This is a genomic window from Acinetobacter sp. BMW17 (assembly GCF_001592855.1).
Taxonomy (GTDB): Bacteria; Pseudomonadota; Gammaproteobacteria; order Pseudomonadales; family Moraxellaceae; genus Acinetobacter; species Acinetobacter johnsonii.
On record NZ_LSOD01000026.1, the window covers coordinates 1 to 46,287 of the forward strand.

A 46,287-nucleotide genomic window follows, 5' to 3' on the forward strand; every position below is an offset into this window, starting at 1 on the left:
CAGGTAGGACATTTGATTTGTAGCGTTATTTTCATACCTCTATTTTATCAAAAGCCATATTGTTTTTTTCAGCATACTTTTTGAAACACCGCCGTTTTGGGGTATTCAAGCTGAGAAGAGCCTGTATGGAAAGCTGCTTTGGAGATATTTTAGGATGTAGGTTTTACGTATGGGTGAATGTAATTTTTATAGATAGAAAAAAGCCCAAGTCATAATGCTTGGGCTTTTTAAAATTTGGCTCTCCAACCTGGGCTCGAACCAGGGACCTGCGGATTAACAGTCCGTCGCTCTACCGACTGAGCTATTGGAGAATCTGAAATGCAGTATAGAGAAAATTACACATCGGTCAAGTTACAATGCTAAAAAAAGTCGAATTTTAGATTAAATGTTTTTTTTATAAACAATTTGATATGTCATAGCTTTATAACGGAATGGTATAGGGTGTGGATCAAAGCAATGAGTGATAAAAAAAGCCCAAGTCACGATGCTTGGGCTTTTTAGAATCTTGGCTCTTCCACCTGGGCTCGAACCAGGGACCTGCGGATTAACAGTCCGTCGCTCTACCGACTGAGCTATGGAAGAATAGTGGCTCTCCAACCTGGGCTCGAACCAGGGACCTGCGGATTAACAGTCCGTCGCTCTACCGACTGAGCTATTGGAGAATCTGATGCGCATTTTAGGGAGGAAAGGAAAATGGGTCAAGCAAAAAATATTGAGAAATGAATTGTTTGCTTTATAAATATGCGTTTAGACAGCAAAAACAAAAAAACCGCTCAAAAAGAGCGGTTTTTTAAACAAGACGAATCTTATTTTTCAACGCCAGCAGCTTGGCCTGCATATTTCGCGTTTGCATAATCCCAGTTTACAAGGCTTTCAAGGAAAGTTTTGATGTAAACAGGACGCGCATTACGGAAGTCGATGTAGTAAGCATGTTCCCAAACGTCAATGGTTAACACTGCAACTTTACCGTGTGCAAGTGGAGTGTCTGCATTTGAAGTTTTAAGGATAGAAAGGTTGCCATTTACTTCGTCAGCAACTAACCAAGCCCAACCTGAACCGAATTGAGTTGTTGCAGCAGCAGCAAACTCTTCAGCGAATTTTTCGTAAGAACCGAACGCTTCATCAATTTTAGCAGCTAAAGCACCTGTTGCTTTACCACCACCGTTTTTAGCCATACAGTTCCAGTAGAATGTGTGGTTCCAAACTTGTGCTGCGTTATTGAAGATACCTGCTTTAGATGCATCACCAGCAGAAGCTGTGATGATTTCTTCTAAAGTTTTACCTTCAAGGTCAGTACCCTTGATTAGGTTGTTTAGGTTAACAACATAAGTATTGTGGTGTTTGTCGTGGTGGAATTCTAAAGTTTCTTTGCTGATGTGCGGAGCAAGATCTTCGTAGCCATATGGAAGTGCAGGTAAAGTAATGGTTGTCATGTTTCATTCCTTGCAGATTTGCTGGGTTTTACTTTAAGTGCATTTATTGTAAATGATTCTATGGACAATAGGGCAGTCTTTTAATACACAAAATATGCAAAAAATTTCGCAAGGAGACATATACGATACACAAGATATCGTTAGAGTCTTTTGTGCAGAATATATTCATTTTAAAAGACTCTAAGCTCTAGATGGATTGAGGTGGTGATTAATTTTTAGTCTGCAACGCAGCATGGTAACGGCGATTTACTTCATCCCAATCGACCACATTATAAAAGGCATTGATATATTCAGGACGGCGGTTTTGGTATTTTAGATAATACGCATGTTCCCATACATCTAAACCGAGAATAGGGGTATGACCGTGCATCAGTGGTGAATCCTGATTTGCACTGCTTTCAACAATCAGCTGGTGTTCAGGTGTTACGCTCAGCCATGCCCAACCACTGCCAAAACGGCTAATCGCTGCTTTGGTAAATGCATCTTTAAAAGCATCAAAACCACCGAGTTGCTCATCAATAGCCTTTGCCACAGCCCCAGTCGGTTGCCCACCACCTTGTGGACTCATAACTGTCCAAAACAGTGAGTGGTTGGCATGACCACCTGCATTATTGATCACCATATTTTTAAGATCAGTAGGGACTTCATTGACTTTGGCAACCAAATCTTCCACAGACAGTTTCTCCCATTCTGTGCCTGCAATCGCGCCATTAATGTTATTGATGTAGGTTTGATGGTGTTTACTGTGGTGAATTTCCATTGTTTTCGCATCAATATTGGGTTCGAGTGCATCATAGGCATAAGGAAGAGTGGGTAAAGAATAAGCTATGTGTTTGATTCCTTTAATCATCAAAATTGTTTTATTGGGATTTTTCAAAGCAGTTTTATTATCCACTTAAACATTAATGAGAATCAATATGTTTATTATTTGCATTTTAGGGTGGAAGGTAGCAAGTTTTATTGTTCATATTGGGTTGGAAGTTCAGTATGTATAACAAGAATGAGATGCAAAGCGTTTTTTTGAAATGATGCTATGTTTTGATTTAAAAAGATGAAAGGCTAGGAATAATATTTTAGAAATTAATAATTTGCTGAAATGGAAGTGATGTCAGATGCCATGCGATGTAAGCGCATTGAAAGGACTGGGATGAAAGGAGTTTCATCCCAGTGATTGCTTAGATCGGGTTATTTAACTCGAAATAAACATATTCAAGATCAAATTGTTCTGAAATGGCTTGACCTAATCGCTGCACGCCATAGCGTTCAGTCGCATGATGTCCGCAAGCAAAATAATGTACGCCTAATTCTTTGGCTTCATAGAAGGTACGTTCACTGACTTCGCCTGAAATATAGGCATCACAGCCTTGTTCAGCGGCTTTTACAATAAAATCTTGTGCACCACCGGTACAAAAACCGACTTTTTCAATCATGGTCTTGTCCGCAGGAAGATGGGTGACATCAAACTTTAATTTCTCAGATACAAACTTTTTAAAGTCTTCCATAGGCATAGGCTGGTTTAAATAACCAATATTACCAATAGGATGACGCTCAGATGGATCAAGTGCCTCAATACGTTCCAGTTTGAGCAAATCTGCAATCGCTGCATTATTTCCAAGACTCGGATGGCTGTCGAGGGGGAGGTGATATGCCAACAAAGAAATGTCATCTTGAATCAGACTCTTGATCCGTTTACCGCGCATACCTGTGATGGGGTAGGCTTCGCCTTTCCAAAAATATCCATGATGCACCAGTAAAAGATCCGCATTTTCTCGGATCGCGGCATCTATGGCATCTTGCGATGCAGTCACCGCAGCTAAAATTTTACGCACTTCGGTCTTTCCTTCAATTTGAAGGCCATTCGGTGCATAGTCCTTAAACTCAGGTGATTTGAGGGTTTGATCACACCACTGAATAATGTCTTGTAATTTTGCCATATCGACTTAAAAACTCTTTTAAATTGATTACATCGGAACCTATTGTTTATTGTAACTAAAGCATGACAAAACTCTTGCTTATTTTTGTGCTTCGGCTTGAATTTCGCTTTACAATAGGCATAAATTACTTAGTCATCAATGAATTAAAACATTTTAGAGGGTGAAATCGTGCGCAGGACCTTTTCCTGGTTACCTTGGGTATTACTCATTTTAGTCATTGCTGGATTTTTTGCTTGGCAGCAGTATCAAAAGCCAAAAGCGCCTGTGGCGTCGGATGGGATTAAGATGCCTGCTGAAAAGGTGGAGCCTTTAATTAACACCACGCGTACCGGTGGGGTGGTTTCTTATAGTGCCGCAGTGAAAGTGGCTGCGCCAGCAGTAGTGAATATTTTTACCACGCAAAAAGTCAAACAACTTGACCATCCATTACTCAATGATCCTGCGTTCCGTGAATTTTTTGGCAATCAAATTCCAGATCAGTTTAGCCAAAATAAAAATGAAAACAGTTTGGGTTCAGGTGTGATAGTTCGCCCTGATGGTTATATTTTGACAAACAACCATGTGATTGCTCAAGCTGATCAAATTGTTGTGGCATTACAAGATGGCCGTCGTGCAGTGGCAAAAGTGATTGGTACCGACCCCGATACCGATTTGGCTGTGATTAAAATTGAGCTGGCGAACCTGCCTGTTTTACCTTTTAAGCTAAGTGGCAACGAAGTGGGTGATGTGGTCTTGGCCATTGGTAACCCATTTGGTGTAGGTCAAACGGTTACGCAAGGTATTGTCTCTGCTACAGGACGCTCTGACCTAGGTATTAATACTTATGAAGACTTCATTCAAACCGATGCTGCGATTAACCCAGGTAATTCTGGCGGTGCTTTGATTGATGTGGCGGGGAATTTGATTGGGGTTAATACAGCAATTTTCTCTCAGTCAGGTGGGTCTTTAGGCATTGGTTTCGCCATTCCTGCAAGAATTTGCCAACAAGTGCTGAACTCCATTCTTAAAGACGGTCGCGTGGTACGTGGTTGGCTAGGTATCAGCTTATTGCCTGTTGAACAAGTCAATATCTTAGAGCCTAAAGGGCCAGGTGTGGTTGTCGCGGATGTGTTAAAAACGGGACCTGCTGCAAAAGCTGGTTTAAAGAAAGGCGACAAGATTGTGAAAGTGAATGATGAAGTGATTACTTCAACCTCACATTTGATTAATTTTGTGGCTTTACAACCGCCAAATAGCACCATTCAGATTTCACTTGAGCGCGATGGCAAACCTTTAGATGTTGCTGTGGTTGTTGGGGAAAGAAAAGAGCAAAATCAGGACTCTCAATTTATTCCATTACCTGAATAAGACTAAAAAACGTAAATAAAAAATGCCTCTTTATAGAGGCATTTTTTATGAGTAGATGATTTACAGTGTGAATATTAAATGTAGAGCATGATCAATAGAAAACCCTGTGTATTTTAAAGCTTGAGAGTGGTAAATGGTGTTCCAATTTAAGTTGCACATCAAAGCTCACTTATTATTAGATATTGCCCAATGGCATCAAGCATTCATAACACGATGAACTTATTCGTGTGGAGGTATAGGTCGAAGCTAAAAGAAGGCGTGTGATTGAGGATGCATTGTGCAGTCTTTCCCTGTGATTCTTATTTAACATAGATGATAAGTTTTACTTAGGAAATATTGAGCTTAACTTTTAGAAAAACCATTGCTGTTATCGTTTTGAATGCTGTTTTTGTTTAAGCGAGGCGCTGATGACTAGGTTGAATCGACAGGAGAATTTATAAGACACAAAAAAAACAGCAACCGAGGTCGCTGTTTTTTATAACTGGAAATTACGCTTCTTGCTGGATACCCGCAACGAGCCAGTCTTGGGTAGAACCCGCAGGTTTTACAAAGTGCCAAACTTCAGCAAAAGGTTGCGGTAAGCTGTTGAGATCTTCACTTACTGTACCAGTAAAACGTACGCTAACCACGTATTGACCATTTTCTGTCGCAGAGTCCGCAACCATCGCATTAAGGTTTGAAAACTCAGCTACATCTTGATCTTGATTCGCCATAATGTCTTGATACATAGATTGGTAAAGATCAGGTGTTAAGTAACGCTGAATTTCAGAAATGTTACTTGCTGTGTTCATCGACTGAATATGATTGAAACGTTGACGAGCAATACGTAAGAAAGCCGCAGGTTCTGTACCGTCTGGCAGCTGACTACCACTATTGGTATATGCAGCGCCAAAAGGTGCGTTGTTTTGTGGTGTAGCAGCTGAACCACCTACAGACTGACCAAAAATGTTGCTGTTGTCATTTGATGTACGTGGTGCAGCTTGTTGGCCAAACGGTGCTTGAGTTGAACCATTGTTTGGCGCGTATGGATTAGGTGCTACTTTTTTTTTTGCGCCCATTTTACGAAAAATGAAGAAGGCAACAGCAGCGGCAAGAAGAATCCAAATCCAACTTGGAATACCACCTTTTTCTTCCTGTGCTTGCGCTTGAGAAGCAGAGTTATCATCTGCCAATGCATTTGCAGCTACAGCACCAATTGCAGCACCCGCTACACCAGCCGCAACCATACCGCCGACGCCTGGACCAGATTTAGCTGGAGCTGTAGCAGGCGCGGTAGGTTGTTGAGCTGGAGTTGCTTGACGAGGTTGTTGATAAGACTGAGTTGGTGCAGCTTGACGGCTCATGCCGTGGCTTTTACCACCACCTGCACGTTTAGCTTCTGCGGCTAAGGGTGCAACTAAAAGAGCCGCTGTTAAAAAACCAGCAATCAAACCACGCTGTCGAACTTCCATCAAATTTTCCTACTCTATAAAAAATAAATTTTAACTCTACCTTTATGCAGCCTTTCATCCTAAATTTCAATAAAAAACGTGTTTATTTTATGAGAAATCCAAATGAATGGAATTTAGCTTAGTTGAGTTCGTCACTTAAGCTCATGGCTTCAGTGAGTGCCTCATGTAAGCGCGCCACGGCAATTATCTTCACCCCAGCAATGTCTTTTTGCGGTGCGTTACCTCGCGGTAGAATAATGTACTTAAAACCATGTTTAATGGCTTCTTTTAAGCGTTCCTGCCCATTTGGGACTGGACGAATTTCCCCAGAGAGTCCTACTTCACCAAAAACAGCCAATTGTTGTGGCAGCGCTTTACCCCGCAGACTCGATGCACAGGCCAATAGGACGGCCAAGTCAGAGCCTGTTTCCGTGATTTTTAAACCACCGACAACGTTGACATAGACATCTTGTCCAGATGTTTGCACGCCACCATGGCGATGCATTACCGCCAAGAGCATATTTAAACGGTTTTGTTCTAAACCTAAGGCGACTCGGCGCGGTTGACCATGTGCATCATCAACCAAAGCTTGAACCTCAACCAACAGAGGACGTGTGCCTTCACGGCTGATCATCACGATTGAGCCTGCAATTGCTTCATCATAACGACTTAGGAAAATGGCTGAAGGATTCGCCACTTCTCTTAAGCCTTTATCGGTCATGCCAAAAACCCCGAGTTCATTGACTGCACCAAAACGGTTTTTAACGGCTCGAATCATCCGATAACGTGAGTCGGACTGACCTTCAAAGTACAGAACACAGTCCACCATATGTTCAAGCACACGCGGGCCAGCCAGTGCACCTTCTTTGGTGACATGTCCGACAATGAACAAGGCTGTACCACTATTTTTAGCAAAACGTGTCAGTAAAGCTGCGGACTCACGAATTTGAGAAACACCGCCCGGCGCTGACTGGAGTGTTTCGGTATATAGGGTTTGAATGGAATCTAAAATTGCCACGGCTGGACGCTCATGGGCAAGCATTTCACATATCCGCTCGACACAGGTTTCTGCCATGACTTTGAGTTTATCTGTGGGTAGATCAAGACGATTTGCACGCAAAGCCACTTGAGAGAGTGATTCTTCACCTGTGACATACAATGCCGCACTGTTGGCCGCGGCCATATGCGTTGCCGTTTGCAATAAAATGGTCGATTTCCCGATACCCGGATCACCACCAATCAGTACCACAGAGCCCGTGACGAGACCACCGCCAAGCACACGATCAAACTCACCAATTCCTGTAGCCAATCGAGTCTCATGTGAAACTGAAATTTGATTTAAGGTGCTAATAGCAGCAGCTTGACCTGCATAGCCGCCACCCATTTTGGGCTGCGCACGATGTGTGACTGCTGGTGCAATATTGACTTCAACTAGACTATTCCATTCTCCACATTCAGAACATTGACCCGCCCATTTTGAATGGTCAGCGCCACATTGTTCACAGCGGTAAACACTTTTTGCTTTTGCCATGCTTTATTTGATGCACTATTTGGAGTATTCGATGGTTCAACAGCATACAGAGGATTGGATTTGAAATGAATGCTCTGAATCAAAAAGCCACCCGAAGGTGGCTTAAGTATTGCAGATTTTAAAAAATGTGCTTTGAAAATAACCTTAGTACAACTCACCTGATTTACGTTTTTCGACAAAATCACGTGACTCTTTCACAATCACCGTCGACAGCAATAACAAGGCAATTAAGTTTGGAACCGCCATTAAACCATTAAAGGTATCGGCAAATAGCCAGACTAAATCAAGCGATGCTACGCAACCAATAAAGACTGACGAGATGTAAATGAGGCGGTACAGCAGAACATACTTTTCACCGAGTAAATAAGTACAGCATTTTTCGCCGTAATAGCACCAACCTAAAATGGTGGAGTACGCGAAGAACACAATACCAAAAGTTACGATCCAGCCCCCTACACCCGGCAGTAATTGGTCAAAAATATGGGTGGTTAATACCGCGCCTGTTTCGCCACCAAAACTATTGCCCGCCATGATAAAGCCCATGACCAAGACTATCCCTGTGATACTACAGACGATAATGGTATCGATAAACGTACCTGTCATTGAGACTAAGCCTTGACGCGCAGGGTGGTCGGTTTTTGCAGCAGCTGCAGCAATGGGTGCCGAACCCATACCAGCTTCATTTGAGAAGACGCCACGAGCGACACCGTAACGAATGACTGCACCAATTGCACCACCTGCTACCGCTTCACCAGTAAAGGCATCACGGAAAATCAGTTCAAGTGCAGGCATGACGAGTTCAAGATGGTTGAAGATAATAATGAGACCACCGAGGACATAGCCAATCGCCATAATCGGAACGATGAAAGAAGCGGCTTTAGAAATAGATTTAATCCCGCCTAAAATAACCAAAGCGGAGAATACCGTAATGACGATACCTGTGATCCATGTCGCAACTCCCGTACTGTTTTCAACAGCGAGCGCAACTGTGTTGGATTGTACTGAACTGCCAATCCCAAAAGACGCCAAGGTGCCAAATAGTGCAAAAATCAGTGCCAACCACTTCCATTTTAGGCCGCGTTCAATGTAGTACATTGGACCGCCAGACATTTCACCTTTTTCATTTTTGATTCGGTATTTAACTGCCAGTACGCCTTCCCCATATTTGGTTGCCATACCGAACAGGGCTGTCATCCACATCCAAAACACCGCACCTGGGCCACCAAGGACACAAGCGGTTGCAACACCGGCGATATTACCCGTACCAATGGTGGCAGAGAGTGCTGTCATGAGGGATGCAAAGTGCGAGATATCTCCTGCATGAGAATGTGCTTGGTCATGTTTGCCAAATACTTGTTTAAAGGCCAGAGGCAACATGCGAATTTGCCAGAAGAACAAGCGTAATGTGAGGAATATCCCTGTTCCGACAATGAGGACCAACATATAGGGTCCCCAGACCCAACCACTGATGGTTTCCATAAAAGTTTGTAAACTTTGTGTATTCATTTTTCTTTTAGTCCTCTATGTTTTAAAACTTGAAATTTCTAGAAAAATTTTGAGTTTTATTAAGCAATTGATATGCCACAGTCATGCTTCCTGCACGATTTTTTATTGATTTTTAGTCTTGTTGTATTTGTTACACGGAAATTTATTTTTGACAAGTGTTTTGCTGATTTTTTCAACAGGAACTTTTACGTGTCTTTTGTTGTATTAAATATAAGAAAAATTAATTAACTTTTCAAAAGATGTTGAAAATATAGATTAATACAATTTTATTTTTATTTTTTTGTTCTTTTCGGGTAATTTTGGCGACTGGAAATAAAAGACGACATCAAGAATGAGTTTAGAAAATACAGAATCGACCTCTGAACAAGGCGATTTAAAACGGAGTTTATCCAACCGCCATTTACAACTCATTGCGATTGGCGGTGCGATTGGTACAGGTTTATTTATGGGGTCGGGGAAGACGATTAGTCTCGCTGGGCCATCTATTTTAATCATTTACATGATTATTGGTTTTATGGTGTTTTTGGTCATGCGCGCGCTTGGCGAATTACTGCTGTCTAACTTGAAGTACAAATCGTTTATCGATTTCTCTACCGATTTGATTGGGCCGTGGGCAGGCTATTTCGTTGGTTGGACCTATTGGTTATGTTGGATCACGATTGGTATCGCGGACTTATCAGCCATTATTTATTACCTTCAGTTTTTTAATGGAGGGATGCCGTTCACACCTGGGGAAGGGGTGATGATCAGTGTTGCGGCCATTGTGTTCATCATGGGCTTGAACTTGGTCACGGTGAAACTGTTTGGTGAGCTAGAGTTCTGGTTTGCACTGATTAAAATTATTGCCATTGTGGTGTTGATTGCCGTTGGTTTATGGATGATCTTTACAGGGTTCACTTCAACCACGGGTGAAATTGCATCATTTAGTCATCTTTGGTCACATGGCGGAATGTTCCCAACAGGCGTGACAGGCTTCCTTGCTGGTTTCCAAATTGCGATCTTTGCCTTTGTAGGTGTAGAGCTGGTCGGTACCACGGCTGCTGAAACCAAAGACCCAGAAAAGAATTTGCCTAAAGCGGTGAACTCGATTCCAATTCGTATCATTGTTTTCTATGTGCTGTCTTTAGTGATTGTAATGTCTGTGACACCATGGAACGTGATTGATCCGGCGGTTTCGCCTTTTGTGAACTTGTTTAGTCAAGCGGGCATTGCAGCAGCAGCAATCATCATGAACTTGGTAGTATTGTCTTCTGTGATGTCATCAATGAACAGTGGTGTGTTTTCAACGTCGCGTATGTTGTTTGGTTTGTCTCGTGAAGATCAAGGGCCAAAAGCATTTGGGCATTTAAACAAGCGTGCTGTTCCTGCAAATGCATTGTACTTTTCAGCAATTTGTTTACTGTTAGGTGCTGCACTACAGTACTTTGTACCAAATACTGTTGAAGCCTTTACTTTGGCAACCACACTGTCGACGATTTTGTTTATCTGCGTCTGGATTATGATTATCTGGAGCTACATTGTGTATTACAAAACACGTCCAGAGTTACATGCAAAATCGACCTTTAAATTACCGGGTGGTCTGTTTACCTGTTGGTTTGTGATTGTTTTCTTTATTGGTGTGATCTATGTGTTATCACTAGAAGCCGATACCATGAAAGCTTTAATGGTGAGTCCGATTTGGTTCATCATTTTGATTATTGGTTATTTTGGTTTCTACAAACCGAAACATAAATAATCGATACCATTTAAAAAAACGCCAGTCTTTAACTGGCGTTTTTTTTTAACTCACTATAATCTTTAGCGCTTAGTGGTTTGGTCATGTATGTTGATCAGGTTATACTTCTTCAAAATATCAAATAGGTGATCAGATGCGTTCTGTCATTTGCTGCATCAGTGTCTTGGTGATGAGTACTGCATTCGTCGGTTGTGGTCAGTCTGGTACATTACATATGCCAAATGATCCAAACTACGACAAGCGAGCGAAATATTTGCTTTATAAAGACGCAGCATCTAAGCCGTCTGCACAAAAGGAAGATACAGCGCCCGTTAAGCAAGAGTTTGCTGCACCTTCAGTTGAAACCAATCAGCCTTAATACCTTAAACGCTTCATAGAAAGGATACATTCATGAGTTTTACCCGCAATCATGGGGTCTTGCACGCTGAGCAATGCTCGCTGCAACAGCTTGCGCAGCAATTTGGTACACCACTGTATGTTTATTCAAAAGCGACTTTTGAAAAACACTTTACAGAGATGGATCGTGCTTTTGACTTTATCGATCATCAAATTTGTTTTGCGGTCAAGTCAAACTCAAACATTGCGGTATTGAATGTCCTTGCGAAGCTCGGTGCGGGTTTTGATATTGTGACCGGCGGAGAACTGGCTCGTGTACTAAAAGCGGGTGGCGATGCTTCTAAAATTGTCTTTTCGGGTTTAGGTAAAACTGAGATCGATGTTCAAAATGCATTAGAAGTGGGTATTGCATGCTTCAATGTAGAGTCTCATGCAGAGCTGGATCGTATTCAAAAAGTTGCAGCGAAGCTCGGTAAAAAAGCACCCATTTCATTACGCGTTAATCCAGATGTAGATGCGAAAACGCATCCTTATATTTCAACAGGCTTGAAAGAAAATAAATTTGGGATTCCGTCTGATACGGTGTTTGAAACTTATCAATATGCTGCAACGCTGCCGAATTTAGACATTATTGGGATTGACTGTCATATTGGTTCGCAGCTGACTGAAACACAGCCTTTTGTGGATGCGCTAGATCGCGTGATTGTGATGATCGATCAGCTTAAAACCATGGGTATTCAGCTGAAACACATCGATATTGGTGGTGGTTTAGGCGTGACCTATAAAGATGAAGTGCCGCCTACCGTTTTTGAATATGCCAATGCAATGAAGCCCGCTTTAGAAAAATTGGGTTTGAAAGTGTATATGGAACCGGGACGTAGTATTTCGGCAAATGCAGGGGTACTCCTGACCAAAGTTGATTTACTCAAACCGACTATTCACCGTAACTTTGCGATTATTGACGCAGCCATGAACGACTTGATTCGTCCTGCACTGTATGAAGCATGGATGGATATTCAGCCCGTTACACCGCGCTCAGATGTCGAGGCAAAAGAGTGGGATGTGGTTGGTGCGATTTGTGAAACAGGTGATTTCTTAGGGAAAGAGCGTGTGCTTGCACTCAAAGAAAATGACATACTGGCTGTATTAGGTGCTGGCGCTTATGGTTTTGTCATGAGTTCAAATTACAACAGTCGCGGTCGTGCCGCTGAAGTGATGGTAGATGGTGAAAATGCACATTTGATTCGTGAGCGTGAAACCATTGAGTCGCTTTGGGACAAAGAACGTTTATTGCCTGAAGGATAATTCAAGATGTTATTAGAATTTACCAAAATGCATGGTCTAGGCAATGACTTTATGGTGGTTGATTTAATCAGCCAAAGAGCATTCCTTGATACTGTTACGATTCAGCGCTTGGCGGATCGTCATTTCGGCATCGGTTTTGATCAGTTGTTGATTGTTGAGCCACCTGATTTACCCAATGTCGACTTCAAATACCGTATTTTCAATGCTGATGGTTCTGAAGTTGAACAATGTGGTAATGGCGTGCGCTGCTTTGCACGCTTTGTACATGAGCGTCAGCTCACTACAAAGGCAAAGATTAAAGTGCAAACCAAAGCAGGAATTGTAGAACCTGAACTCGGTCAAAATGGCTGGGTACGCGTGAATATGGGCTATCCAAAATTCTTGCCACAGGAAATTCCATTTATTGCGGATGCTCCTGAAGCATTGTATGACATTGCTTTGGCGAACAATGAGCAATTGACCATTGATGTGGTGAATATGGGTAACCCTCATGCAGTTACTATCGTTCCTGATGTAATTACAGCTGATGTTGCACGTCTAGGACCTCAGGTTGAATCACATGAGCGTTTTCCGCAGCGTGTAAATGCAGGGTTTATGCAAATCATTGATGAAAAGCATGCGCGCTTACGTGTGTTTGAACGGGGTGTAGGCGAAACCTTGGCCTGTGGAACAGGAGCTTGTGCGGCTGCGATTTCAGGTATGCGCCGTGGTTTACTCGATTCATCTGTTGAAATTGAATTGGCAGGTGGTAAGTTACATATCGAATGGCGTGAAGGTGATGTGGTTTGGATGACGGGACCAACCTCAAATGTCTACGAAGGACGTATCGATCTGAGTTACTATCAAAACTAAGTTTAGCGTCAAACAAGAAGCACTGATTTATCAGTGCTTTTTTTATGAAAAATGAAATAGGCATATAAAGAGCTGAGACAGTGCTACTATGCAAAAGCCAATCAATCTTTCATCTAATAGAACTATAGAGGCTGACTTGTGACTTTTGAGCCCATGCAACTGCTCGCGATGTGGTTAAAACAACGAGAAATACAAAATCAGTCTGCCCATACTTTGCAGGCTTATGAACGAGATGTGTCTGATTTTCTGCTATTTTGTGAACAGAAAAAGCTTGAGTTGGGTGATGTTGAAGCCACTGATTTACGCGAATTTATTGCACAAAAAGTTGAACATCAACAGTTGAGCTCCAGTAGTTTACAGCGGATGTTATCTTCTATTCGTCAGTTTATGAAATGGGCTGAGCAGGGGCAACATTTGGCTTTTAATCCTGCCGATGACTTTCAGCTTAAACGTAAACCTCGTCCTTTGCCAGGTCTAGTGGATATTGAAACCATCAATCAAATTTTGGATCAGGCCTTGCCTGAGAAAGAAGTCGAACAGCAAATGTGGTATCGAGACAAAGCTTTGCTAGAGCTGCTTTATGCCAGTGGATTACGCTTAGCGGAAGTGCAAGGCTTAAGAATTAAAGATATCGACTTTAACCGACAATTACTGCGTATTACAGGTAAGGGCAATAAAACTCGGGTTGTGCCTTTTGGTTCTAAAGCCAAAGATGCAGTAATGAAATGGCTGAGCATTTATCCGCTGTGGAATGGTGATTTTGTGCCCGACGCACAAGTTTTTATTACTCAAAAGGGCAATCCTTTGGGGATGCGCCAGATTGAAAATCGGGTTAAGTTTCAAGCACAGCGTGCAGGTGTAAATATTGATCTGCATCCGCATTTACTCCGTCATTGTTTTGCTAGTCACATGCTATCAAACAGTGGTGACTTACGTGCAGTGCAGGAAATGTTAGGTCACAGTAACTTAAGTACCACCCAAATTTATACCCATGTCGATTTTGACAGGCTGGCTCAAGTGTATGATCAGACACATCCACGAGCACAGCAAAAGGTGAAAACTTAGTTCATTCATACTTTAAAAATAGTGTCACATAATGCATGCATTATAGCGCTGTGTTTTAGGTTAAATGCCAAAGGTCAGAACAAACAGCGTAAACACATTAGCGGATATCTATGAAAGCGCTAGGGCGCTCTGTGAGATTCGGCATTATTCTTGCTTTACTTACTCTTGCTTGAATCAACTTGATCAATAAGTAGCAATGATCGCTCACTTTTGTTGGAAAAAGTGTGATTATGAACTTTTGTAGAATAATAAATCGGCAAAAAATAGAGTATAAACTTAAAAGAGGATGGGCTTAATGTTCCAGTTTAATGAAACGGTAGATTTAAGCTTATATTGAAGATGACAAATGTGAAAATAGGTCAGTATATGATTTCAGATATACAAGCAAAGTATGATCAACTCAGCTCCGCGCAAAAAGAAATTTTTGCGGGCTATGGTTTGCGTCAGGTCAAACACTTTGTTGAAATTAGTTTAGCCAATATTGAACCTGTACTGCCTGAAAATGCATTTGTTCAAGGCGTCAATGCAGCAGGTAAAGTTCAGGCTTTTAATGCAGAGACTGGGCAATACTATTTATGGATTTCCGATTTACAGTGGCAAGCGACTGCACAGCCCTCAAATAGCATTGATTTAAAAGACGACTTTCTTGAAGTCTGGAAAATTTTTAATCTTGGACAATATGAATTGATTGATTTAAGTCATATTCATCGTGATTTTTTAGAAAGTCAGTTGGCTTAATGGCATAGAGCGTATGTCGAAGCAGAGGGCTATTTTGGTCGAGTTTAGGATGATTAAAATAGCCACGATGTTGCATGCCGAGACGTTTCATTACCGCTTCAGAAGCCCTATTTTGAACTGCGGTAAAACCAACAACTTCATCCAGTTTTAAAACCGAAAAAGCAAAATATAGACAAGCCTGTGCAGCTTCTGTGGCATAACCCTGATGCCAAAACTTCGAGTCCAATCGCCAACCAATTTCGACACAGGGTGAAAAATCAAAGCACTCAGGTTGAGCATCTAAGCCTGTAAACCCAATGAATTCCTGACTATGCTTCAGTTCGACTGCCCAAAAGCCCCAACCATTTTGATTGATGAATTGCTGAAACGTTTGCGCAAGGGCATCGCTTTCTGTTTGCGTGAGTGGACTAGGAAAATAACGCATCACTTGAGCATCGGCATTTAACTGCGCAAATGCAGGAAAGTCATCTGCGCGCCAAGCTCTTAGACGTAAACGCGCCGTTTCTATCGCAAAATTGAAATGCGCTGACATTAGATTTCATCGAGCGGGAGTTGGAAACTTTGTTTAATGATTTGACTTGGCAAGTCTGTTTTGACACTGGTAATGCCATTCTTTTTGGTCAAATGCGTGGATTGGAATTCACGATAGCTTTCTAAATCAGGTACTACAACTTTCAGCATTGCATCGCATTCCCCTAAAATAATGTAGCATTCCATAACTTGAGGGAGCTCTTTCATGGCTTCAATAAAGGTGTCGATGGTTTCGGCATCTTGACCGACCAGCCAAATACGCGAGAACAGAATCAGTTGAAGGCCAATTTTTTGTGGATCGACCACTGTGGTATAATTTTGAATAACACCTGCTTCTTCTAATAGTTTGACGCGTCTTAGGCATGAAGACGGTGATAGACCGATTTCTCGTGCTAAGTCATTATTTTGAATACGGCCATTGTCTTGTAAGTGGCGAATGATATTTTTATCAATACGGTCAAGTTTTATGCGCACAGACTTTGGTGATTGTTTCATATCTTAGAATATAATTTGAAAAATACGTTTTATTATAGAATAAATTGAAAGCCAATTTTGTATTATTTCGCACATACTAATTTTCACTTTCTAATGGATGAAAGGGGAAAGAAAATGTCTGTATATGTACTCTTTGCATTGACCGTGCTGCCACTAATTTTTACACCTGGGCCAGATATGTTATTTATTCTGTCTCAAGTTATGGGCAAAGATGCAAAAGCAGGCATGATGGCGACTATCGGCGTATGTACAGGCTATTTACTACATTCAATTTTAGTGGCTTTGGGTATTGCTGCCATTATTGTGTCTTTCCCGCTTTTGTTTGAAACCATCCGCTGGCTGGGGATTGCATATTTGTTGTATTTGGCCTTTGCTTTATTAAAGTCGGTTTTTAGCACTAAAAAATTGCAACTAGACCGAAAAACGGAAAATAACCCGATCAAAAAAGGCTTTTTTACCGCACTATTAAATCCTAAAGGTATGCTTATCTATTTTGCAATCTTGCCGCAATTTATCGATAAATCTGCCAACACTGTCAGTCAAGGTTTGATTTTATCTTTACTCTTTATCGCGATGATTTTTGTGGTCTACTGTAGTTTGAGTCTGGTTTTTGCAAAACTGACACAGAAGGCCCCAATAGATGAACGTAAGCAAAAATGGATTGATGGCACTTCAGGTGGGCTGTTGGCATTGGCCGCGACATGGCTGATTGCCAATTAAACTCAGAGAAGCATGTCAGAATGGCATGCTTTTTTTTGAGGAAGTTTTTTAGATTGGTTAATAAAACAGCAATATTGTGTCATCGTATGTCTAGAATAATGAGTATTTGAATCTAAGGATGTGTGATCTATCTTAAATGACAGATTTGTGAAGCCTGATAAAGATGTGAACAGACAGTCAATAATCTATTTGATGGTGAATATTAGAGAAAAGAAATCAAATCTTTGAATAATGTAAATCAGATAAAAATATAATAAAAATCATAACTTAATCTGAGTGCGATTTTGTGCAAATATAGTGCGTACAAAAAAGTATGAACGCGTCGTTCAGCTAAATTTACGCATTTTTACAGCTCTTTGGTGAATTGTGACTTGACCGAAATGCCGTACACATTGCAAGATAGGGCACCTAAAAAAATTTAAGTGAAGAGTTAAACTAACTTTTCTCAACATTTACATTTGCTAAAACAGCCGAGGATTACATGAAGGCTCTTGTTGCTGTAAAACGTGTGGTTGATGCCAACGTTAAAGTTCGCGTTAAGCCGGACAACAGTGGTGTTGACTTAACCAACGTTAAAATGTCAATTAACCCATTCTGTGAAATCGCAGTGGAAGAAGCGGTTCGCTTAAAAGAAAAAGGAACTGTTTCAGAAATCATCGTTGTTTCTATTGGTCCTAAAGAAGCGCAAGAGCAAATCCGTTCTGCAATGGCGCTTGGTGCTGACCGCGGTATTTTAGTTGAAGCTGATGACAGCCAACTGGGTGCTTTAGAAATTGCGAAAGTGTTGAAAGGCGTTGTTGACGCTGAACAACCTCAGTTGATTCTTCTTGGTAAGCAAGCAATTGACGATGACTCTAACCAAGTCGGCCAAATGCTTGGTGCGCTTCTAGGTGCAGGTCAAGGTACTTTTGCTTCTGAAGTTAAAGTTGATGGCGACAAAGTACAAGTAACTCGTGAAATCGACGGTGGTTTACAAACTGTTGAACTTGCACTTCCAGCGATCATCACCACTGACTTACGTTTGAACGAGCCACGTTATGCTGCTCTTCCAAACATCATGAAAGCGCGTAAAAAACCGCTGGATACCAAGTCTCCTGCTGATTTTGGTGTTTCTACAACAACTAAACTTAAAACAGTTAAAGTTGAAGCGCCTGCTGAACGTAAAGCTGGCGTACAAGTGAAGTCTGTAGACGAACTTGTAGAAAAACTAAAAAATGAAGCGAAAGTGATCTAATACAGAAGGATAAAATCATGAGTATTTTAGTTATCGCTGAGCACGACAACAAAGCACTAAATGGTGCAACTTTAAACGTTGTTGCTGCAGCTCAAAAAATCGGTGGTGATATCACTGTATTAGTTGCTGGTTCTGGCGCTCAAGCTGTTGCTGATGCTGCTGCAAAAGTTGCGGGTGTAAGCAAAGTATTACTTGCTGACAACGCAGTTTACGCAAACCAATTGGCTGAAAACGTTGCAGCTTTGGTTGCAGATATTGCTAAAGGTGGTTTCAAACACGTATTGGCTGCATCAACTACAACGGGTAAGAATATTCTTCCACGTGTGGCTGCTCTTCTTGATGTCAGCATGATTACAGACATCATTGCTGTTGAATCTACAAATACGTTCAAGCGTCCAATCTATGCAGGTAACGCGATTGCAACAGTTCAGTCTGATGAAGCAATCATTGTTGGTACTGTACGTGGTACAGCATTTGACCCTGTCGCTGCTGAAGGTGGTTCTGCTGCGGTTGAAGCTGTAAGCGAAGCAAAAGATGCTGGTATTTCTAAGTTTGTTGCTGAAGAGATCGTGAAATCTGAACGCCCAGAATTAACTGCTGCGCGTATCGTAGTTTCAGGTGGTCGTGGTGTGGGTTCAGGTGAGAACTACCATACTGTGCTTGATCCGTTGGCTGACAAATTGGGCGCTGCTCAAGGTGCATCACGTGCTGCGGTTGACGCTGGTTTCGTTCCAAACGACATGCAAGTAGGTCAAACAGGTAAAATTGTTGCGCCTGATCTGTATATCGCTGTAGGTATCTCTGGTGCGATCCAGCACTTGGCAGGTATGAAAGACTCTAAAGTGATCGTTGCAATCAACAAAGACGAAGAAGCACCAATCAATGCAGTAGCAGATTACTGGTTAGTAGGTGATTTGAATACCGTTGTTCCAGAGTTAGTATCTAAAATCTAGTTCCTGACAACGTTTCAAAAAAACGCTTTTGTGCAAGCAGTTTAAGCAATGCTTAACTGCGATGTGCAGGAGCGTTTTTTATGTGCTAAAGCTGTTCTTTAATATTATAAAAAATCAAAATCACTCGATATTTATTTTGTTATTTTAAATCCTTGTATTCTGCAAATAATAATGAAAATTTAAGCATTTCTTAAGATGAGTGTGCATCTGAATATTCAGATTTATGATACTATTTGCCATCCATTTTTAAGCTTAACTTACATAAAACGTTTTTTGTTAAGTATGAAGTTGTAATCTTTCTGATTGATACTCGCGTATCTTGGTCTGTTCTGATCCTTGCTGTTCTGTGTCTAATTTTTCCATTTTTAGCTGATCTGCAGTTTCCACTTTTAGGTGGTGCTGTTGTACGTGGCGTGGAAAATATTCAAGCGTTACTTTTATTGATATTTGCTGTATTTAGCTATTTTTACATGCAACCGATGCATCTTCCTGAGGGTAAAAAGTATTTTTGGATCTGGGGTGTGCTGTGGTGGTTGCTTTTGTTTGGACGTAGCACCAGTTGGGGGAGAGACTATTTTCCTGAAGTCCCAAAAGTATATTTTCGTGGCATCTCGGTAGTTTTGATTGGTTCAGTCGTATTTATGTTGTTGGTTAAACCATTGCGCCATGAGATTGTGACAAAAATGAAGAACATTGCGATACCTGCTTGGGCAATGCTGCTCACGGTGTTGGGTTTGATTATTTCTGACGGCATTGAACACAGTCGCATTTATGGTGGAATTTTCTTACATCAGATTGCTTATAAAGACCTTATGGAGGAGCTATATGAGTTTCCTTTAATATTGGGCTTGTTTATGGTGGCATTTCATATTATGCGGCGCGATAAGCAAGAGATCGATCAGTAAGTCCAAAGATAGGCAAGACATGGCTTAAAGCTCTCAAAAATGAGGGCTTTTTTGCATTTTACGCAACGTTAATAGGGAGTGTGATGGAGCTGTAAATGTACATCCTATACATGTGTAAAAAATAACCCCTAAATTAAAGAAAATTAACGAGATTAACTGTGGTGACGTGACACAAAAATCAGAGTGTTTATGCTATAATTTACGGCTATATTTCAGTTTTTAGTTCAGTATTTTGAACTAATAATTTTGCAAGTTTTACGACATATAAATGCAAGCGGTTTTACGTTTGTAGAATAAGGAGTATGCATGAGCGTATCGGAAATCAGACCGATTGCGATTGAGGATGAACTCAAGAACTCGTATCTTGACTATGCAATGAGCGTGATTGTTTCTCGTGCTTTGCCAGATGTTCGAGATGGTCTAAAACCTGTTCATCGTCGTGTGCTTTATGCAATGCACGAATTGGGTAATGACTACAACAAAGCTTATAAAAAGTCTGCCCGCGTGGTTGGTGATGTGATCGGTAAATATCACCCACACGGTGATTCTGCTGTTTATGAAACCATTGTTCGTATGGCTCAAGACTTTAGCTTGCGTTATCAATTGGTTGATGGTCAGGGGAACTTTGGTTCGGTCGATGGCGATAGCGCAGCTGCAATGCGTTATACCGAAGTTCGTATGCGTAAGTTGACTCATGAAATTCTTGCCGATCTTGAAAAAGATACGGTGGATTGGGAAGATAACTACGACGGTTCTGAACGTATTCCGCAAGTGATGCCAACGCGTATTCCTAACTTACTGATTAACGGTACTACAGGTATTGCTGTGGGTATGGCGACCAATATGGCGCCGCACAACATGACTGAAGTGGTGAACGCTTGTTTGGCTTATGCTGAAAACCCAAATATTTCAATTGAAGGATTGATGGAATATATTTCGGGTCCAGACTTTCCTACAGGTGGCATTATTTACGGTAAAGCGGGCATTGTTGATGCTTACCGTACGGGTAAAGGTCGATTGCATATTCGTGGTAAATACCACTTTGAAGAAGACCAAAAAACAGGTCGTACCACGATCGTTTTCACAGAAATTCCATATCAAGTCAACAAAGCGAAAACCATTGAACGTATCGCTGAGTTGGTGAAAGAGAAAAAACTGGAAGGTATTTCTGAGCTACGTGATGAATCTGACAAAGACGGGATGCGTATTGCCATTGACTTAAAGCGTGGTGAAAACGCTGAAGTTGTGGTAAATAACTTATTCCAAAACACTCAGTTGGAAAACTCTTTCAGCATTAACATGGTGTGCTTAGACAACGGCCAGCCAAAGTTAATGAACTTGAAAGACATTGTTGCGGCATTTATTCGTCACCGCCAAGAAGTAGTGACGCGTCGTACCATGTTTGAATTGCGCAAAGCACGTGAGCGCGGCCATATTTTAGAAGGTTTGACGGTAGCATTAGCAAATATTGATGCGATCATTGAAACCATTAAAACTTCTGCAAACCCGGCTGAGGCGCGTGAGCGTTTACAAGCAGGTGAGTGGGCAGCAGGCAATGTAATTGCACTGCTTGAAAAAGCAGGTTCTGTTTCTGTACGTCCAGACGAAATTGAAGGTGAAGATCCAAGCCGTCCGTTTGGTTTAGATGGTCAGATATATCGTTTATCGCCTGCGCAAGTGGGTGCGATTCTTGAACTTCGTTTGCACCGTTTAACGGGTCTTGAACAAGACAAGTTACAAGCTGAATATACTGAAATTTTAGGTCAAATTGCTGAACTCACAGCTATTTTAAATGACTTTAATTTATTGATGGGCGTGATTAAAGAAGAATTAGCTTTAATTTTGCAACAATACGGCGATGCTCGTCGTACCGCAATTGTTGAGTCTCGTATTGACTTCTCTCGTGAAGATTTAATTCCTGAAGAGCAAGTGGTACTGACTGTTTCAAAAACAGGTTATGCGAAAACACAACCGCTTTCAGACTATGCTGCGCAGCGTCGTGGTGGACGTGGTAAATCTGCAACCTCGATGAAAGAAGATGACTACATCCAGCATCTGATTGTGACCTCTAACCATGCCACAGTGTTGTGCTTTACCAATGTTGGTAAAGTCTATCGCCTGAGAGTGTTTGAAGTGCCTCAAGCATCGCGTGGTTCAAAAGGTCGCCCAATGGTGAACTTATTGCCACTGGATGCCGATGAGACAATCACAGCAATTCTTCCTGTGATTGATGCGCCGAAGAAATTTAAAGAACGCTTAGCTGAGTTCAAAAACTTTGTGCGTAGCAATGTCGCGACATTACGTGAAAATAGTATTATCGACGCGCATTATGAAGCGTTAAAAGCTTCATTCGATGAGTTGGCTGAAGATGCTGATGAGCTCTCTGATGCATTACGTAAGCAATTGAAAGAGTTGGGTGTTGAGCTTTCAACAATTGATTTAGACAATGAAACGGTTGTTGAATTTGCTGATCTTGCAGAGAAAATGCGTAAGAATTTCTTTGTATTTATGGCAACAGCATCTGGTACAGTCAAGCGTGTTGAATTAGAGCAATTTAGTAATGTTCGTTCAAACGGTTTACGTGCAATTGAGCTAAAAGAAGAAGATACCTTGATTGGTGTTGCAATCACCGATGGCGAACAGCAAATCATGTTGTTCTCAAATGAAGGTAAGGCAATTCGCTTCTCTGAAACTGATGCACGTGTGATGGGACGTACTGCAAAAGGGGTGCGTGGTATGCGTGTCACTTTAGCTGCAGCTCAGGCCGAAGATGATGTTGAAACTGACACAGATTCAGATGATGAAGAATCTTCTGATTTAAATGTGGCGAGCCGTATTGTTTCATTAGTTGTTGTACCTGAAACTGGCGAAGTACTGTGTGCTTCTGCAAATGGTTATGGGAAACGTACGCCTGTTGATGACTTCCCAACCAAGAAACGTGGTGGTAAAGGTGTTATTGCCATCAAAACATCTGAACGCAACGGTGAGTTGGTCGGTGCGGTTGCAATTGATGAATCTAAAGAGTTGATGTTGATTTCTGATGGCGGTACTTTAGTTCGTACTCGTGCCTCTGAAGTTGCTAGAACGGGTCGTAATGCACAAGGTGTACGTCTGATTCGTTTAGGCAATGAAGAAATCTTGGTCGGTGTCGTTGCTGTTGAAGCCGTTGAAGTCGAAGATGATATTTTAGATGCTTCTATTGAAACAACTGAAGAAACTGTGGTTGACGAAGTAAATGTAGATGCATCTGAAAATACAACAGATACCAATACATCGAACGAAGACTAACTGAATGAAAAAGAAAAGGGCGCTTCGGCGTCCTTTTTCATATTGGCGATGACCTAGTGGTGGATAAGATTTTATGAAAACAAAATTACTGGTTTTGAGTTGTGCGTTGGCTTTAACAGCGTGTGATAAATTGGGACAACAGGCATTGGATTCGATTCCAAATCCGAGTCCTGCTCAAGAGAAAGCAGCTCAGCAAGCTTATCAAGCCTTTACTCAGGGTGATTTTCCGCAGCTCTATACTTATTTTGAGCCAGAGTTACAGCGTGAATTTAAAACTCATGAAAAAGACATGCGAAAATTTGCAAAATCGATTCCTAAACAAGCCATAACGACTCAAAAAATTGTATCGAAACACATTGAAAAATCGACAGAAAAACCAAGTTTGTATGCAGTTACCTATGAGTATGCTTATAGCAATAAAAACCTAGTTCAATACGATGTTGGTTTCGACAAAGCAGGCGGAAGCACAAAAATTCGCAGCTTTGATGTCAAACTTTATGGGGCTTCAACGGATTAAATGGGTAGGATTGCTATCAATACGTTCTAAAATTTAGCGATGCTTGAGACGCCAATAAGCAAATGCTGCGCAAGCTATACCAAATACAAAGAGATACAGTAGTTTCGGCAGAATAAGTGCAGTTGGTACACCCATTTGGTTCAGTTGAATAAACATTTGAATCCCTTGGGTCGATGGCAAAACATTGCCCAAGTATTGCATCCAAGCGGGCATTGCGGCGTGTGGCCATGCTGTTCCTGAAAGTAGAAATAGCGGAATAGAGGTAAATACAATGACATGTCCTGCACGCTCAGGCATATCGAAAAATGTTGAAATCAACATGCCTAAAGCCACGATACAGCCTATAAAAATCGGCACGGCCAGTAACATGCCGCTAAAATTCCCCCCATGTGGGTAGTCATTTAACCAATAAATAAAGCCAAATAAATATAAACAACCGAGCATACCAATGGTCAGAATGGCGCAAAAAATCGCAAAAAATTCTGTCGTCGTTGGTCGCCATTTCTGTTCGCGGTATCCGGCCAATAACATCCCTAAACCGAGCACGATGGTTTGATGAATAATCAGCGGAGCAATGGCGGGGAAAATATAGCTGCCATAACCCGACATGGTGTTAAAAAGCGGCGTTTGATGAATGGAAATGGCTGGAGAAAAGTGCGAAATATTGCCAAATTTTTCCACATGCTCGCGTACAGCATTTTCAATTGAGGTAGCGAGACCTAGTCCAATTTGCTTGGTTTTTAAAAAGTTTGCCGCGCTGAGATAGAGCCCAATCCCCCCGACTTCGCCATGCCGAAGACTATTGGAAAGATTTTCGGGTAAGAGCAAAATACCATCGGCTTGCTGTTGTTTAATCATATTTTCAGCATCGAGGAAATTGCCTGTCACAGCTTTCACTTCAACATTTGGACTGAGCGAAACTTGCTGAATGATGTTATTGGTCACGATACTTTGTTCTTCATCCACAATCACAATGGGCAAAGCTTCTGCTTGCTGTGCTTTGTAGGCAGTCGGATAGAAAACACTATAGAAAATCACCGAGAGGATGAGCGTGGTTAAAATCGACTGATTGGCGATAATGTCTTTAAATGTCTTGAGGTAATAGTGCAAAAATGACTTCATGACACTGCTCCTTTGATTCTTTTTTTGAGGAGCAGGATAGAGGTCAAAGCGTAAAAGACCATATAGAGGATAAGTATGAGTAAAGGTAACAGCGATGAACTGATTGGGCTACCAATGACCCATTGTTCGGTTTGTAGTTTGGCATAAGGTGTGTAAGGGATAATATTGGCCCAAAATTTGGTAAACAGTGGTGCGTTATTTAAGGGGAGCGTCACTCCTGCAAAACTGAGTGATGAGCCGCCATACACAGCAATTAAACCAAAGGTTTTGGATAAGTTATTGGTGGCTAAAACAATGGTGCTACTGATCAAGGCATAGGCGCTATAAAATAAAAGCTGTGCCAACATGATCAACCAAAGTTGACCTGCAACAAACCAACCGCGAATCTCAATCAGCCAAAACATCCACGCCCATGTCCATAAGCTAAAAATAAGTACATAGGTCAGGTTTTTCGTGAGGATGGCTTTAAAAGCAGATTGGTTGTTTAGCCAATTTTGCGCTGTATGAAACTTAAATTCTTGGCCGACTGAAAATGCGACACAGCAGCAGAGTAGTAAATGCAAAATTGCAGGAATCATAAAGGGTTCTAAATAGAACTCATAACTCAAATTTGGGTTGTATAAGGTCGAAATTTTAACGTGTGGTGTAGGTACATCTAAATAAGGGATCGTATTTTCTAAATAGCTTTCACCAGCATAGTCTGCCATTGCTTCAACTGTGCTGAGTAACATGGCTGATGAAATGGTGTTCCCCACACTAAAGTAACTTTGGTTATAGGCGATGCTGATTTCAGCATCTTTAGCTTGAACAAAACGTTGTTCGGCACCATTGGGAATACTGACGTAACCCCAAACTTTGGTTTGGTTCAGTAACTTTTCGACTTCAGTATTTTGATCACTGACGATGGTGACATCTAAAGTATGGTTGAGTCTTAAGTAGCGCTGTATGTTTTGGCTTAGCTCACTTTGGTCCTGATCAATAATCGCAATAGGCAAATGTTCAGGTTTACCTTGGGCAAACATACTGGAAAACAGTACGATAATAAACAGTGGGGCAAGCGTGACTAAACATAAATCCCACTTATGCTTGAGTAAATAGTTCAGTTCCCGCAGTAGTCCACTTAGCATTATTTGCTCTCTTTGACTTTAAACAACACACTCATGCCAACTTTTAGGTCTGGAATGGCTTGCGCAGGCGTCAAATGAACTTTAAAGCTACGAATGTCATAGCCTCCTGTTTGGCGTGTGGTCTTAATGGTGGCAAATTCGCCTTCGGCATCAATATTCTTAATATTAAAGTTGGTATGTAGGTTTAAGGCTGGAATAAAGCCTTCAATTTGTTTTGCCTGATAGATGTTGGCGTATTGGTCTTCACGAATATTCAGTGATACCCAAAGCTCGCGATCTTGAATAATACTCACAATCGGTACCCCCATCGCTACCAATTCAGAGGGTTTGCCATAAGTTTTAGAGACAGTACCGTCAATAGGTGAGAGTAGTTTGGTTTCAGCTTCAAGTGCATTGACTTCAGCAACAGCTGCTTTTGCAATTTGCACTTGCGCATCTGCTGAACTTTTTTGCTGTGGCGTGCTGCCACGTTCAGCCCGAGCATATTGTTGATATGCCGCTTCTGTCATTTGAGCGGCTGATTGTGCTGCGGCTTGCATTTCATCGCGACGTTGGCGTGAGATGACACCTTGTTGGTACAAGTTTGCACCACGTTGATAGGTGGTTTGTGCCAAAGCTTGCTGTGCTTTCAGTGCTTGCCAGTTGGCGTATAAACTCGCAATATTTTCTTCCTGAGAGCCACGTTCAGCGGTGGATTGGAGTGCTAAAGCAGCCTGTAAGCTGGCCAGTGCTTGCTGTTTTTTGGCATCGACTTCAGGGCTATACAGTCGAACGAGTTCTTGGTTTTTACTGATCTTCTGTCCGTCATGTACATAAATTTCATCAATTCGACTGGGCACTTTGGTGCTAACATGGATCGTTTCTGCCTCAACCCGACCTTGGATTTCAACCGTTTTCGGTTGATAGGCCTTCCACAGTCCAAAAGCAATCACGATGAATAGAATAATAAGAGCAAGCCCCCCAATCAGCTTGATCGCTTTGGACTTTCGCTCGGTGTTTGTATTGGCTGATGCTGGCACAGTCTGTGCCTGCTCTTGAGTATCATTTGTGGTTAATTCCTCTGTTGATGGCACCACTTGATCTTCTTGTTTTTCAGGTTTTTGCGGATCAGATTGGTTTTGATCTTGATTCATTAAATGGCTCTCATCAAAGAATTAACGAATAAATCGCGTATTGGGTTGCAGAAGATAGGTTTGGAACTGATGGATCGAACCATGACTTTGTAGCAGCGTCGCCAGTGACATGACATATTTATAGGCATTCAGTGCGGTTTCTGCTTTTAAAGCACTGAGCATATTTTGTGCATCGATCACTTGGGTCGCTGTTCCCATATCTTCTTTAAAGGACAGTTCTTGTATACGTAAATTTTCTTGCGCTGCTTTTATATTTTGCTGTAATAACTGATCAAATTGCTGCGCTGTGGTGGCTTCGCTATACGATTTATAAATCACATTTTCAATTTCTTGTTTAGTCCGTGCTGTCATCAGTTCAGAAGCGTAGCGTTGTAACTCTGCTGCTTGGACATTTTTGTTTTTATCAATGCCTGAGAACAGATTGTACTGTGCGGCTAAGCCAACGATCCAGTTATTTTTATCGTCCAGACTGTATTCACCAAAGGCAAAAATATGTGGTTTCTTGGCGGCGTTTTGTGCGGTGACATTGGCTTGTGCCAGTTGAGTGTCCATTTGCAGTTTTTGTACTAAAGCCGATTGATCTGCATATGACTTGAGTAGGCTATTTAAATCTTGGTTTTGGGTACTGTTAATAAAGAGTGGTGTGGTGAGCTCAGTAATTTGGCTGCTTTGTAAAAGGTTATTCAGCTGAAATAAACTGGCTTTTAAATTGGCCTGACTGGCTTGCTCACTGCGTTGTGCATTGTTTTTTGCCACTTCAAATTGCATGCGCTGGCCTTTACTAATAAAGCCCTGTTGTTCAAGTTTAAGTGCATTGTCATAGTGTTTTTGCATCGCATGCCAATTATATTGGCTAGCCGCGAGTAACTGTTTTTGCAGTTGAACATTGAAATAGGCTTGAATCAGCTCAAAGCGTTGTAGGTCTTGCTGTTGTTTCGTATTGAGTTCGCTACGTTTTGCTTTGATATTGGCGACTTGTTTTGCACTTGAGGTTAACCCACCTGTATAAAGCGGCATCATTGCAGAAATGGTCGGGCGTATGACTTGATCTTCTAAGGTAATTTGCGAGCTATTCGGAATAAGCCCGACACCTTTGTGAATGGTTTGATCAATACCTTGCTCTAAATCACTTAAATCGCCCACATTTGGATAGGTGTTTTGCCACTCATCAATTTTCGTGGCTACACCGTCAGTCAGTGTGTGTTCTAAATTATTTTTGAGTGCACCCAGAGGCACATCGAGCTCATTATGAAAAGCATAAGCACGTACGTTCAGATCAATACGGGGGAGCCCCAAACCTTTGACCGCTTCAGCCTCTAGTTTTGAGGCTTGTTGTAAGGCTTGGGTGGCCTGTGTGCTATACGAGTCTTGTAACACACTTTGCTCAGCTTGTTGATAGCTGATAGATGCAGCAAAAATTGTTGAGCTGATTCCGAGACTGAGACCAAACATGCTTAATGACAAGATTGATGGCAGTGATGTACGCAATAAGAATTTGTTGGCTGGTATATTAAGCATGTTGAATAGTCTTTGTGGCATGAGCACGACTCTTTTCTATGTTTTTGCACATTATACGCATAATCTAACTGTTCTGAATGCTGACTCAGTTACTGAATTGTTTAATTTGCAAATGTATATCAATAGATTAGCGACATTTTTAAGCAAAGGAAATGTTTTCGTTTGAGCTTTGGTGAATCGGAAAGTGCTGCTGTAATTGATTGAGCATTGCTGAGTTCAAACTGGATCGTTGATCTTGATTGAGTTTTTGACTGTAAAGGTGAGATTACATTGAAATATTTTCGGTTGAATTTACTGCAAGCACTGGCTATCTGTGGTTAAATGCCAGCATTTTATTGTGTTTCACTTTGAAAGGAAAAATCATGCGCGCGTACAACTTCTGTGCTGGTCCTGCTGCATTACCTACTGCCGTTTTAGAAAAAGCACAAGCAGAAATGCTTGACTGGCAAGGCAAAGGTCTTTCCATCATGGAAATGAGTCACCGTAGTAAAGACTATGTTGCTGTGGCTGAAAAAGCAGAAGCAGATTTACGTAAACTCATGAACATTCCAGAGAACTACAAAGTCTTGTTCCTTCAAGGTGGTGCTTCACTTCAGTTCTCTGCGATTCCTTTAAATTTGTTGGGTAAAAACAGCAAAGCGGACTATATCCATACTGGAATTTGGTCTGAGAAAGCACTGAAAGAAGCGCAGCGCTATGGTGATATCAATGTCATTGAAGCGGGTACGCAAATTGATGGAAAACTTGCTATTGCAGACTCAAGCACTTGGAACTTATCTCAAGATGCGGCTTATGTGCATTATGTAGACAATGAAACGATTGGTGGTCTTCAGTTTGCGGCTATTCCAGAAACCAATGCGCCATTGGTTGCAGACCTGTCTTCAAGTATTTTGTCTGCACCTGTTGATGTGACTAAATTTGGTATCATCTATGCAGGCGCACAAAAGAACATTGGTCCAGCGGGTTTAACCTTGGTTGTTGTTCGTGAAGATCTGTTAGATCAAGCCAAACCTGAAATTCCAAGCATTTTGAAATACGCTTCACAAGCGAAGAATGATTCCATGGTTAATACACCGTCGACTTATGCTTGGTACTTATCAGGTCTGGTGTTTGAATGGTTGCTTGAACAAGGTGGTGTTGAGGCGATCCATAAAGTGAACCTTGAAAAGGCAAAACTGCTTTATGGTTATATCGATGCAAGTGATTTTTATGCAAACCCAATTGCTGTGCAAAACCGTTCAATTATGAATGTGCCGTTTACTTTGGCGAATCCAGACTTAGAAAAACTTTTCCTTAAAGAAGCTGAAGAAAACCATTTGTTGAATCTTGCGGGTCACCGCTCAGTTGGTGGGATGCGCGCAAGTATTTATAACGCAGTTCCACTAGAAGGCGTTCAAGCGCTAGTGAATTTTATGGATGATTTTGCGAAACGCAATGCTTAAGTCATAGAAATAAAAAAGCCCATCAAACGATGGGCTTTTTTATTGGTTTTTTAACAGATTATCTAAAACAATCGTGACATTTTGGTGTCATACCAATCAATTATTCATTTTATTTATCGCTTAGTAAGGACGTCCACCTGCAAGACTAATACGTTTGAGTAAGCAACGTTGATCGACAGGAAAGGGACGACGTGAATGTAGTGTCACCTGATTATCCCAAAATACAATATCTCCAGTTTCCCAGTGATGTTCATAACGAAACTCAGGTTTGAGGATGTGCGCACGGAGGGCAGCAATCAGTTCACTGCCTTCGCTATCATCGACATTGAGTAATTCAACTTCCGAACGGGTATTGAGCCAAAGCGCTTTACGCCCAGATTCTTGATGTGTGCGGACTAAGGGATGAGGATAGGCATGACCTAAAATGGGTTGATCTTTAAAGCGATAATAAGGGCTGTCTCCATAACCCGTATTGCCTGTATTACTTTGCGCACGGACGAATGGGTTATAAGTAATCAGCTGTAGCTGGTCGATCTGCTTTTTGACGTCATCGGGAAGTGCATCATAAGCTTTGATGGTATTGAACCAAGAGGTTTGTCCGCCGTCTTGAGGAAGCTCAAGGGCATAGAGCAGAGAGCCAAAAGAGGGAAGCGGTGTCCACTGGTGATCGGCATGTGGGGTGAGTTCGCCATGGCCGGTGTAGTTGCCTTGACCGACCGCATTGGAAACAGGAACCACATCGGGTGGAACACCAGTGTCAGTCTGGCTAGCCAGCACAGGATTGTCTGCACTTGGGCGGAAAATAGAACCAAAATAGCTGGCAAAGGCTAAATATTGCAGATCATCCAAAGTTTGGTTTTTAAAAATTAAAATCAGATGTTCAGCCAAAGCTTGTTTTAAGCGATAGATGGTCTCTCCTGCTTGGGCTTTACGGGCATCTAAACCAAAAACCACAGCACCTAAGGCTTCTTCCGCCAGTGGGATAATTTGTATTTCTTCTGGATTTTGAAATTGTTCAGGTTGATGCCAACGCGGGGCATCATGAATCGCTTGTGAAAGTTGAGTTAATGCGGTCATTTTGATTATTTTCTCTAGATATGCGGTCTAGAGAAAATGTAATCAAAATATGTGTAATCTTAAAATTAAAAGAAGTTCTAAACTTATGAAAAAATTTAAAAAATACTAAGCTGATGATTATATTGCTTTTCTTTTATAATGAAATATTGAGCTCAAAATATGCAGATTTAATGAGCGCAAAATGCCTGATTAAAATACTCAAACAGGTCAGGCGTATTCAGCCAAAGGCTAATAGCCAGAGCAAACAACGCAATAATGCTAATGCCGATACCGCATTTGAGCCATAAAAATGAATTAGTCATGGACAACCGCCTTTTCATCGACAAAGAAATGTACCAGTACGCCAAAAACACTCAGAATAATAGAAAACAGCCAAATCAAGTCATAATTACCTGTCACGTCATGGTTCACACCACCCAGCCATCCACCGAAAAATGAACCAACTTGATGGGTAAAGAACACGATCCCGCTCAGCATGCTGAGGTACTTAATACCAAACATATTGGCCACAATACCGTTGGTCAAAGGTACTGTAGATAACCATAATAAGCCCATCACCACACCAAAGCTATAGATGGTGAATGTGCTGAGCGGGAGCATTAAAAAGGCAATAATTGCAATGCCTCTGAGCCCATATAAGCCCATCAGTAACTTTGGTTTAGAATATTTCCCACCTAGCCAACCAGCAGTGTAGGTGCCAACGATATTAAATAAACCGACCAGCGCTAAGAAAACAGTTCCTGTGGTTGCATTAAAACCATGGTCAATCAAATAGCCAGGTAAATGGATACCTATAAAGACTACTTGGAAGCCACAGACCAAAAAACCAAGTGATAGGAACCAAAATGGTTTATGGTTTTTCGCAATGACTAAAATATCTTTAAAACTGAGCTGAACTTGATTGGTTGACGCATTAGGTACAACAAAGGCCGGGGCTTTGAGCATCCAGGCCAGTGGAACAATCATCGCAATTAAAAGTGCACTAACGACCAACGCCGCAGACCAGCCAAAGTTTTGTAACAGCAGTAAGGTTGACGGCAGCATAATGAACTGCCCAAAAGAACCCGCTGCACTGGCAATACCCATAGCAAGGCTACGTTTTTCAGGCGGTGCAGCACGACCCACCGCGGATAACAATACAGAAAAAGAGGTCGCAGATAATGCTAGGCCCAAAATAAGACCGACACTTAAGTTGAGTAACCAACCCGTAGAGCTGATTGCCATGAGCAGCAAACCGATGGTATACAACACACCACCGACGGCAACCACAATTTTAGAGCCATATTTATCTGCTAATGCGCCTGTAAAGGGCTGCGCAGCGCCCCAAATCAGGTTTTGCATCGCAATCGCTAGACTAAAAACATTATGTCCCCAGCCAAACTCATCACTCATAGGCACAAGGTAGAGTCCGAAGCCATGTCGGACACCCAGTGATAATGCCAGAATTATTGCACTTCCAATGAGCATGTAAATCAGCGGTTTGGAAAAACGAGTTTCTGACATATTTCAACCAAAAAGTGAGCTTAGAGTTCGCTATATTAAGTGAATTATTTGCTGAAAGCGATGATAAAAAATTGACTATTTGATCAATAAAAACAATGAATATTCATGAAAAAAGACGACTTGGCGTCGTCTTTTTGGTAGTTGTTTGAAGCTTAGAACCGGTAGCCGACACCTGCATATGCCAGAATAGGGTTAATTTCAATATCGGCTGTGGATTTGATCAGTTCACCGTGCGTAGCATCTTTGACGGTGATCGTGGTTTCATTTTTAAGATGAGCATAGGACACCGAGCCGACAGCAAACCATTTATCATTAAAGTCATAGGTGAAACCGACGGTTGCAATAGGCGCGAAGGCATCAGTTGCTTCTAGCTTAACTTTGGGATTGGCTGAACTTTTTTTCCCTTCAAGTGATGCGCCAGCATTTCCTTCTTTAATATTGGCAATCATATGACCTGCTGCAATCAAGTCTTTTTCAGTTTGTGGGTTAATTTCCAGCTCATTAAAGTAGGCATACATCATTCCAACACCGATATAGGGGCGGAATTTATTTACCCCTGTTTTACCAAAGTGATATTGGAACTCGAAAGCAGGTGTCCACGCACGTGCAGATGCCGCAGGGCCATGTGCTTCCAAATCGGTAATGAAAATATCATTTTCAAGTTCTAAATTTCCTAAAGCTCCGCCCATAGGTGTTGCAGTTGCTGAAAAAGGCGCATAAATTTTTCCTTTACCTTGTAAATCGACTTTCGGTGGAATCCCTGCTTTCATTTCAAAAGAAATATTGTCGGTAAAAAAGTAATTGGTCATGATGCCCAATGTGGTGACATCATCGGCTTCTAAACCCGTACCTGGGTTGTCCCATTGACTGAGTCCACGGATTTCAGCAGTTCCACTTAGTGCTGAGGGGACATCAGCATTAATTAAAGCTAGCCCATCAAGTGTGGCCTTTAATAGAGGATTGACGCTACTTCCTGGCTTGATATTGTCGAGCACCGTTTGTGCTTTGATATCTCCAACTTTTGCAGTTTCACCTTCTTTAACTGATGTGTTAACTCGGAAGGGTTGAGCTTTACCTTGTGGCATGACGTGTAAAGCACCGACCGATACAGAAAAGCGTTTAAATCCATCACCATCTTGTAGACTAAAATAAGGTGAATCTGCATGTGTAAGCATAGGTAAAGCAGTAATAGACGTTGCTACACAAAGCAATGTTTTTTTCATTCTGGGACTCCATGTCCAAATTAGCTATTCGTTTTTATAGAGCGTATTATTAAGGTTGCTGCTACGATAAAGCTGTTGTTTTTGAGGGACATGTGTTTTTGACATTTGTGAATGTCAAAACCCGTTTTGTGTGATCGTGTTACTAGCTTGCAATCTTTGTTACAGATGAATGAATGTAATAGAGCGCTACAGTTGAGTGTTTTTTGATTCTATCTATCTGTAAAATAAAGAATAAATTTAAAATCCAATATTTGCTCAGCCATAAAAAAGACCACCTCAAGGTGGTCTTTTTGACAGATGGCATCATATTTCATGCCAATGACAGCATTTAAGACTGAAAACGTGATAAATCTTCTTCAGGACGTGCAGTTAAAACTTCAACACCGTTTTTAGTGACCAATAACGTATGTTCATACTGTGCAGACAAGCTATGGTCTTTGGTCACTACCGTCCATTTATCCCCCAATAATTTAGTTTTCCAGTCACCACCATTGACCATTGGCTCAATGGTAAAGGTCATGCCTTCTTCTAAAATCATGCCTGAGTTTGGCTGACCATAGTGTAAGACTTGAGGTTCGTCATGGAACACAGTTCCAATACCGTGACCACAGTATTCACGTACGACACCAAAACGTTCCGATTCGACATATTGTTGAATGGCATGACCAATGTCGCCAATGGTTGAACCCGGCTTCACTGTTGCTATTCCACGGTACATTGCTTCTTGTGCCACTTTACATAAACGATTCGCGAGAATAGAAGTTTCGCCACCCACGATGTACATCATGTTGGTATCGCCGTGGAAACCATCTTTAATGACCGTCACATCAATATTTAAAATATCGCCTTTTTTCAACACTTTTGCATCTGAAGGAATGCCGTGACAGACCACATGATTTACTGAAGTACAAATCACGTGTTGGAAAGCAGGGCGACCTGGTGCTGCACCGTAACCTAAACAGGCTGGAATCGCGTCTTGTTTATTGACAATATAATCGTGACAAATCGTATCTAACTCAAGTGTAGTCACACCTGGTTTAATATGTGGCTTGATCATATCCAAGACTTCAGCCGCCAGTCGTCCAGCCACACGCATCTTTTCGATGTCTTCAGCGCTTTTGATGAGTCGACGGGGTGCTTCGTAAGTACTGTTCATGATCTCTAAAAACTTTTGGAAATTTGTGTGTGACTATGGTATAAATAGCCGCCCATTTTATCAAATGCTTTTTCGTGAATAAATTTCACGGGCTTTGTGCGATGGGGCAATAAAATCCGCACATATATCGACACATTTCTCTGGGTGCCCGTTAGGGTGGAGGATGCGGATATATGGAGGCCTAACCCAAACTTTAAGGTAAAGAAAATGGCAGATTACAACGTAAGCATGCGCGACCTTCTTCAAGCAGGCGCACACTTCGGTCACCAAACACGTTTCTGGAACCCAAAGATGCGTCAATACATCTTTGGTGCGCGTAACAAAATTCACATCATCAACCTTGAGCACACTGTTCCTGCGTTAAATGATGCTTTGAACTTTGTTAACAACCTTGCTAGCAAAAAGAATAAAGTATTGTTTGTTGGTACGAAACGTGCTGCTTCTAACATCATCCGTGAACAAGCACAACGTGCTGGTCAACCATATGTTGATCACCGTTGGTTAGGTGGTATGTTGACGAACTGGAAAACACTTCGCCAATCTATCAACCGTCTTAAAGACCTTCAAACTCAATCTCAAGATGGTACTTTCGCTAAGCTTACTAAACGTGAAGCTTTAGAGCGTACTCGTGAGATGGAAAAACTTGAACGCGCTTTAGGCGGCGTTAAGAACATGGGTGGTTTACCTGACGCATTATTCGTAATCGACGTTGATCACGAAGCAATTGCAATTAAAGAAGCTAAAAACCTTGGTATTCCTGTAATCGGTATCGTTGATACAAACTCTAACCCAGATAACGTAGACTACGTTATTCCGGGTAATGACGATGCGATCCGTGCAGTTACTTTGTATGCTTCTGCTATGGCTGATGCGATTCTTGCTGGTAAAGAATATGCTCAATCACAAGCAAATGCACAAGCTAAAGTTGAAGAAGCTAAAGAAGCTCCTGAGGCTTAATGCGTTTGACGTAAGCTTGTCATTTTTGCGACATGTGATGGTGGCAAAGTAAGCGTCATGTATGCAGACGGCCCAAGAGACAGCTCTGGGCCGTTTCTGTTCTAAAAAGAATTCATTTTCTACCGTATTTAGGAGATTGACATGACTGCAGTTACAGCAAGCATGGTTAAAGAATTGCGCGATCGTACTGGTCTTGCAATGATGGAATGTAAAAAAGCATTAACAGAAGCGAATGGTGACATCGAATTAGCGATTGATAACCTTCGTAAATCTGGTCAAGCTAAAGCGGCTAAAAAAGCGGGTAACATTGCAGCTGATGGCGCAATCACTATCGCTCAAGACGGTAACAAAGCGCTTCTTTTAGAAGTAAACTGCCAAACTGACTTCGTTGCTAAAGACGAAAACTTTGCTGGTTTCTCTGCTCAAGTTGCTGCTGCTGCGTTAGCTGCTGGCGAAACTGATGCTGCTAAAATTGCTGAATTGAAACTTGAAGATGGTGCAACTGTAGAAGAAGCGCGTATTGCACTTGTTCAAAAAATCGGTGAAAACATCCAAGTTCGTCGTGCTCAAATCATTGAAGGCGAAAACCTTGCAGTTTACAAACACGGTTTAAAAATCGGTGTTGTTGTATCTTACACAGGTGATGCTGCGACTGGTAAAGGTATTGCAATGCACGTTGCTGCATTCAACCCAGTTGCTATCTCTGCTGAAGGTGTATCTGCTGAACTTATCGCTAAAGAGAAAGAAATTGCTGAAGCTAAAGCAATCGAATCTGGTAAGCCTGCAAACATCGTTGAGAAAATGGTCACTGGTTCAGTTGAGAAATACTTGAACGAAGTTGCTCTTGATCGTCAAATGTACGTAATCGACAACGACAAGAAAGTTGCTGACGTTCTTAAAGCAACTGGTACTACAGTTGTTCAATTTGCTCGCTTTGAAGTGGGTGAAGGTATTGAGAAAAAAGCTGAACTTTCTTTCGCTGAAGAAGTTGCTGCTGCTCAAGCTGCTGCAAAATAATTGAAAAATTATTTTGAGTAAAAAAAGCCCCTTTGGGGCTTTTTTTATACAATTAATAAAAATAAAACGGGGAAGTAGATAAGTGGCCAATAAAACCAACCTGAGTATTGGTGCGGTGATCGTACTTTTGATTGCTGCGTATTTCGGAATCGATCTTCAAGAAAATCAATTACAAACATCGACACCATCAGTCGCGGTAGAGCCCTCTACACAGACTAGCCAACCGCAAAATCAAGTACTTGATGGCACAGCAAAAATTGCCCAAGCGTTTCAAAACCGGAAAAGTAATATTCAAGTTCAATCACAAGGGCGTGTTGTGGCTGTGCTTAAAGATGATAATGACGGTTCTCGTCATCAAAAATTTATTGTAGAACTCCCTAATGCAATGACAGTTTTGGTTGCACATAATATTGATTTAGCACCACGTATTGAACGCTTACAAAAAGGCGATACCGTTGGTTTCAATGGTGAATACGAATATAGTGAAAAAGGCGGGGTGATCCACTGGACACATCACGATCCACAACAGCGCCATGAAGGTGGTTGGTTAAAACACCAAGGAAAAACCTATCAGTAGTAGAGCAATTTTGTTCTATACGTTTTGCTGAATCGCAGTATGCTGAGTGTTCAGGAGAGGCCAACTCATGCACGAAATCAGACCCAGTGAATTTGTAAATTACCATCATGTTCAAGAACTTGATGGACTTGAAATGTTAAAAGCCTCCTATCAACATACGCAGTTTTCAAAACATACCCATGAAGGCTACTGTATTGGCTTAATTGATGAAGGTGCACAGTCTTTTTTACGTACAGGAAATCAGCATATTGCGCCGCAAGGCGACATTATTTTAGTGAATGCTGATGAGGTACATACGGGTTCTTCTGCTGTTGAAACTGGGTGGTGTTATCGAGCAATTTATCCGACTCCTGAAATGATCCAAGAGGTGAGTCAAGATTTTTTTCATGAAGCCGGTACTATGCCGTGGTTTCCGCAAGCTGTGGTTCATGATGAAGGGCTAGCTGAACAATTGAATTTACTGTTCGATTTGTTGTTACAGCCAAAAAATACACTGTTTAAACAGAGCTTATATATTTCAACTTTGGCTTATTTATTAAGCCGTTATAACCAATCTAAGAAAATATTAAAAGACTTACCCGAAGCACAGCGTAAAGTAGTCTTGGTACAAGAACTACTTGCTGTAGAGCCTGAAAGAGAGCATCAACTGGCCGAGCTCGCCGCTGTCGTCGGGATGAGCCCATGGCATTTATTACGTCAATTTAAAAAGTTTACTGGACTTCCACCTCATGCATGGTTGGTACAGTTTCGATTACGTAAATCTTTATATTTACTTAAACAAGGCTGCGAGATTGCGACAGTCGCACAACTCTGTGGTTTCTCTGATCAAAGCCATTACACTCGTCATTTTAAAAAGTCTTTGGGCTGTACGCCTGCGCAATATCTGGCACATAAAATTTAAAATAACAGCAATTTCATACAAGAAAGCCATTTAAGCCATGCCGCATATTGACTCTAGCGAATTGAAAAATGGAGTCTGTTGTGCAGTCACAATTGATCCAACAAAAAAGTTTAAGCTTTTTCCGTGGTGTACAAGATATGTTGCCGCTTTCAGTCGCCGTTATTCCATGGGGAATATTGGCAGGCTCAGCAGCGATTAATGCGGGCCTGAGTGTCATGCAAGCTGTAGGCATGTCAGCGTTAGTGTTTGCAGGTGCGGCACAATTGGTCAGTTTGAGTATGCTCATGACGGGTGCATCTTTACTGAGTATTCTGATCACCGTATTTTTTCTAACCAGTCAGCACTTTATTTATGCACTGAGTTTAAGAGAGGAGGTGAAGCCATGGTCACTCAAAAGAAGACTGAGCATCGGCTTTTTGCTAACCGATGAACTCTACGCCACCGCGATGCTGAAGGAAAAGCCGTCTTATGCCTATATGTTGGGTGTAGGATTCAGCTTTTATGTCAGTTGGGTGTTGTTTAGTCTAATGGGTATTTTGCTTGCAAATAAAGTACCTGATCTTTCAACTCTCCACTTAGAATTTTCAATTGTGGTGGTGTTCTTGGTTATGGCGGTGATGCTGATTCAAAATAAGGCCGCAATTTATGGCGTGGTGAGTTCCTCGATCATGGTGCTGATTTTGAGTTGGTTAGAAATAGGATCAGCTATTTTGCTGGCTGGGTTTAGTGAGATGTGGGTTGCTGCGCTCTTTGATCAAGCGGAGGACTAAAACATGACCTGGTTATTTGTTTTGAGCTTGACCTGTGTGACCTTTTTTAATCGGTATTTATTTTTAGAGCCTAAAACTCAAATTCGCCTGCCTAACTTTGCGACACGCATGCTGAAATATGCGGCGCCTTGTCTGATGGTTTCGATTTGTTTGCCACTGGTTTTTTTCGAAGGCGGGCACTGGAAAGGGATACTTCAAAATAGTTATTTTTATGGGGCAATTTTTACGTTGTTAATCACTCTTTTGACGAGAAAATTATTGCTCAGTATTTTGCTGAGTTTAGGATTTTTTTACGGTCAGAATCTGTTATTCGATTTCTAGCATTTCATCAGCAAATAGGCCCATAAAATACCGAAAAAAGCATGAAAAAATGCGAGAGCCCGATCTTTTTCATTGCTTTTAAATTTGTGTTGCCCTAAATGCTCACCATTTGCGATTTTTTCTATGTCTATCAAATTGGCGTAGCTTTGATTGGGGAACTAAAAAAGTTGAAAATAGAGCAAATGAGGCGGGGTTTGAGAACTTTGAAGAAATAAGAAGGTTTTCTTTTGAGTTTTGGTTTATAAAACTGCCCTAATTATACAAAAACAAGCAGGGCAATAGTGAATCTAATATCGCAAAAATAGCGCTTAATTTACTAGGTAATTCATAAAATCATTTTAATTTGAAGAATGCTTAAAACTACAGTTCAGGGTGGGTAGAAAAATTGGCTTTGATCAGATAAGAATGAGCCGAGAAAATATTTAATTTTGCTAGTCTTCCACCGCTGTAAAAATATGAGCGCACTCACCTCAAGAAATCAGATCGATGTGATTTTTTCATCTTATTCAAATTGAGCATCTGGGATAGGCAAGTGATGGAGATCGCTCTATTGGGTGTTATGTAAATATGGGGCATTAAAAAAGCCACATTACTGTGGCTTTATTGTCAAATGCGTGTTGTAGGGACGAGTCTTAAGAGTTTGGTCCATCAATACGTTCAATGCTGACTTTCGCAGTACCTGCATTGGTAATACCCAGTTGCTTAGCAGCACCATAAGAAAGATCAAGCACGCGGTTACCGTGGAATGGGCCGCGGTCATTTACTTTAACCACAACACTTTTACCATTGGTTTTATTCGTTACACGAATAAAGCAGTTTAGCGGCAAGCTACGATGAGCTGCAGTTAATGCATTCATATCGAATGTTTCACCGCTTGCTGTTTTACGACCGTGGAACTGACGACCATACCAAGACGCCATGCCCGTTTGACTAAACTTACGTACTGTATTTGATGCAACAGTATTTAACTTTTCAATCACTGAAGGCTCTTCTTCAGGGATCTCAATTTTTGCAGCGATTGTTTCGCGACGAATTTTATCGCCTGAACGTTCAGTGATTGAAAGGCTATTTAAATTTGAGAAGTGTGAGTTGAAGCCTTGAGCATCTTTATTCAAGACACGCGCAGCTAGGCGAGAGTTATCATTATCATTGGTAAATGATGACTGAACCATCTCTGCTTGCGATTGGCTCAGCGCGATGGTCGAGGCAATGGCCAGTATATATTTAAGTGAAGACTGCATTTATAAACTCCAAAAGACAATACTTTTTTCTTTAAACTAAGTGGTTGAAAGATAAAAAAACTTGCCTGTTAATTCACTTTTGCAACAACATTTGACGAAATGGATAATATTCATGCAGTCATAAGCATGTCTAGTGTTTAATTAAAATAATGATAAAAACTACATAAACTGAACATTTTTTGATTAAAAAATAATCAATATTGTAACAATGTATGAAAAATGCCGAAATTTACATCATTTTTAAATATTTTTTTATTGACATCTCAAGCTTGAGTAAAAAGCTAGCCCTATCGGCTAGCAATTTCAGCCCCTAATTGCCACACTGCAGTCGCATACATACGGCTCTTGTTATAGGTCGTAATCACTTGAAAGTTAGGGTAAGTGATGTAATAACTTTGCCCATAATTTTCCTGTAGTTGGATCACATTCACCATATCTAAATCATCGATTTTGACAATCGGATTGGTCGGTTGAATGCCCTGATTTTTTAAAACACCATAAGGCGTCGGTAAAGTTAAATCTTTAGCAATGACCGCTTCAGGATTTGAGCCACTATAGCGTGCTGCGAATCCAATTGGCTGATTACGTTGCCAGCCATGATTTGCTAAATAGTTGGCAATTGAACCAATCGCATCGACAGCTGAATTGCGTAAATCGACATGGCCATTGCCGTCATAATCCACACCAAACTTTGGAATATTGCTAGGCATAAATTGTGGATAGCCCACAGCGCCTGCATACGAACCTACAACCGAGTTGGTTGGCACGCCATCTTTATAGCTCCATGCGATTAAAGCACTGAGTTCATCTTGGAAATATTGCTTACGACGTTCGTAACCAAAACCTAAAGTGGCTAAAGCATCACGAGTGACAAAATTACCTTTATTGCTCCCAAAACCTGTTTCCACCCCTAAAATGCCGAGAATGACTGATTGCGGTACACCAAATTGTTGTTCGGCGCGGTTTAAAGTATCTGCATATTGGGCTTTGAAACGGACACCACGTTGAATGGTGCTTTCCGCCATAAAGTTGGTTTTATATTCGTACCACGGTTTACTTTCGCCAGGGCGGTTCATAATGTTGATGATGTTGGGTACATTTTTAGAACCATTCATCGCCCAATCAACTTGTTCAGCAGACAGCCCATAATTTTGCATGGTTTTTTGTTTAAAGCTGTAATAGTCAGGATGAGAAGCGAAATCGTTGGCTTGGCAAAAACTGGTGATCGACAAAGCGCCAATCAATAAAGGTAAACGTTTAACTTTGTTATAAAAGTTTAAATTTAACATAGAAGTCTAATTTCCAGAGTCGTTATTGGCAGTGAAGCAAAGCGAATAGGGGAATGCCCATAGTTCGCGTTTCTGTTATGTCGAAATTCTTGTGAACGGAGTCTATCGTGAATAGGCTTTAAGATAACATTGTCTGTACTGAAGCGGGCAAATAGGTATACAAAAAAAGACAAACTCAGCCTATATAAAGGACAGATTATTCAAAATGGCGCAGATTTTCAGGCAGAGTATTTACGTGACTATATAAGTCAAGTTTTACTGACTGATATAAAAAGTCTTCTATATATAGAAGCAATTAAAATTGTAGTGTTTAGGGTCTAGTGACAATGACAAAAAGATCTGGTCTCAGCTTATATATGGACTTTATATATGGCTTTATATAAAGACTAAGAAATTACAGCTTAGAAACCAAAATGACCCTACACAAGTAGAGTCATTTTGATCTGAAAAGTCTCGAAGACTTTTAGTACTTAAGCATGAAATAAGGTGTCGTGATATTCAGCCAAAGCTAAAAGTTCATCTTTGGTTAAATTGGGGATGATTTTATTGGCAGCAATATGCACTGCTTTAATGACAGCTGCAGAACTGATATCGGCTGCTTTACGCTTAATCATGCCCAAATCGAGGGTTTTATTAAAGTCATTCATGAAGTGGCGTACAGTCGCTTCAGCAAACTGTTTATACAGTTCGGTTAACGCGGCTTTATCTACTTCATTGCCTGCTTTAATTTCAGCATAGTTATATTTGAGGCTGGTCACTAAGCTTGCTTCTAATGCTTCACCCACACGGTACTGATCTTCAGCATCTTTAAACAAGCTTTTTTCAGAAAACTGAATCGATGCTTGAACCACATCATTCGATGATTTGCCTAAAAGCTGCTTCAACAAAACCGCAACTGTTGACTTAATATAGCCAGCCAGTTTCTCGGCTGTGTCACGTTTATCACTCGGTGGAAAACGGCGAACTAACTCAGTCAAAATGGCATCAATAATTTCATCATTGATGAGGAGTGCTGTTTTATCTCGAAGTGGATATAAAGGTTCACTTGAGTCTTTCTTCTGCTGAGCAGTTTGAATAGTCTGTAAAAGTTCAGTCGATGGAATAAAACCAAAAAATGGCATCGTGTATTAACCTCAATGTTCTTTATTTTATTGTCGCGCCAATCGAATTGGGCGGGGCATCCATGACACATCTGACACACGACAAGGGTTAATGTCTAAACCACCACGGCGTGTATAAGCTGCGTACACCATCAGCTTTTCAGGTTTCAAATTTTGCCAAATATCGGCAAATATTTGTTCCACACATTGTTCGTGAAAACCGTTGTGCTGACGATAAGAGATAATATAAGCCAGTATACTGTTATAACAAGGCTTTTTACCTTTATATCGGATAAATACCGTGCCCCAATCAGGCTGTCCAGTGACTGGACAGTTACTTCTGAGTAAATGCGAGTAAATCTGTACTTCAACATCTTCCGCAGCGTCATCTAATGCCAATAGATTTGCATTGGGATGATTTTCCAATTGGGTTGGAGTCAGTTCATCTATACAGGTACCTTCAGGTTGACTAATTTCCACATCATCGACATGAAAAAGATCAATTTGGACATCTGCGCCAGCCGCCGCCGATAAATCCTGTTCAACCGTTGCTTTAAATGCCGCTTTAGACTCAAACTGAGTAAAGTTCATGCTATTAAAGTAGAGTTTTAATGACTTTGACTCAATGAGGTTGGGCGAGGTGGCAGGCAGGCTGATGAGACCAATGGCAACTTGCGGAACACCATGGTGATTTAACCAAGAAATTTCAAAAACATGCCACCAGTCTTTACCTTGTTGAATACCTTCAACATGCGCATAGTGCTCACGTGCTGTAGCACGAGCAATAGGAAAAAGAATATCGGGTTGATAAGTTGTAGGGTAATTGGTGTCTTTACCCAAAAGAGAATGTTCTACACTCATTATTCACGCATTCCTGAACCACGAGAAAGTAAATAGTAAGCAATGCCATAAAGCACTGCACAGCATATGGTCATAACAGATAGGGAGACGACGACGTTAACATCGCTATGACCTAAGATACCGAAACGAAAAGCATTGACCATATATACAATCGGATTGATCAACGATAAATTTTGCCAAAAAGGGCTGAGTGCTGAAATGGCATAAAATACGCCACCTAAATAAGTTAAAGGCGTCAGCACAAAGGTTGGGATAATGGAGATGTCATCAAAAGATTTGGCATACACCGCATTGATAAAACCACCCAGTGAAAATAAGAACGAGGTGACCAAGACGGTGTAAATGGTAACAAACCAATTGGTAATATAAAGGTCAGTAAAAAATAAACTCATGGCCGTCACAATGATACCGACCAAGACCCCGCGACAGACACCGCCTAAAACAAAGCCCCATAAAATGGCATGCAAAGGTACAGGACTCATGATCAGCTCTTCAATACTTTTTTGAAATTTGGCACTAAAAAAGCTCGAAGAAACGTTAGCATAACTGTTGGTAATCACCGCCATCATAATCAGCCCAGGCACGATGAACTGCATATAGCTAAATCCGCCCATCTCGCCAATACGAGAACCGACCAAATTACCAAAAATTACGAAATACAAACTCATGGTAATGGCAGGCGGAAGCAAGGTTTGTGGCCAGATGCGCATAAAGCGACGAATTTCTTTATGCACCAGAGTATATAAAGCTACGCTAAGTTGATTTAAGTTCATGGCGTAGTTCCTTCGAGATTTTTTTCGACCATCTTCACAAACAGTTCTTCTAAACGGTTGGATTTGTTCCGCATACTACGAACTTGGATCCCTTGCGATTCGAGCAATTGAAATAAGTCATTGAGGGTATGCGCTCTATCCATAGTCACCTCTAAAGTCACGGCGTCGACTAAATGGAAACGAACCCCAATAATGTCGATATGAATTGGTTCAATCGGTGCGGCCAAATCAAAAATAAAGGTTTCCTCATTGAGTTGATTGAGGAAATTTTTCATGCTGGTGTCTTCTTTAATCACACCACGGTCAATAATGGCAATTCGACGACAGAGCATTTCTGCTTCTTCTAAATAGTGTGTGGTTAAAATGATCGATGTGCCTTTATTGTTCATTTCTGTGAGGAAGTCCCACATCGAACGACGTAGCTCAATATCAACCCCTGCTGTGGGTTCATCTAAAATAAGGAGTTTCGGTTCATGCATCATGGCACGGGCAATCATTAGGCGACGTTTCATACCGCCTGAAAGCATACGGGCTTGAACACCGCGTTTTTCCCATAAGCCGAGTTTTTCTAAATATTCTTCGGCACGAACTTCTGCAATTTTTTTAGGGATTCCATAATAGCCCGCTTGTGTGACTAAGATATCGAAGGTTTTTTCAAACTGACCGAAGTTAAACTCTTGGGGTACAACTCCTAAGCACTGTTTGGCTTGAGAGGGGTGTGTATCGAGATTATGTCCAAAAATTTCGACAGTGCCTGAGGTTTTCTTGGTCAATGAGCTGATAATACCAATCGTTGTAGATTTGCCTGCACCATTTGGTCCAAGAAGGGCATAGAACTCGCCTTCAGGAACAGTTAAATCGATGCCTTTTAAAGCCTGAAACCCATTTTTATAGGTTTTGGACAAATCCCTTAACGTCAATGCATCAGTCATGAAATTCTCGAATGATTAATAGTGGCACTATTGTGAGCGATTATGCCTAATAAACCAAGTAATCTACTCGCAATTCTGTGTTGCAGATATGGAACATTGTATAAAGCATAAGCAGGAAAATCACTCTAAGCTAGATAGATGCTTTACCTTGTGATTTTTTTTGATATGATGTGCTCGCGCGCTCATAGCTCAACTGGATAGAGTACAGGTCTCCGAAGCCTGTGGCGTGGGTTCGAGTCCCGCTGAGCGCACCATTTTCTTATTGTATTCCTTCCGAAGTTATCTAAAATATATTAAAAATCTCTGTACACGACAAATTTCACAGAACCCTTATCCTATCAGGATTCTGCTTTCTTAAAATTGCCAAAATTTCCTTAAACTCTTCTTTTTTC

At 41.3% G+C, this 46,287-nt stretch carries 43 protein-coding genes and 4 tRNA genes; 21 read left to right on the plus strand and 26 right to left on the minus strand.

Annotation, left to right across the window (positions count from 1 at the left end):
• Nucleotides 1–235: 235 nt before the first annotated feature.
• The 6 genes from AXW61_RS07645 to AXW61_RS07670 form a co-directional block, all read right to left on the minus strand.
• Nucleotides 236–311 (minus strand) — tRNA-Asn (locus tag AXW61_RS07645).
• A 195-nt stretch (nt 312–506) separates the two neighbouring features.
• Nucleotides 507–582, minus strand: a tRNA-Asn gene (locus tag AXW61_RS07650).
• Between the two features lie 4 nt (nt 583–586).
• Nucleotides 587–662, minus strand: a tRNA-Asn gene (locus tag AXW61_RS07655).
• 144 nt (nt 663–806) lie between these two features.
• Complete coding sequence (locus AXW61_RS07660) at nt 807–1,433, minus strand: superoxide dismutase (RefSeq protein ID WP_010327236.1); 627 nt, start codon at nt 1,431–1,433, stop codon at nt 807–809.
• A gap of 208 nt (nt 1,434–1,641) precedes the next feature.
• Nucleotides 1,642–2,262 (minus strand): superoxide dismutase, encoded by a 621-nt coding sequence (locus AXW61_RS07665; protein WP_062033934.1) that lies wholly within the window; start codon nt 2,260–2,262, stop codon nt 1,642–1,644.
• A 346-nt stretch (nt 2,263–2,608) separates the two neighbouring features.
• Nucleotides 2,609–3,367, minus strand: a complete 759-nt coding sequence (locus tag AXW61_RS07670; protein WP_062033897.1) for a Nif3-like dinuclear metal center hexameric protein — start codon at nt 3,365–3,367, stop codon at nt 2,609–2,611.
• Nucleotides 3,368–3,535: 168 nt separating this feature from the next.
• Here AXW61_RS07670 and AXW61_RS07675 point away from each other — a divergent pair, with 168 nt between their 5' ends.
• Nucleotides 3,536–4,714 carry a trypsin-like peptidase domain-containing protein gene (locus tag AXW61_RS07675; protein WP_004982593.1) on the plus strand — a complete coding sequence of 393 codons (1,179 nt, stop codon included), beginning with the start codon at nt 3,536–3,538 and terminating at the stop codon, nt 4,712–4,714.
• A gap of 488 nt (nt 4,715–5,202) precedes the next feature.
• On the opposite strand, the gene AXW61_RS07680 is transcribed toward AXW61_RS07675, so the two are convergent.
• The 3 genes from AXW61_RS07680 to AXW61_RS07690 all read right to left on the minus strand — a co-directional run bounded on the left by AXW61_RS07680 (nt 5,203) and on the right by AXW61_RS07690 (nt 9,181).
• The gene (locus AXW61_RS07680) at nt 5,203–6,165 is read right to left on the minus strand and encodes a TIM44-like domain-containing protein (RefSeq protein ID WP_004695769.1); all 963 of its coding nucleotides are present in this window, start codon (nt 6,163–6,165) and stop codon (nt 5,203–5,205) included.
• 118 nt (nt 6,166–6,283) lie between these two features.
• Nucleotides 6,284–7,675: a DNA repair protein RadA gene (gene radA, locus AXW61_RS07685; protein WP_062033899.1), complete on the minus strand. Its 1,392-nt coding sequence runs from the start codon at nt 7,673–7,675 to the stop codon at nt 6,284–6,286.
• 144 nt (nt 7,676–7,819) lie between these two features.
• Nucleotides 7,820–9,181, minus strand: a complete 1,362-nt coding sequence (locus AXW61_RS07690) for a sodium:alanine symporter family protein (RefSeq protein ID WP_062033900.1) — start codon at nt 9,179–9,181, stop codon at nt 7,820–7,822.
• Nucleotides 9,182–9,512: 331 nt separating this feature from the next.
• On the opposite strand from AXW61_RS07690, the gene AXW61_RS07695 reads away from it, so the two are divergent.
• The 6 genes from AXW61_RS07695 (at nt 9,513) to AXW61_RS07720 (ending at nt 15,212) form a co-directional block, all read left to right on the plus strand.
• Nucleotides 9,513–10,916, plus strand: a complete 1,404-nt coding sequence (locus AXW61_RS07695; RefSeq protein WP_004695775.1) for an amino acid permease — start codon at nt 9,513–9,515, stop codon at nt 10,914–10,916.
• A gap of 133 nt (nt 10,917–11,049) precedes the next feature.
• The gene (locus AXW61_RS07700; RefSeq protein WP_004982578.1) at nt 11,050–11,274 is read left to right on the plus strand and encodes a hypothetical protein; all 225 of its coding nucleotides are present in this window, start codon (nt 11,050–11,052) and stop codon (nt 11,272–11,274) included.
• A gap of 32 nt (nt 11,275–11,306) precedes the next feature.
• On the plus strand, nt 11,307–12,557 hold the full coding sequence (gene lysA / locus AXW61_RS07705) for a diaminopimelate decarboxylase (RefSeq protein WP_062033903.1): 1,251 nt from the start codon (nt 11,307–11,309) through the stop codon (nt 12,555–12,557).
• Nucleotides 12,558–12,563: 6 nt separating this feature from the next.
• Complete coding sequence (gene dapF / locus AXW61_RS07710; protein ID WP_062033905.1) at nt 12,564–13,409, plus strand: diaminopimelate epimerase; 846 nt, start codon at nt 12,564–12,566, stop codon at nt 13,407–13,409.
• Between the two features lie 153 nt (nt 13,410–13,562).
• Nucleotides 13,563–14,474 carry a tyrosine recombinase XerC gene (locus tag AXW61_RS07715; protein ID WP_062033935.1) on the plus strand — a complete coding sequence of 304 codons (912 nt, stop codon included), beginning with the start codon at nt 13,563–13,565 and terminating at the stop codon, nt 14,472–14,474.
• A gap of 339 nt (nt 14,475–14,813) precedes the next feature.
• Nucleotides 14,814–15,212 carry a hypothetical protein gene (locus tag AXW61_RS07720; RefSeq protein ID WP_017397046.1) on the plus strand — a complete coding sequence of 133 codons (399 nt, stop codon included), beginning with the start codon at nt 14,814–14,816 and terminating at the stop codon, nt 15,210–15,212.
• On the opposite strand, the gene AXW61_RS07725 is transcribed toward AXW61_RS07720, so the two are convergent.
• On the minus strand, nt 15,139–15,744 hold the full coding sequence (locus tag AXW61_RS07725; RefSeq protein WP_062033907.1) for a GNAT family N-acetyltransferase: 606 nt from the start codon (nt 15,742–15,744) through the stop codon (nt 15,139–15,141). The two genes, AXW61_RS07720 and AXW61_RS07725, sit on opposite strands and share 74 nt — an antisense overlap.
• Nucleotides 15,744–16,238: an Lrp/AsnC family transcriptional regulator gene (locus AXW61_RS07730; RefSeq protein ID WP_004695793.1), complete on the minus strand. Its 495-nt coding sequence runs from the start codon at nt 16,236–16,238 to the stop codon at nt 15,744–15,746. The genes AXW61_RS07725 and AXW61_RS07730 overlap by 1 nt, the downstream gene beginning before the upstream one ends.
• A 114-nt stretch (nt 16,239–16,352) precedes the next feature.
• Between AXW61_RS07730 and AXW61_RS07735 the strand changes: the two genes are divergently transcribed.
• From AXW61_RS07735 to AXW61_RS07760, 6 genes are all read left to right on the plus strand, one after another.
• Nucleotides 16,353–16,958: a LysE family translocator gene (locus tag AXW61_RS07735; RefSeq protein ID WP_062033908.1), complete on the plus strand. Its 606-nt coding sequence runs from the start codon at nt 16,353–16,355 to the stop codon at nt 16,956–16,958.
• Nucleotides 16,959–17,439: 481 nt separating this feature from the next.
• On the plus strand, nt 17,440–18,192 hold the full coding sequence (locus tag AXW61_RS07740; RefSeq protein WP_005400499.1) for an electron transfer flavoprotein subunit beta/FixA family protein: 753 nt from the start codon (nt 17,440–17,442) through the stop codon (nt 18,190–18,192).
• A gap of 17 nt (nt 18,193–18,209) precedes the next feature.
• A complete protein-coding gene (locus tag AXW61_RS07745) occupies nt 18,210–19,145 on the plus strand; it encodes an FAD-binding protein (protein ID WP_062033910.1) in 936 nt (311 codons plus the stop codon).
• 242 nt (nt 19,146–19,387) lie between these two features.
• Nucleotides 19,388–20,050, plus strand: coding sequence for a hypothetical protein (locus tag AXW61_RS07750; protein WP_346402028.1), 663 nt, complete (start codon nt 19,388–19,390; stop codon nt 20,048–20,050).
• A 306-nt stretch (nt 20,051–20,356) separates the two neighbouring features.
• Nucleotides 20,357–23,338 carry a DNA gyrase subunit A gene (gene gyrA / locus AXW61_RS07755; protein WP_062033917.1) on the plus strand — a complete coding sequence of 994 codons (2,982 nt, stop codon included), beginning with the start codon at nt 20,357–20,359 and terminating at the stop codon, nt 23,336–23,338.
• A gap of 73 nt (nt 23,339–23,411) precedes the next feature.
• Nucleotides 23,412–23,855, plus strand: a complete 444-nt coding sequence (locus AXW61_RS07760) for a hypothetical protein (protein WP_062033918.1) — start codon at nt 23,412–23,414, stop codon at nt 23,853–23,855.
• Between the two features lie 33 nt (nt 23,856–23,888).
• On the opposite strand, the gene AXW61_RS07765 is transcribed toward AXW61_RS07760, so the two are convergent.
• The 4 genes from AXW61_RS07765 to AXW61_RS07780 are packed head-to-tail and all read right to left on the minus strand — an operon-like array spanning nt 23,889 to nt 28,689.
• Nucleotides 23,889–24,977, minus strand: coding sequence for an ABC transporter permease (locus AXW61_RS07765; protein ID WP_062033919.1), 1,089 nt, complete (start codon nt 24,975–24,977; stop codon nt 23,889–23,891).
• The gene (locus AXW61_RS07770; RefSeq protein WP_062033920.1) at nt 24,974–26,104 is read right to left on the minus strand and encodes an ABC transporter permease; all 1,131 of its coding nucleotides are present in this window, start codon (nt 26,102–26,104) and stop codon (nt 24,974–24,976) included. Before AXW61_RS07770 ends, AXW61_RS07765 begins: the two co-directional genes overlap by 4 nt.
• Nucleotides 26,104–27,237: an efflux RND transporter periplasmic adaptor subunit gene (locus tag AXW61_RS07775; protein WP_062033921.1), complete on the minus strand. Its 1,134-nt coding sequence runs from the start codon at nt 27,235–27,237 to the stop codon at nt 26,104–26,106. Before AXW61_RS07775 ends, AXW61_RS07770 begins: the two co-directional genes overlap by 1 nt.
• Before the next feature lie 21 nt (nt 27,238–27,258).
• Nucleotides 27,259–28,689: a TolC family protein gene (locus AXW61_RS07780; RefSeq protein ID WP_240487445.1), complete on the minus strand. Its 1,431-nt coding sequence runs from the start codon at nt 28,687–28,689 to the stop codon at nt 27,259–27,261.
• A 428-nt stretch (nt 28,690–29,117) separates the two neighbouring features.
• Here AXW61_RS07780 and serC point away from each other — a divergent pair, with 428 nt between their 5' ends.
• A complete protein-coding gene (gene serC, locus AXW61_RS07785) occupies nt 29,118–30,197 on the plus strand; it encodes a 3-phosphoserine/phosphohydroxythreonine transaminase (RefSeq protein WP_062033922.1) in 1,080 nt (359 codons plus the stop codon).
• Nucleotides 30,198–30,317: 120 nt separating this feature from the next.
• On the opposite strand, the gene AXW61_RS07790 is transcribed toward serC, so the two are convergent.
• From AXW61_RS07790 to map, 5 genes are all read right to left on the minus strand, one after another.
• Nucleotides 30,318–31,274: a TauD/TfdA family dioxygenase gene (locus tag AXW61_RS07790; RefSeq protein WP_062033923.1), complete on the minus strand. Its 957-nt coding sequence runs from the start codon at nt 31,272–31,274 to the stop codon at nt 30,318–30,320.
• 167 nt (nt 31,275–31,441) lie between these two features.
• Complete coding sequence (locus tag AXW61_RS17885; RefSeq protein ID WP_004982541.1) at nt 31,442–31,576, minus strand: hypothetical protein; 135 nt, start codon at nt 31,574–31,576, stop codon at nt 31,442–31,444.
• Entirely contained in the window at nt 31,569–32,777 is a 1,209-nt protein-coding gene (locus tag AXW61_RS07795) for an MFS transporter (RefSeq protein WP_062033924.1), read from the minus strand. The genes AXW61_RS17885 and AXW61_RS07795 overlap by 8 nt, the downstream gene beginning before the upstream one ends.
• A gap of 152 nt (nt 32,778–32,929) precedes the next feature.
• The gene (locus tag AXW61_RS07800) at nt 32,930–34,000 is read right to left on the minus strand and encodes an OmpW family outer membrane protein (RefSeq protein WP_062033925.1); all 1,071 of its coding nucleotides are present in this window, start codon (nt 33,998–34,000) and stop codon (nt 32,930–32,932) included.
• Nucleotides 34,001–34,328: 328 nt separating this feature from the next.
• Nucleotides 34,329–35,156: a type I methionyl aminopeptidase gene (gene map / locus AXW61_RS07805; protein ID WP_004695821.1), complete on the minus strand. Its 828-nt coding sequence runs from the start codon at nt 35,154–35,156 to the stop codon at nt 34,329–34,331.
• A 207-nt stretch (nt 35,157–35,363) separates the two neighbouring features.
• On the opposite strand from map, the gene rpsB reads away from it, so the two are divergent.
• The 6 genes from rpsB (at nt 35,364) to AXW61_RS07835 (ending at nt 39,699) form a co-directional block, all read left to right on the plus strand.
• On the plus strand, nt 35,364–36,113 hold the full coding sequence (gene rpsB, locus AXW61_RS07810) for a 30S ribosomal protein S2 (RefSeq protein ID WP_004982536.1): 750 nt from the start codon (nt 35,364–35,366) through the stop codon (nt 36,111–36,113).
• Nucleotides 36,114–36,254: 141 nt separating this feature from the next.
• Complete coding sequence (gene tsf / locus AXW61_RS07815) at nt 36,255–37,130, plus strand: translation elongation factor Ts (RefSeq protein WP_004695824.1); 876 nt, start codon at nt 36,255–36,257, stop codon at nt 37,128–37,130.
• Nucleotides 37,131–37,212: 82 nt separating this feature from the next.
• A complete protein-coding gene (locus AXW61_RS07820) occupies nt 37,213–37,707 on the plus strand; it encodes a DUF3465 domain-containing protein (protein WP_062033926.1) in 495 nt (164 codons plus the stop codon).
• A gap of 67 nt (nt 37,708–37,774) precedes the next feature.
• Nucleotides 37,775–38,608, plus strand: coding sequence for an AraC family transcriptional regulator (locus AXW61_RS07825; protein ID WP_062033927.1), 834 nt, complete (start codon nt 37,775–37,777; stop codon nt 38,606–38,608).
• Nucleotides 38,609–38,676: 68 nt separating this feature from the next.
• Nucleotides 38,677–39,378, plus strand: a complete 702-nt coding sequence (locus AXW61_RS07830; protein WP_062033928.1) for an AzlC family ABC transporter permease — start codon at nt 38,677–38,679, stop codon at nt 39,376–39,378.
• Nucleotides 39,379–39,381: 3 nt separating this feature from the next.
• Nucleotides 39,382–39,699 carry an AzlD domain-containing protein gene (locus AXW61_RS07835; RefSeq protein WP_062033929.1) on the plus strand — a complete coding sequence of 106 codons (318 nt, stop codon included), beginning with the start codon at nt 39,382–39,384 and terminating at the stop codon, nt 39,697–39,699.
• 632 nt (nt 39,700–40,331) lie between these two features.
• Here the strand turns inward: AXW61_RS07835 and AXW61_RS07840 are convergent.
• The 6 genes from AXW61_RS07840 to AXW61_RS07870 form a co-directional block, all read right to left on the minus strand.
• Nucleotides 40,332–40,940: a septal ring lytic transglycosylase RlpA family protein gene (locus tag AXW61_RS07840; protein WP_004695839.1), complete on the minus strand. Its 609-nt coding sequence runs from the start codon at nt 40,938–40,940 to the stop codon at nt 40,332–40,334.
• 287 nt (nt 40,941–41,227) lie between these two features.
• Nucleotides 41,228–42,229 (minus strand): lytic murein transglycosylase B, encoded by a 1,002-nt coding sequence (gene mltB, locus AXW61_RS07845; protein WP_062033930.1) that lies wholly within the window; start codon nt 42,227–42,229, stop codon nt 41,228–41,230.
• Between the two features lie 470 nt (nt 42,230–42,699).
• Nucleotides 42,700–43,350 carry a hypothetical protein gene (locus tag AXW61_RS07855; protein WP_062033932.1) on the minus strand — a complete coding sequence of 217 codons (651 nt, stop codon included), beginning with the start codon at nt 43,348–43,350 and terminating at the stop codon, nt 42,700–42,702.
• Between the two features lie 27 nt (nt 43,351–43,377).
• Nucleotides 43,378–44,190 carry an NADPH-dependent 7-cyano-7-deazaguanine reductase QueF gene (gene queF, locus AXW61_RS07860; RefSeq protein ID WP_062033933.1) on the minus strand — a complete coding sequence of 271 codons (813 nt, stop codon included), beginning with the start codon at nt 44,188–44,190 and terminating at the stop codon, nt 43,378–43,380.
• Nucleotides 44,190–44,963: an ABC transporter permease gene (locus AXW61_RS07865; RefSeq protein ID WP_004982514.1), complete on the minus strand. Its 774-nt coding sequence runs from the start codon at nt 44,961–44,963 to the stop codon at nt 44,190–44,192. The genes queF and AXW61_RS07865 overlap by 1 nt, the downstream gene beginning before the upstream one ends.
• Complete coding sequence (locus AXW61_RS07870) at nt 44,960–45,895, minus strand: ABC transporter ATP-binding protein (protein WP_004695849.1); 936 nt, start codon at nt 45,893–45,895, stop codon at nt 44,960–44,962. The genes AXW61_RS07865 and AXW61_RS07870 overlap by 4 nt, the downstream gene beginning before the upstream one ends.
• A 178-nt stretch (nt 45,896–46,073) precedes the next feature.
• Here AXW61_RS07870 and AXW61_RS07875 point away from each other — a divergent pair.
• Nucleotides 46,074–46,149: transfer RNA gene (locus tag AXW61_RS07875), tRNA-Arg, on the plus strand.
• Nucleotides 46,150–46,287 lie beyond the last annotated feature (138 nt).

Bases quoted from the DNA above. Each gene is read 5' to 3' on its own strand.
- AXW61_RS07800 (WP_062033925.1), bottom strand. From the start codon at position 34,000: ATGAAAAAAACATTGCTTTGTGTAGCAACGTCTATTACTGCTTTACCT.
- map (WP_004695821.1), bottom strand. From the start codon at position 35,156: ATGAACAGTACTTACGAAGCACCCCGTCGACTCATCAAAAGCGCTGAA.
- AXW61_RS07725 (WP_062033907.1), bottom strand. From the start codon at position 15,744: ATGTCAGCGCATTTCAATTTTGCGATAGAAACGGCGCGTTTACGTCTA.
- AXW61_RS07745 (WP_062033910.1), top strand. From the start codon at position 18,210: ATGAGTATTTTAGTTATCGCTGAGCACGACAACAAAGCACTAAATGGT.
- AXW61_RS07870 (WP_004695849.1), bottom strand. From the start codon at position 45,895: ATGACTGATGCATTGACGTTAAGGGATTTGTCCAAAACCTATAAAAAT.
- serC (WP_062033922.1), top strand. From the start codon at position 29,118: ATGCGCGCGTACAACTTCTGTGCTGGTCCTGCTGCATTACCTACTGCC.
- AXW61_RS07835 (WP_062033929.1), top strand. From the start codon at position 39,382: ATGACCTGGTTATTTGTTTTGAGCTTGACCTGTGTGACCTTTTTTAAT.
- AXW61_RS07765 (WP_062033919.1), bottom strand. From the start codon at position 24,977: ATGAAGTCATTTTTGCACTATTACCTCAAGACATTTAAAGACATTATC.
- AXW61_RS07690 (WP_062033900.1), bottom strand. From the start codon at position 9,181: ATGAATACACAAAGTTTACAAACTTTTATGGAAACCATCAGTGGTTGG.
- AXW61_RS07700 (WP_004982578.1), top strand. From the start codon at position 11,050: ATGCGTTCTGTCATTTGCTGCATCAGTGTCTTGGTGATGAGTACTGCA.
- AXW61_RS07760 (WP_062033918.1), top strand. From the start codon at position 23,412: ATGAAAACAAAATTACTGGTTTTGAGTTGTGCGTTGGCTTTAACAGCG.
- AXW61_RS07715 (WP_062033935.1), top strand. From the start codon at position 13,563: ATGCAACTGCTCGCGATGTGGTTAAAACAACGAGAAATACAAAATCAG.
- AXW61_RS07720 (WP_017397046.1), top strand. From the start codon at position 14,814: ATGACAAATGTGAAAATAGGTCAGTATATGATTTCAGATATACAAGCA.
- lysA (WP_062033903.1), top strand. From the start codon at position 11,307: ATGAGTTTTACCCGCAATCATGGGGTCTTGCACGCTGAGCAATGCTCG.
- AXW61_RS07795 (WP_062033924.1), bottom strand. From the start codon at position 32,777: ATGTCAGAAACTCGTTTTTCCAAACCGCTGATTTACATGCTCATTGGA.
- AXW61_RS07830 (WP_062033928.1), top strand. From the start codon at position 38,677: ATGGAGTCTGTTGTGCAGTCACAATTGATCCAACAAAAAAGTTTAAGC.
- rpsB (WP_004982536.1), top strand. From the start codon at position 35,364: ATGGCAGATTACAACGTAAGCATGCGCGACCTTCTTCAAGCAGGCGCA.
- AXW61_RS07780 (WP_240487445.1), bottom strand. From the start codon at position 28,689: ATGTTTGGTCTCAGTCTCGGAATCAGCTCAACAATTTTTGCTGCATCT.
- dapF (WP_062033905.1), top strand. From the start codon at position 12,564: ATGTTATTAGAATTTACCAAAATGCATGGTCTAGGCAATGACTTTATG.
- AXW61_RS07735 (WP_062033908.1), top strand. From the start codon at position 16,353: ATGTCTGTATATGTACTCTTTGCATTGACCGTGCTGCCACTAATTTTT.
- AXW61_RS07775 (WP_062033921.1), bottom strand. From the start codon at position 27,237: ATGAATCAAGATCAAAACCAATCTGATCCGCAAAAACCTGAAAAACAA.
- AXW61_RS07740 (WP_005400499.1), top strand. From the start codon at position 17,440: ATGAAGGCTCTTGTTGCTGTAAAACGTGTGGTTGATGCCAACGTTAAA.
- AXW61_RS07865 (WP_004982514.1), bottom strand. From the start codon at position 44,963: ATGAACTTAAATCAACTTAGCGTAGCTTTATATACTCTGGTGCATAAA.
- AXW61_RS07790 (WP_062033923.1), bottom strand. From the start codon at position 31,274: ATGACCGCATTAACTCAACTTTCACAAGCGATTCATGATGCCCCGCGT.
- tsf (WP_004695824.1), top strand. From the start codon at position 36,255: ATGACTGCAGTTACAGCAAGCATGGTTAAAGAATTGCGCGATCGTACT.
- AXW61_RS07660 (WP_010327236.1), bottom strand. From the start codon at position 1,433: ATGACAACCATTACTTTACCTGCACTTCCATATGGCTACGAAGATCTT.
- AXW61_RS07680 (WP_004695769.1), bottom strand. From the start codon at position 6,165: ATGGAAGTTCGACAGCGTGGTTTGATTGCTGGTTTTTTAACAGCGGCT.
- queF (WP_062033933.1), bottom strand. From the start codon at position 44,190: ATGAGTGTAGAACATTCTCTTTTGGGTAAAGACACCAATTACCCTACA.
- AXW61_RS07825 (WP_062033927.1), top strand. From the start codon at position 37,775: ATGCACGAAATCAGACCCAGTGAATTTGTAAATTACCATCATGTTCAA.
- AXW61_RS07670 (WP_062033897.1), bottom strand. From the start codon at position 3,367: ATGGCAAAATTACAAGACATTATTCAGTGGTGTGATCAAACCCTCAAA.
- AXW61_RS07770 (WP_062033920.1), bottom strand. From the start codon at position 26,104: ATGCTAAGTGGACTACTGCGGGAACTGAACTATTTACTCAAGCATAAG.
- AXW61_RS07840 (WP_004695839.1), bottom strand. From the start codon at position 40,940: ATGCAGTCTTCACTTAAATATATACTGGCCATTGCCTCGACCATCGCG.
- AXW61_RS07695 (WP_004695775.1), top strand. From the start codon at position 9,513: ATGAGTTTAGAAAATACAGAATCGACCTCTGAACAAGGCGATTTAAAA.
- AXW61_RS07855 (WP_062033932.1), bottom strand. From the start codon at position 43,350: ATGCCATTTTTTGGTTTTATTCCATCGACTGAACTTTTACAGACTATT.
- AXW61_RS07730 (WP_004695793.1), bottom strand. From the start codon at position 16,238: ATGAAACAATCACCAAAGTCTGTGCGCATAAAACTTGACCGTATTGAT.
- mltB (WP_062033930.1), bottom strand. From the start codon at position 42,229: ATGTTAAATTTAAACTTTTATAACAAAGTTAAACGTTTACCTTTATTG.
- gyrA (WP_062033917.1), top strand. From the start codon at position 20,357: ATGAGCGTATCGGAAATCAGACCGATTGCGATTGAGGATGAACTCAAG.
- AXW61_RS17885 (WP_004982541.1), bottom strand. From the start codon at position 31,576: ATGACTAATTCATTTTTATGGCTCAAATGCGGTATCGGCATTAGCATT.
- radA (WP_062033899.1), bottom strand. From the start codon at position 7,675: ATGGCAAAAGCAAAAAGTGTTTACCGCTGTGAACAATGTGGCGCTGAC.